Origin of the sequence: Facklamia sp. HMSC062C11, from assembly GCF_001810675.1 — a bacterium.
GTDB lineage: Bacteria > Bacillota > Bacilli > Lactobacillales > Aerococcaceae > Facklamia > Facklamia hominis.
This window is the reverse complement of the sequence record NZ_KV802412.1, coordinates 2,069-59,739: the sequence shown is the minus strand read 5'-3', so window position 1 is coordinate 59,739 and position 57,671 is coordinate 2,069. Positions and strand designations below refer to the sequence as shown.

Here is a 57,671-nt window from a genome sequence, read left to right as displayed (position 1 = left end):
GAGGCTTGACTTAATTCAACTTGGTAAAATTCTTGAATAAAAGCTGATCCAAAAGCCCCGAACAATACAATATAACCCGTATATAAGCCAAGAAAGACAAAGGCAGCTAACCATGTATTTCGATTACTTAATACTGATTTTAATCCTTGAGAAACTTTTACAGGCTGACGATTGACCACACGTCCTTCTAATTCAGCCATGCTTGGCAAACCAACATCACTTGGTTTTTCTTTAACGAGTAGTGCTACCAATAAGACAAAAATCGCAGTGATCACGCCGAGCGCAATAAAAGTCATTCTCCAACCTAAGGCTTCAGACAACCATACCAATGGTGTTTGAGCACACAAAGCACCCAAATTAGCTGCAATTCCTGTTACCCCAATCATGAATGCTTGTTTACTTGAAGGGAACCAAGTGCTTTGAATTTTAATTAATCCAATAAAGACTGTCGATACTCCAAGTCCCACCATCGCTCTAGCTAAATAGGTCATTGTTATGGTCGAAGAAAATCCAAATAATAAGGACCCAATGGCAGTAATACTAGTGAAAAATAAAACAATCCGTTTTGGACCAAACTTATCGGTCAAAATGCCTGCTGGTAATTGCATCAATAAATAGGGATAAAAGAAAAACGATGTAACTAAAGCAAACTCTTGAGTATTGGCATTAAAGGTCTCCTGAATTGGACCTTTTAAAACGCCAGGGCTATTTCTATGAAATGCTACAAACAAATAGATAATAGCCAAAATAGTATAAGACTGCCATGCATAGCGCTTCATTTTTGAACGTTGTTCATTTGTAATTTGGGAACGTTCATGTGTCATATTATCACTCCTTAACTTTTTTTGACTCATAAAATATAACTGTTTTCTAAGAAAAAAGCAAGAATAATAAAAGAGAGGGCATGAAATATTCCATGCCCTCTCAATCAGATATCTTACAATCTTAACTATTTTTTTTCATCTTTTTTACTATCATCTGTTTTGCTTTCTTCTTTAGAATCGGCAGATTTTTTTTCTGATGCTTTTTCCGACTCTTTGCTTTCTTCTTTTTTATCGTCAGACTTAGCCTCTTCTTTTGAACTTTCGTCCTTCTTTTCATCTACTACTTTAGATTCAGCCTCTTTTTCACTTGATTTTTCTTCGCTAGATTCGGTGCTTTTTTCTGAACTTGCAGCAGCTTCCTGGGAGTGCTCTTCAACCGATTGACTACCCTCAACTTGCTCGCTAGTTTCAGGTAAATCACCTTCTGCTTTAATAACTTCAAGACTCATCGCATCCAAAGTAATTTCTGCTTGACGTCCGGATTCAGGTTCTTGTGGATTTTCGTAGACTTTAACCAATACTTCAGTCACCATTGTCTCTGGATTAACAGAGTAAATAAACTCTCTGGCTTGACCGTAACTAGCGATTTCTTCTGCTTTATCCTTAATTTCATCAAAAGCTGCTAATGAGGATTCTTGAATTCCTTCTTGCTCTTCTGACTCTGCTTCGTTGGATGTTTCACCCGCATCTGCTTCCTCGCTGGATGAATCCATTGCTTCATCGACTTTTTCAGAAGCTGCTTCTATAGCAGATCCAAGCTCGGACTGTCCATCTTCCAAGAGTGTCATTAATTTTTCAGTCACCTTTTCTGGTAGCGGAGATAGATTGTCGCTTTGATAAGATTTTACAAAAGCTTTTCCTTCGCTATCTTTTGCTAGAAAAGCAATTTGGTAGAGGTCATTTTCATCACCGGCTTCTCCATCAGAAACTGTTTCTTGTGAATCTGCTGCCTCATCAGTCGAAGTCATTTCTTCCGAACTGCTTACTTCTGATTCGCTCGATTCTTCATCTAATTCTTTTGATGCCTCATCAATAATATCTTCTACTTTGTCACTAACAACATCAGCTAGATCTTCCTTATCCAAAGGTTTAACAACAATTTTTTCAATCGTTGCTTTAGGATTTTCGGATGCAAATTTTTCTAGTAAATCTTCCAATGAATTTTGTAACAGTGAGGAAGGTAGATTTTCTTCATCTGTCGTACTATCAATGAGTTCAGAACTAGATGCTTCACTTTCACCTTCTTGGGCAAAAACTGCTAAGCTTGGAACCGTACCTACTATTGTTAAGGCACTCATTGAGATAATCGTTAATTTCTTTAAAGTTTTTTTCATAATTTATCGCTCCTTTTTATAAGCTAGTTTTAGCTTACTCCCTTTTACAAAAAAAAACCAATCTAATCCTTTTGTTTATTAAGCGATTACAATCCCTGTCCATCAAAGGTTAAACCCTTTTTTTAGTTAATTGTGTTCTTTAAAATATCTGCTTATTTTCTAAAATTCTTCACTATTTACTCAATATAAAACAAAAAATAGGGGAAAATCCCCTATTTTTTACAAACCATACAATTATTTAGCATCATTTAGCTTTACACGTAATTTTTCCAACATATCTTTGGTCATCTTATCTAAGTCATATTCTGATTTAAAACCCCATTCATTTTGAGCCGCAGAAATATCCAAAGAGTTGGGCCATGAATCAGCGATCGACTGTCGTACTGGATCGACTTTATAATCCATCTCAAATTCAGGCATAAATTTTTTAATCGAGGCGGCAATTTCTTCTGGTTCAAAAGACATTGCTGAAATATTAAAGGCATTCCGATGAATAAGCTTACTTGCATCAGCCTCCATTAGATCAACAATAGCCTGCAAGGCATCTGGCATATACATCATATCCATCTTCGTTCCACGATCAATAAAGGAAGTGTACTTACCCTCTTTGATCGCTTGATAGTAGATATCCACTGCATAGTCTGTCGTTCCGCCACCAGGAGGTGTCACATAGGAAATTAATCCTGGGAAACGAACACCTCGGGTATCAAGGCCATATTTATGATGATAATAATCACATAAAAGCTCACCGGATACCTTGGTGACACCATACATTGTCGAAGGTCTTTGAAGCGTATCTTGAGGTGTTTGATCTTTAGGGGTAGTCGGTCCAAAAGCTCCAATTGAAGAAGGAGTAAAGAATTGGAGATCCAATTCCCTAGCTACTTCTAGGGCATTCACTAAGCCTCCCATATTAATATTCCAAGCTAGATTTGGTTTAGCTTCAGCTACGGCAGATAATAAAGCCGCTAGATGAATCATGGTATCTACTTCATATTTTTTACTCACTTCTAGTAATCGATCAAAATCGGTGACATCCACAATCTCAAAATTTGGATTCTGGCAAACCTGCATCGATTCATCCTTACGGATATCAGTTGGGATCACATTTTCGGTACCATAGATCTCGGATAGTTTGCCCACTAGTTCGGATCCTATCTGACCCAAGGCACCTGTAACAATAATTCGTTTCATAAATAATCTCCTTATATTCCCTTGGCTAACTATTAAATAACCCCAAGTTCTTTACCAACTTTTTCATAGGCAGCAATTGCTTGATCTAACATTTCTTTAGTATGAGCAGCCGTTGGCATGTTACGAATCCGACCTGTTCCTAACGGTACTGTTGGGAATACAATCGATTTAGCATAAACCCCTTCTTCTCTTAGCCGTGCAGAAAATTCTTGAGCAATCCCTTCATCTCCAATAATACATGGTGTGATGGGGGTTTCAGAATTACCAATATTAAAGCCTAATTCTTTAAGTTTATCTTTGAGATAGCGACCATTTTCCCATAATTTTTCATTCAATTCGGTCGATTCCATCAACATGGTCAAGGCTTCAGTCGCAGCTTTAGCAGCACCTGGTGTTAAAGAAGTTGAGAATAAGAAAGGTCTAGCCGCAACTTTCAACCAATCAACCATTTGTTGACTACCCGCTACATAACCTCCAACTACACCAATGGCTTTAGACAGTGTACCAATTTGTAGATCGATTTTATCAGATAGACCAAAGTGTTTAACTGTTCCAGCTCCTTGACCCATCACACCAGAACCATGAGCATCATCCACATAAGTGATTAAATGATATTCTTGAGCAATTTCCACAATTTCAGGAATCTTAGCGACATCTCCATCCATAGAAAAAACACCGTCAGTAATATACATTACCTTTTTATATAAACCGGATTCCGTCGCTTCTTTTGCTTTGGCTCGTAAATCATCCATATCTTGGTGTTTTACAGGAATAATCTTAGCTCTAGATAAACGACAGCCATCGATAATTGAAGCATGATTCAATTGATCCGAAAGGATAGCATCGTCCCGATTCATAATAGCTGAGATAGCCCCCATATTACAATTAAAGCCAGATTGGAAAGCTATAGCTGCTTCTGTATGTTTAAATTCAGCAATTTTCTTTTCCAATTCGCTATGAACAGATAATGTACCGTTAATGGTACGAACCGCCCCTGCACCAACTCCGTATTCATCAATAGTTGTTTTAGCTGCTTCTTTTAGGCGCTCTGAAGTTGCTAATCCTAAATAATTATTTGAAGAAAGATTAATTAAATCTTGGCCAGCAATCCTAATAATTGGCCCATTTGCTGATTCTAAGGGCTCGATTTCATTATAAAGATTCTTAGCTTTCTTTTCCGCGATTGCTTCTGTTAAAAATTCAGATAGAGTTTGTACCACAACAATTCCTCCTTAATCTTAATAACCGTATTATAAAACGCTTCCATGTTAAAAGCAATTATTTTGATCAATTTCTTAACCAAAAAAAATCTAGTTATCATTTTCTTAGTTTATTCTCACAATTAGAAGCATGTTCAAAAATATTAATGAAAAGATAGCTAGTTATCCATTTTTTGATTATAATAAAACTATCGTCCTTATAATTAAGCATGGAAAGGTGTGAGGCTTATTATTGTAGACTCTTTGAATATTCAATCACGGTCAATCTACTGTGTAGGAGGAATGAATATCGATCGCAAGTACCATTTGGATACTCCACTAAAATATGGCACTTCCAATCCGGTCAATGCGATTAATTCTTGCGGCGGCGTAGGACGAAATATCGCTGAAAATCTTGGTCGGCTTAACCAACAAGTCTCTTTATTGTCCATTGCGGGAGATGATGCGGACTACCAATCCATTTATTTAGCGAGTCATTCCTATATGGACCTAACACATATCGATTTGTTACCAGACCATAATACTTCATCCTATACTGCGGTCTTAGATGATCAAGGAGAAATGACCTTTGCATTTGCAGATATGGCGGTCTGCAAAAAAATGAACGATCAATGGATTCAACGCCACCAAGATCAACTGACAGCCGCTGAAATGGTGGTGGCAGATTTAAACCTCCAATACTCAGGGATTGAGGCTCTGATTAAACTTTGTAGAGCCAAGAAAATTCCTTTGATCTTAATACCTGTATCTGGCCCAAAAATGGAACACTTGCCTACTAACTTGGAAGGAGTATCTTGGCTAATTGTTAACCAAGATGAATCAGAAAGTTTCTTTAATCATGAAGTTCATTCTGACCATGATCTTTCCTATTTGGGACAATCTTGGTTAGATTTAGGAATTGAACAAGTTATCCTGACTCGAGGTGGCCGTCCTTGCCTATATTGTTCAAAAAAAAACGTATCGAACTTTTATCAGCCACCACAAAATCCGCATGTAGTGGATGTTACAGGTGCTGGAGATTCTTTCTCTGCCGGATTAATTTATGGTATTAGTCAAAGCATGCCTCAAGAGGAATGCCTTAAATATGCCATGGCAAATGCCTATTATACAGTCGCTGCTTCACAAACTGTGCGCCCAGACCTCTCCCCTTTGCAACTTAAACAGGACGTTCAGACACTATTTTATTAAAAGGAGATCAAACAATGTTACATCCATTATTATCTTTATCAAAAGAAGTTCAAGAAGCTCTTGACCAAGGAAAAGCCATCGTCGCTTTAGAATCTACTATTATCTCACATGGAATGCCTTATCCAAAAAATGTGGAAATGGCAGAAAAGACAGAATCGATTATTCGTCAAGCTGGTGCTGTTCCTGCAACAATTGCTATTATGGACGGCAAATTTAAAATTGGTTTGGAAAAAGAAGACCTCGAGACCTTAGCTACTGCCAAAAATGTCGTAAAAGTATCTAGACGTGACCTAGCCGAAGTGATTGCTGATAAAAAGATCGGTGCGACCACAGTAACGACTACCATGATTGGTGCTCACTTAGCGGGTATCAAAGTTTTTGTTACTGGAGGAATTGGTGGCGTCCATCGTGGATATCAAGACCACATGGATGTCTCTGCAGACCTAGAAGAGCTCGCTCAAACACCGGTAACTGTCGTATGTGCAGGAGCAAAAGCCATTTTAGATTTACCTCGCACTTTAGAATACCTTGAAACAAAAGGCGTTCCAGTTGTAGGTTACCAAACCGACTATTTACCTGCCTTCTTCTCATCCACTTCATCCTATAAGCTCGTTTCTAGAGCAGACTCACCGGAAGAGATTGCAAAACGGATGAAAGTTTCAGACACTTTAGGGCTCAAGGGAGGATTATTGGTCGCTAACCCTATTCCAAAAAAATTCGAAATTCCCAATGAAGAAATTGAAAAAATTATTGATCAAGCCATTGCTGATGAAGAAGCAGCTGGAATTAAAGGAAAAGAATCTACACCTTTCCTTCTAGCACGAATTGTTGAATTAACGGAGGGACGATCCCTAGATAGCAATATCCAATTAGTCTATAACAATGCAAAACTCGGTGCTGAAATTGCCCTAGCTTATCAAGCTAAATAACCCTATCTTCACTCCCAAGGACCTTGTTGAAAAATCATCAAGGTCCTTATTTTTACGAAAATTAAAAAAGAAACTACTACACTGACAGAAACCGCTTGCTTTATACCTAATAAATCTGTATATTTAAGGTATCATTTAAATCTATGGAGGTATGGATATGCGTAAAGGAATCACTCTTTCTCTCGCAGCTTTAACGTTGGCTAGTGCTGGACTACCTTCACTCAGCGTTGCAGCTCAAAATGAGGTTAAACCTATCGTTATTACAGACGTTGGTGGCGTGGACGATAAGTCATTTAACCAATCTGCTTGGGAAGGCTTAAGCAAATGGGGAGAAGAAAACGGCAAAGAAAAAGGTGTCGATGGTTTCGACTACCTTGAATCAAAGTCTGACTCAGACTACGTAACCAATATTAACACTGCTGTTCAAGGTGGCTTTAATTTATTATTCGGAATTGGATATAAACTCCAACCAGCTATCGATGAAGCTGCTGGACAACACCCAGAAACAAACTTTGTTATTGTCGACTCCATTGTCGAAAAAGATAATGTCGCTTCAATTACTTTTAAAGATAACGAAGCCGCATTCCTAGCAGGTGTCGCTGCTGCTATGACCACAAAAACCAAACATGTTGGCTTTATAGGTGGTGTTGAATCCGAAGTTATTGACCGTTTTGAGGCTGGTTTTGTAGCCGGTGTGAAAGCTGTAGACCCAGAAATTGAAATCTCAGTTGAATATGCTGGTCACTTTGCCGATGCTCCTAAAGGAAAACAACTAGCTGCTGCTATGTACTCGGACAACGTGGATATTATTTATCATGCTTCAGGCGGTACTGGACAAGGTGTCTTCTCCGAAGCAAAAGACCGTGTATCAAACGATCCTTCTCTTGAATTATATGTGATTGGGGTCGACCTTGATCAAGACGCTGAAGGTTTAGTAGAAATTGATGGTGAAGAACGTCACTTAACATTAGCCTCTACCCTTAAACAGGTTGGTGAATCGGTCAAGAAATTTACGGAAGAAACAGCTGCTAATGGATTTAAAGCAGGAACTCAAACTCTTGGATTAGCAGATGGAGGTGTTGACTTAACCACTGATCAACTGAGTGATGAAGTCAAGAAAGCTGTTGAAGAATATCGCCAAAAGATTATTGATGGAGAAATCGAAGTGCCAGAAAAACCTGAATAAGCCATCTTCAATTCCAGCAGACACTGTCTGCTGGCTTTTTTTATGGAATCATGTAATATTTATTTGGCCTTATCTAGCTTTTACTTTATAATAAAACTAATTATCTCAGGAGGAATTTGTCTATGAAAAGAGCCAGTGGCATTTTATTACCCATCTTCTCACTTCCATCCAGCTATGGCATTGGAACTTTTGGACAGTCGGCTTACGATTTCATCGATTTTTTAGTGGAGACGGGCCAATCATATTGGCAGATTCTTCCCTTAACACCAACGAGTTACGGAGATTCTCCCTATCAATCTTTCTCTGCCCAAGCGGGAAATCCTTACTTTATTGATTTTGACCAACTTGCTTTTGAAGGCTATCTTAATTTAGAAGATTATCAATCTCACCGCTGTGATCCATCTAATGATTCCATTGATTACCATATGCTTTATCAGACACGTCCTCAAATACTTAAGATAGCTGTCAATAATTTTTTAAAGAAGCCCGATTCGGATTATGATCTTTTTATTGAGAAATCAGAGTGGCTTGAAGATTATAGTTTATTTTTGGCACTTAAAGAAGTATTTCAGGGACAGTCATGGCAGAATTGGCCCGAAGCAATTCGTGTTCGCCAACCGAACACACTCAATGAATACCGTAAAAAACTAACGGCTAATATCAATTACCACAAAGTCTGCCAATACTTCTTCTTCAAACAATGGCAACAAGTAAAAAGTTATGCCAATAAAAAGCATATTCAAATCATTGGTGATATTCCATTATATGTAGCCGAAGACTCAGTTGATGTATGGACAACGCCTCAACTTTTTCAACTAAATGATCAAAAGAAACTCCAATATATTGCCGGAACACCACCTGACTATTTTTCAGAATTAGGACAAATTTGGGGAAATCCAGTTTACAATTGGGATTACCATCAAAAGACAGGATACCAATGGTGGTTGAACCGGCTTCGCTTTTCACTAGAACTCTATGATTATTTAAGAATTGACCATTTTAGAGGATTTGAAGCATACTGGCGAATCCCTTACCAAGGCACTGAGTCTGATGCTAGACTCGGCCAATGGGTAAAAGGGCCAGGGTGGGACTTTTTTAATCATCTTAAAAAAGAGCTAGGTTCTTGCCCTATCATTGCAGAAAATTTAGGCGTCCAAACCGCACAACTTCAGAGACTTATTCAAAAAACAAATTTTCCTATTATGTATGTCTTACAATTTGCTTTTTCAGGTCAAGCTGATAATGATCATTTACCTCATGCTTATCAAGCGAATTCTGTTGCTTATGTAGGTACCCATGATAATGAAACAGCACTCGGTTGGGCTCAAAATCCAACTAACTATTTTCACAGTCTGCAAGCAAGCTCCTATCTCAACAAAGGGTCAGATGAATCAATCTCCTGGGCTATGAACCGAGGAATTGCAGCTTCACCAAGCAAGCTTGCTATTTATTCCATGGCTGATTTATTAGAATTAAGCAATGAGGCTCGCATCAATACGCCATCAACACTTGGAAATAACTGGCGTTGGCGTATCACTGATGCAAAAGTCTATGAATCGATAAAAAAACCTCTCATTGATTTAACCGCCACCTATTTCCGCTATAATGAAAAAAATAACCCATAAAGGAGCTACCTATGACCTCATTAGAAGCTTATACAAAAACTCGTTTTAGAAAAAAAGTCCGTGATTGTTCAGATAGAGAAATCTATGATGTACTATTTAGTATGGTCAAAGAAAAAAGTCATAATTTGCCAACAAATGATCACGATCAACAAAAAAAGCTCTATTACTTCTCAGCTGAATTCTTAATCGGAAAGCTCTTATCCAATAATCTTTTAAATTTAGGGATTCATAAACAGATCCGAGATGAATTAATCGCCAACGGAAAAGACTTGATGGCGATTGAATCCTACGAAAATGAGCCCTCACTCGGTAATGGTGGTTTAGGGCGTTTAGCTGCTTGCCTCCTTGACTCAATGACTAAGCTAGGAATTAACGCCGATGGAATCGGTCTTAACTACCATTTTGGATTATTTCGGCAAAATTTTATCAATAATCAGCAAGTATCTCTTCCTGATCAATGGCTTGAAGGCCAATCTTGGTTAAATGCAGGTGAACTTCGTTTCGATGTCCCCTTTAAAGATTTCACTCTTAAATCAACACTTTATGAAATTGATATATTAGGCTACCAACAAAATACACGCAACCGTCTTCGACTATTCGATCTAGACTCTGTTGAATCAGATATCATTAAGGAAAATTCGATCGATTTCGATAAAAAGGATATCAAGCGCAATCTCACTCTCTTTCTATATCCAGATGATTCAACCCATGAAGGTCGTCTTTTACGCGTCTATCAACAATATTTTATGGTGTCCAATGGCGCCCAACTCATTATCCACGAAGCTAAACAAAAAGGGTCTAACTTACATGACTTAATGGATTATGCCTTAATCCATATCAATGATACCCATCCTGCTTTTGTTATTCCTGAACTAATGCGTCTATTAATGATAGAAGGAGTGGATTTTTCCGAGTCAATCAATATTGTTACTCAGATTGTCGCCTTTACCAATCATACTATTTTAACTGAAGCGTTAGAAACTTGGCCAATGTCAGATTTGGATCAGGTCATCCCAGAGATTGCTCAAATTATTCGCCAACTTCATAACTATATTTGCCAAAAATATCCAGCAAATCCATCAACCTGGATTATTGACGACTACGACCAAGTTCATATGGCACATTTAGCACTTCACTTTGGCTATTCAGTTAATGGTGTTGCCCAATTACATACAGATATTCTTAAAAACACGACTTTATCTGATTTTTACGAAATATATCCGAATAAATTTCATAATATTACAAACGGTATTACCTTCCGACGTTGGCTGATGGATATTAATCAAAGTCTAGCCAGTTTTCTTGATGTAAAGATTGGGACAGATTGGAAGGATACTGCAGATCTTTCTAACTTCCTTGCATATAAAGACGAGGCCCGTACAAGAAATAAGTTAAGAGCCATTAAATTCCTAAATAAAGTCAAGCTAAAACGATATCTAAAGGAAACGATGGATATCACAATTGATGAACACTCGATAATGGATGTTCAAATTAAACGAATTCATGAATATAAACGTCAACAACTGAACGCACTATGGGTCATTCATAAATATTTAGAAATTAAAGCAGGAAATATACCGGCGACTCCAATCACTGTGCTCTTCGGTGGAAAGGCAGCTCCTGCATATACAATTGCCCAAGATATTATTCATCTTATTTTGACACTCTCCCAGTTAATTCGATTAGACGATGAGGTATCTCCTCATCTCAAAGTAGTAATGATTGAAAACTATAATGTTACCAGCGCTTCCTATTTGATTCCAGCAGCAGATATCTCGGAGCAAATTTCACTCGCCTCTAAAGAAGCTTCCGGTACTGGAAATATGAAACTCATGGTCAATGGCGCCCTCACATTGGGTACCTCGGATGGCGCTAATGTCGAAATTGCGGACTTAGTTGGATCCGAAAATATCTATTTGTTTGGCAAGCATAGTCAAGATGTGATAGACCTCTATAATAAAAATGCCTATCATGCTGAAGACTATTATCAAAAAGAAAATATTCGTCCATTAGTTGATTTTATTGTATCCCATGGCATGATGTATTTTGGTAATGCAGAGCGTCTCGAAAGACTTCATCATGAGCTTATCCATAAAGATTATTTTATGACACTCTTAGATTTAGAAGATTATATTAAAGTTAAAGAACAGATGCTATCTGACTACGAAGATTTTGAATCGTGGTACAGTAAAACCATTGTTAACATCTCCAAATCTGGCTTCTTCTCCTCTGATCGTACTATGACAGATTATAATCGTGAAATATGGAAACTCAAATATTAATATTTAGAGAAAAAACTTCCAATAAAGGCATCACTTTTAGATCCTTTATTGGAAGTTTTTAGTGCTCCAATTAAACTATTCCTTATAAAGAGCCGTCCCTATACGGACATAGCTAGCGCCTTCCTCTAAGGCAATCAAATAATCACGTGACATTCCCATACTCAATTCGTGACAAGGCGCTTGCTTTAATTCTAATGATTCAATCTTTTCTTGTAATAACCTTAATTCCTTAAAATAATGATGTAGTTCAGAATCCGTCGCATCAATCGGAGCCATCGTCATTAAACCAACGATAATAATTTTATCATAATTGACCAAATTATTAATCACATCCAAAACCTGATCCGGTTGAAATCCTCCTTTGCTAGCTTCTCCTGAGACATTTACTTGTAGAAAACACTTCAAAGGACATATTGCTCTTTTTTGAATCTCCTTGGCAAGTGAAACACGATCTAAAGAATGAAGGTAATCGATATTATGAATCACCTTTTTAACTTGACGCGTTTGTAAATGACCAATAAAGTGCCAAGTAATCTGATCTTTAATATCCGACAGTTCTTCTAATTTTTTTAGAAAAGGTTCTGGACGATTCTCCGCCATCTCCCTAACTCCTAATTCGAAAAGAGCACGCGTAACATCCTTATCAACAAACTTGGTCACCGCTAATAAATGACCAGAATATTTTGAGACCTGTTCACTGACTCTTTGAAGATTATTTGCTAGTACAATCTGATTCAATTGATAATCTCCCTCCTTGTTGCAATAAAAAAAGCCAGGCATCCCCTGGCTTGATAAATCATTGAATTATTCTACAACAGAAACGTTTGAAGCTTGAAGACCACGATCGCCTTCCTCAACGTCAAAAGTAACTTTTTGACCTTCTTCTAAAGTCTTAAAGCCATCTGCATTAATTGCTGAGAAATGTACAAAAACATCATCACCAGATTCTTGAGCAATAAAGCCAAAACCTTTTTCTGCATTAAACCATTTAACTGTTCCATTATTCATAATGAAATCCTCCTTACGCGATTACGCTAAAATATTGCAGATAAAACTTAAAATAAAAAAAGGATTCATTCAAAATGATACTCTTTAAATATTTAAACTTTCTACCCTTATATAGTACCCTCAAAATGATTAAAAGTCAACTCTTTTGGTTGCCTTAATAATGGATTCCATAGAGGCATGTTTTCGAACCGCTCGCATAAAGTGATCAATATTCTCCACCGGTGCTAAGTATGGCATATCACAGCCAAAAGCAAGACGTAATTTTCTAGGATTCGACTTACTAGCATCAACACATTGTTTTACCGATTGATCAATCATTTCAGCCGTCCCCTCATACATCACATCAACGGGTGGAACATTTCCGGTAATCGAAAATTTTTCTCCAAAACAGTCGACGGCCTCTTCCATACTCGAAGCATTATCAATGGAGAAAGTATCTAAAGGAAGTTCCTTAATCTCGGACCATACTTTTTCCATTTTACCACACATATGAAGCAAAGGACCATGACCAGATTTTTGCTTAATATAATGACACAGTTCTATCAAACAAGGCATTGCAAATTCTTTAAAAAGCCTTGGTGACATAAGAGAACCCGAAGCAACCGGATCTGCAATCGCAAAACGAATACCTGGAATTTCACAATAACTATCTACAATTAACTTTTGACTTTTCAATACCCTTTGCAATAATTCATGAACTTGCTCTTTATTTTTTCGCATATCTTTAAGTAGGACCTCAATCCCTCTTAAGTAGGATGCCACTGTCACTGTTCCACCTAAGTATGAATAAAATGGCACAACCCCACTGGCTCTTGCCCCGATATCCTTAAGGGCCTCTTTAAAGAATAATATTCGTTCACAAGAGAGAACTTTTGCAGCATCGACTTGTTCTAAATCATCATATGAACTTAAGGGATAGTGGGTAATTTGTGGCAAACTATCTAAAGGATAATCAATTTTGGTGCCAAATGCAGTCGCAATCCCTTTAGAATTAGGCCCTAAAAATATAGCATCACTTCCAAACCGATCATAAGCCGCTTGTTCTGCCTGAATGATTTTTTCTTTATCAAAATACAAATCTCTAATACTACAATTAATTAATTTTGCTTTCAAATCTGGAATGAAGAGCACTGCTGGCAAACGATCAAATTCTTGACCAGCATTAATCGCAGTCAAACGCTCAACCGGCGTCATTTTGTCATAGTAATGTTTTTTAAACTTTTCCATATTATTCCCCTTTTACTTAAATAAAGTCGCTTTCGCAAAAAGTCGATCATAACCAGGTAACAAAGACAACTCAACATGTTGAATTTCTGCTACCATTTGATTGACACGATGATAAAAATGATGATTTAAAGCAAACATTCTACAACCAGCTTGAGAAGTGTTACCAACATACTCAATTTTATCCTTAAGTGATTTAGGAACTAAGCCTACTACTGTGAGTGACTCTGCCGTAACATAGGCACCAAATTGTCCGGCGATTAAGACTCGATCAATATCCTCAGCATCAATACCTGCTTGAGCCATCAGTGCTTGTATTCCCGACAAAATAGCACCTTTGGCTAATTGGATTTGGCGAATATCTCCTTGAGAAATAAAAATATTTCTGCGTCGATCAATCCAAATCTTTTTAGCTTTATTATCAATATAGGTTTGTAATCTTGGACTTAAGGCTTCAGCTTTGGCGATATTTCCCCTCGGAATGATCAATTCTTCTTTTAAACACTCACGAATTAAGGCCAAAATGCCTGATCCACAAATTCCAACGGCCTTTTTTTTAGCAATCGTTTTATATCTTAAAGAGGCTCGCGAGAAAGTTGCTTCTTCAATGGCACCGGGTTGAGCCGTCATTCCACAAGTAATATTCATCCCTTCTAAGGCGGGACCTGCCGCACAAGATGCTGAATACATTTTTCCTTTATGAACTAAGACAATCTCACCATTCGTTCCAATATCTACAAAAAGACAAGTTTGTTGTTGCCGATAAAGAGCAGTTGCGAGAATTCCTGCGACGATATCGCCTCCAACGAATGCTGAAACATTAGGAAGCGTCGCTAATATTCCTTCTCCAAAACAATCAAAGCCCATTTCATGAAAGTTTCGTTCCTGAAGGTCTTTTATGACCAACTGATATGGAGCCACTCCTAAGGGTTCTGGGGATACACCTAGAAGTATATGATTCATAACAGCGTTTCCTGCGATAAAGATTCCAAAAACTTGCTCGAACTCAATCTCATGATTCAAACACATTTGTACCAGTATGTCACGTATCTCAGATAGGACAGCACCTTGCATTTCAGTAAGATTTTCTGAATTTTTTTGTACAGAAGAAATCCGAGACATTACATCTTGACCGAATCTTCTTTGTGGATTTAAGCAGGTCTCGGACGTAATTTCTTGACCACTTTGACCATCTAACAATGACACAACAATTGTCGTTGAGCCAATATCTACGGTTACAATATAAAAGCTCTTTGATTCCTGCCAATTAGCCAATGGCCGATCGAGATAGTAAATCTTTTTTTCTTCTTGTTTATAATAAATAACAGGATCAATCACGAAGGGGGCCAAATGACCCGTTCTAAGAATTTGTATACCCTCTGAAGCAGTCATGCTCTGATCTGGTACATATGCGCGCACCCAATTATCACCCTTTAAATGGCAAGCCAACCGATATCCCTCAGAAATCGCTTGTTTTGATATAAGAAGGCGATCGGCTTGAGTAATCGGTACAGAGTTTTCTGATTCAATTTTTACTCGACACTTTCCACAGGTTCCTCCCCCGCCACAGGGAAATACCATTTGGTAGTCTCTGGTCATTTTTTGAAAAATATCTTTGCTTTTTCCCTCAATTATCAAATAATTCCTCCTATTCAGGACAGAAGGCTGTGACAATATGTCACAGCCCTAAACCCTAAAAATTCTGTGGCTATACTTTACCTAATTCTTTGATCTAACAACTTTATCGCTTAATCGAACTAGCCATTTGTCTTAGCGTATGATTTAAACCCCTAATTGCAAGCGACAATTCAAAAATATTTTCACTAGGCGCGATTCCCCCTGTTCCCGAAGAACCAATATGGTGAATATCCGCACCAATTTCTTTATTTATTATAGCAAATTGTCGGATAGTTTCTCTAGATGAATAATCTTGAGAAGCCCCATTAACGGCTAATGTTATTTTACCCTTTTGATGACAAAATCGAGTCATTTCGATCGCTTCTTCCCGTGTAAACCCAGGCAAAGAACCAGGGGTTGGGATTAAAATAACATCCGCCCCAGCATCAATAAATGCCAACACCGTTTTGGAATCGATCACAGGTTCATCAACACCAGCTGAGTGCATTTTTCCAACCATAATAATTCCTGAAAAAACATCTCTAGCTACTCTTACCGCTTCAACAAGAGCACTCAAACTTACTCCTGTCTTAGGATTACCCGTTAAACAAATAAAATTGAAGCCCATTCTTTCAGCTAAGCTAAAGTTATCATAACTAGCGATCCGTCCCGTCGGCAATGTTAAAAGCGGTTCTAAACTCTTTTCATAATGATGCGATACCGCTTCAAGATTAACCCCAATTGGACGCATAACCAGCTTTTTTAAATCAGCAATTGGCTTAGAACTATTAGCCAATGCAGGTATTTTTGGATCTTGTAGATCCAATTTATTCAAAAGTATCAAATCTGCACCGCTCGCTCTTGCCAGTTCACTATTTGTCACACCAATGACAGTTGGTCCTCTGGTAACATCATTTTCAGAAAGAACCACTCTTCCTTCACAAGCTTGAATAGCCGTTAATAAATCCTCTTTATTTAACTCCACCATTTCGTTGGCAGTTAAATCAAAAAAACGTTTCACCATCTTGTTTAAAGCTCACTCCTCCTTAATTGAGTATCCTGATCAAACCAGTGCAATTTATCTGGATTTAATGATAAGTCATATTTCCCATTGGTTGGATAATCCCTATCTGACCGTATGACAACTTCCTTACCTTGATAATTCACGAAAATTAAATATTCATTCCCTAAATTTTCAGTATATAAAATTGGTTGTTCACCATCAGAAGTTAATGTAACGTCTTCTGGACGAATTCCTAAATAAATAGAGGACTTATCATAAGTGAATGGTAATTTAAAAGTTTGATTCAATAATTGAACTTGTTGGTTTTCCACTGGTAGTGAGAGAATATTCATAGCGGGTGAACCAATGAATTCAGCCGTAAACAAGTTAGCTGGTTCATGATAAAGCTTTTCAGGGCGATCAAATTGTTGTATTTCTCCTTGATTCAATAATAAAATTCGATCCGCCATCGTCATTGCTTCTGTTTGATCATGCGTCACATAGATGATTGTTTCATCTAATTGTTTATGTAACTGAATAATTTCAGACCGCATTTTTACTCTTAGTTTGGCATCCAAATTCGATAAAGGTTCATCCATCAAAAATAGTTTTGGACTATTAACCAAGGCACGCCCTAGTGCAACCCGCTGTCTTTGACCACCGGATAGAGCTTTGGGTTTTCTTTGTAAAAATGGCGTTAATCCAAGCATTTCAGCAACTTGTTCAATCCTCTTTTGCCGCGTTTCTTTATCTACCTTACGCATTTTTAAGCCAAACTCTAAATTTCCATAGACTGTCTTATGTGGATAAAGTGCATAGTTTTGAAAAACCATGGCAATCTGACGATCCTTGGGGTCTATGTTAGCAATATTAACCCCATCCATATCAATTTCACCTGATTCAATTTCTTCAAGTCCAGCGATCGATCTCAATAAGGTAGATTTTCCACACCCCGAAGGTCCTAAGATGACAATTAACTCCCCAGTATCAAACGAAACATTAAAATCATCAAATATTTTGTTCCCTTTTGAATAGGATTTATTTAAATTTTTAATAGCAAGTGCAACCATTATTTACCTCCTGCTGTTGCGAGACTACACCCCAAATATTTTTGTACATAAAGAAATAAAATAAAGATAGGTAATACAGATAAGGTCGATGCAGCCATCTGTAATTCCCAAGAAGTCTTATATAAAGATTCAAAATCCATTAATGCCATTGAAATAGGTCTTAGTTCTTTGGTAAAAATCGCCATTCTAGCAAAAACAACATCTCCCCATGCTGCAATAAAGGCGAATATACCAACTGTGATGACGCCAGGCATTGCCGTTGGTAAGATGATTTTAATTAAACTTTCAAAGCGATTTGCTCCGTCTAAACGAGCTGCCTCTTCAAGATATGACGGTACTTGAGCTAAATACGTATACATCATCCAGATCGACATTGGTAAAGAAGAGGCTGTATTAGCTATAATCAAAGCAAAAAGAGAATCTAATAGTCCAAGACGATTAAATATTGCATATAATGGATTCGCTAATAGAACAGGAGACAACATCTGCATCACCAAAATTGTATAAAGAAGCCATTTTCGGCCTTTAAAGTCAAAATTTGATAAAGCATATGCCGCAAATAAAGCAACTAGTGTACAAATAAGCATCGTAGAAACTGACACAATGATTGAATTTAGCAAAGGCTTAATTACCGAAAAATCTCCATTTAACACTTCTATAAAGTTCCCCCACTGTAATGGCATTCTAAAAAATTGCGGCGGCCATTGCAGCGTTTGTTCATACGTTTGTAAAGAAGTATTCAACATAATCAGAATGGGAACATTTAGAAGGATGACAAAAGAAAAAATTAAAAGTGTTTTTACCCATTTACGTGATTTTTTCAATATTACTCCTCCTTCGTCAATTGGCGAATGTATAAAGAAATAAATGCCAACATAAACAATATGATTAACACGCTCAATGCTGAAGACATGCCAAAATCAAATTTCTTAAAGGCCTCATTATAGACACGCATCATTAAGGTCTCGGTTGATCTTAAAGGGCCCCCTTGAGTCATCACAAAAATAACATTAAAGGAATTAAAGGTCCAAATTGAAACGAGCGTAAAGGTAATCGTCAAAACGGGGGCGAGTTCTGGCAAAGTTATATGCCAAAATTGTTTCCAAGTATTTGCCCCATCCAATCTCCCCGCTTCATAAAGGCTCTTAGGAATCGCCTCTAAACCTGCTAAAATCATCATGGTAATTAATGGCCAGCCCATCCATGCATCAACAATAGAAACAGCATAGAGGGTAACATCCTTATCTGCCAGCCAAGCAATATTTCCTTGCACCCAATTAACGGCATCTAAAAAATAATTCAAATAACCATATCTTGTATCATAAATCCATTTCCAAATAATCGAAACAGCTACTTGAGGAATTGCCCATGGAATCAACATAATAAACCGTGCCAATTTCTTTCCATAAATATCAGAATTAATCAGCAAGGCAATCATTAAGCCACCTAACATTTTGATAGCTATGGTTACAAAAGAATAAAGCAAGGTAATTCTTAAATTATGATAAATTCCTTTATCCTTTAATAATCTTATATAATTATCGAAGGCAACAAATTTAGATTGATCACCAAACAATTCAACTTTCTGAAAAGATTGAACGAGAAGTAAAAACATAGGGTAAGCATATAAAATAGTTAGTAGAATCATTGCCGGTAATAAAAAATAAATCGCTTGAAAATTTTTCTTTTGAATCATAACGGCCCTCCTTTTTAAAAGAATATAAAGAAAGCTGGGTAAAACCCAGCTTTCTTTACCCTAAATAGGCTGATTTTATTCTTGCGTTAATGCCTTTTGAGCATCATCTAAAGCTTCTTGAGCTGTCTTTTCACCGGTTAATGCTTCTTGAATCGCTAAATTAAAGTGACGGTGGAAAGTATCCCAATTAGAAGTATGCGGATCGGGTTGTCCAAATTCAATAATTTCACTAAATGGTTTCATAAAATCTGTTTGGAAACGTTCGTCAGACTGTTCTGCTTTTAAGATTGGGAACCAGTCAAAGGCTTCAGAAATAGGACGTTGGTATTCTTCTTGACCCATAAAATCAATAAATTTCCATGCCAAGTCAGGATTTTTAGCACCCTTAGGAATTACATAAGAGTCAGTTGCAATATTAACAGCTTCTACTTTTCCTTTTGGTAATTTTGCTGTTAAATAAGGTGCTTTATCAGAAGCCTTATCTAATTCTTCTTTTTCCCATGGACCAGACATAAACATAGCTAAATCACCATTAATGAACATTTTAGCAGCTTCATTTCTAGGAGAGTCAAGTGGGCTAGGTACCAAATCTTCTTGTACAAATTGAGCTAAATATTCAAGCGTTTCAACATTAGCTGCATTATTAACTTCATACTCACCTTTATCATTAAAGATATATCCTTCATTTTGATAGAAGAAGGACATCAATTCGATAGAAGTACCAGGTCCATCAACTGGTAAGTAGAAAGCATACATATCTGGATTATCTTTTTTGATTTGACGAGCTGTTTCTAATAATTCATCCCAATTAGTTGGAGCTTTTTCAACTAAATCAGAACGATAGAATAGACCACGGCTAGAAAAAGCAAATGGAATTCCATATTGTTTGCCATCAATATTTGCTGCATGTAATACAGATTCAACCCGTGGTTCAGTAAATTCAGGGGTAATATAGTCATCTAGCGGTTGAATAATTCCTTCTTCCGCAAATTGTTTTAATGAACGAGTACCAATCATCATGATATCTGGTGCTTGGTTAGCTGAAGCAAGTTGAACAATTTTAGAGTTTAAATCATCCCAGTCAACATTAATAATATTAACCTTAGCGCCAGTAGCCTCTTCAAATCCAGCAACACCCTTATCCAATTCTTCTTTAAGGTATCCACCATCATAACCAGGAGCCAAAATAGAAATTTCATTGTTATCTTCTGCATGAACTAAAGGACTTAGTCCTAATAAACTGCTAGCCGATAGAACAAATGCTGTCGCTTTTAATAAAAACTTCTTCATCATTATCCTCTTTCCCTTTTGAATTTATATTCTTATTATCTCATTGACATAATATTTAATCAATATTAACAGATAGTTATTTGATATTTAAATATATCGCTAATATTTATTATAAAATTACATAAATAAAACAAATAAAAGCCCCTGCATTAGCAAGGGCTTAAGTTTCTTTATAAATTAGTCTTCAAAGACTGTTTGTCCAGAAACTTCAGTTGTTAAAGCCTTAAGAGCTTTATCAACTAAGTGTGTACGTAATTTGAATTCTTCCTCATGATCTAATGCTGGATTTCCTAATGGGTGAGGAATAGCAATCGTAGGAATGATACGGTTAGCACCTACAGTAAGAGAAATAGGTGTAACTGTACACATATGAACTACAGGAATACCAGTCTTTTCGATACCTTTAACCATTGTTGCTCCGCAACGTGTACAGGTACCTCAAGTAGAGGTAAGAATAACAGCATCGACATTATTTTCCAATAATTCCTTAGCAATAGCTTCAGAGTATGCTTTTGCAGAAGCAACAGCAGTACCATTACCAACTGTAGAGTAGAAATAGTGGAATAATTCTCCAATTTCTCCGTCTTTTTCCTTTTGACGTAATACGTCTACTGGGATAACACGGTCAGAGTCTTCGTTGGCATAAGTTGGGTCATAACCACCGTGAGCTGTTTCCCATTCACCCTCTTTAAGATCATCAACACCAGCAATGTCATAACGACCATATTTAGAAGCTGATGAAGATTCAATGTGATCTGGGTTACCATGAGGTACGATACCACCAGAAGTAACGATCGCAATCTTAGCTTTCGATAAATCTTTAATAGCAACACCTGGTTCCACATTGTCGAAGTCTGGCATTGGATATTCTGTTACAAATTCTTCGCCATTTAACTTCTTAACTAACATATCAACCGCACGGAATGATCCACGTTCTTCGGTAAAGAAGTTCTTACGGTGACGTTCGAAGTAACCATCTTCTTTAGGAGATAATTCTTTACCTTCTAAAATTTTGTTTACTACGTTTGCAATAGCAGGCAATGCTTTACGCATTGTTGCAGCAGAGTTACCTGTTTGAACAATATAAGGAACTTTCTTATACATATCCACACCAGGGTTTTCTTCGTACATACCAGTTACAGCTGGAATACCTAGACGTTCAACAACAGCTGTTGCAACCGCACCAGATGCAACCCCATAACGACCAGCGTTAAATGCAGGTCCCGCGATCACTAGATCTGGTTCAAATGATTTGATCATTTCAATAACTTCGTCGATTGCTTCTGGATTTTCGTTAAAGTAAGAGTCACCACAGACTACTGTACCAACGATTTCGCCATTATCTTTAATTAAACCATTAAGACCAACACCAGGTCCTTTAACGCCATCTTCTTTAAAAGGCTTTGTATCAGCTTTTTCTTCTCCACCGATACCAGCGTAGAATTGGTTAATATAGTGTACTACACGTTTCTTACTCATCATTTAACCTCCCTTATAATCCTTGATTAAACTCCACGAGCCGTGCGTTTATTGAAGCCCATTTCATTGGTTGCACCAGTGATAGCTTGAATTTCAACTTCAATTTCGCCATTTTCGCGTAAGCTTCCGTCAAATCCACCAGCAACTGTATCAACATAATCTAATGTACCGATAATACGATCCATTGGAGGTAATACAATCACTTCGTTAGCGTTTCCGCCAGTAACTACGGCATCTGCAGATGGATCCGCATCAGCTAGAGATTGGGAAGCACCGTCACGTCCAGCATATTCGTCTGTAACGATAACCGTCTTAACACCTTGTCCAGCAATTTTCTTAGCATTCATGATCAAGTCAGTATCTGGGTTACCAAATCCTTCTTGAGTAACAATAGCGCCATCCAAACCTAAATAACGGCATAATTTAGCTGTCCAGTCAGATGAACGTTTCTTATCATTCAAGTAAACCGCCTCGTTAGTGATGATAACACCGACAAAGTTGATATCTTTTCCATGACGTGCGTATAAATCTTCGATAACTGGATTATTTAAGTGGTGGTAAGTTGTATTCTTATCACAAGCAGACACACAGTTACCAGATACAATTGCTCCGTCCATTACTTCCGTTGGGTAAAGAATTGAAGGAACGATATGTTTAGCATCTGTTCCGTATACATAAGTATCGTGTAACAAACCTTGTGTTTGTAACATGTAAACATAACCAACTTTTGGTAATTCAGGGTATTCAGCGATTTGATCCAATAATGGTTTAGTTTCATAAGTAACTACTTCATCAGGTTCAACTTCTTTACCAAGTTTACCTAAGTATAAAGCAACCTTAAATCCAGCTTCACGAACGGCTTGTTCGTATTGGTGAGGTTTAATTCCTTCAGCAGGTTCTACAACTAAGCAGATGTTGATTGTCTTAGAGAATGGTGTTAATTCAGCACCAGGTCCTTGCATATCAACAATACCTTCTTGGAAACCAACAATCTTACCAACAGTTGCTACTGCACAGCCCTTAAGTGCGTGAGTACGGCCTTCACCTACGCGGTCTACTTTAGAGATAACACCTGGGAAGATTTCGCAGTCGCCTTCTACTTTACAACGTGGTTCGATCACGTCTTTGATTGGAGTGATACGCGTTGATTCGCCTGGTTTGGCAATTTCAACTTCACATTTAACAATGTGATCGTCTGCTAAAACGATCTCTTTAATTTCTTCTTCATTGATGTACAAAGTTCCGTTATCAACTTTTGATTCGGATGCTTTTTGAACATCATTAATTTGAATTTTTCCTAATTCAAGTTTCATTTAATCACCTCTGTTAATATTTCTAAATACGCAAGTTACTTGAATCGTAACTCAGGGGAGAAACGAATGCGAGATAAAGCATTTTCAATCAAGTCAAGATCAATATCCGCAAAATCCTCAAGAATTTGAGGGGTCCATTGTGGAGTCTTACGGTTTCTATTGAACTTTTCGTAGACATCCAATGCATTATCAATAAGATCAAGACTTTCCATATCAATCTGTTGTAGTTGTGTAGTAGTGATAAGGATTGATTTATAGTAGGTCTCGTTAGGTTTAATTGAACCGGACAATGGATGTGTTAAAATGACTTGACGTTCTTCAATCACTAATCGCTTAGTTTCTTTGAAGACATCCGCATATGTCCCATCGATAAATTCAACAGGACAGGACTTGATTTTTTCTTTAACCATCGGATTGTTTGTGATGATTTGCATTCTTTCACCTCTCGACACTAGTGCTGGATCATCTACGCTAATAAATGACCTAAAGAACAAAACCTTAGTGGTTGCACTAGCCCTTGTTCTTGTGAATATTATAACTAAAATCAATAAGTTTTACAAGTCTATTGTGGTTTTATTTTAAATTTCAAGTTGCTGCGCAAACTTTTTTGTTAAAAGAAGCGATATTATGGGTTTTTTCGACATAAATTCTCACTTCTTTTATTAAAATAAAGCTTATTAGAAAAATAAATAAATGCTTTTAAAGACTGGTTTTGGCATACAAATAGGCGCCCAATAAGTTCGCCCCATTTTTAAAATGACAGGTTGTTAATGGGACTGGTTCAAAAATCTCCTCCCTAAATACAAAGGAGGGATGATTCTCATAAAGTGCGTGATAGGCTTTTCTTATTCCCTCGATCATCAAGGGTTCGTTTGAAATTCCTCCACCGATAGCAATTCGCTCAACATCAAAAACAAGGTGAAGGTTATAAATAAGTGTGGCAATGACTCGACAATAGTCATTAAATAAATCGATCACCGGTTGATGATTAGTCTTTATCGCCTGAAATACATTTTCCGCATCATTCTCATCCTTACATTCTAACAAATGATTGGCTGGACGAACAAAGTTAAACACGCCCCCTTGTCTTACTAAAGGAGTAGCAGAATATTCTGGCAAAATAAATGAAACCTCTCCGGCCACATTATGACTACCTTTATACAATTTATGATCAATAATAATTCCTAAGGCAAGTCCTGTTCCTAAAGTTAACGCAAGACCATTAGCAACACCTTTTAAGGCACCTAACTGATGTTCTGCGATCACAGCAGCCTGCCCATCATTGATAAGATTAATTTTTTTCTGATATTGGTGCTGTAGTTTTTCTCGATAAGGATATCCTTTGAGAAAAGGTAAAGATCCATTAAAAACTAACACGCCTCGATCATCATCCACAATCCCAGTATGACTAATCGCAATTCCTTTGTCTTTTTCATTCAGCGAAGAAAAAACCTTTTCAAGTGCCTCCTCAAAAGCAGGTAAATCTAAGGGGGTTTTTACTGAAGGAAAAGTTTCTATTAGATCCCCCTGATCATTGACCCGACCCGACTTAATGTAGTTTCCTCCTACATCCATTACAAAATACATCTTCTCACTCCTTTGAAATATTATTGTTTAACAGTTCTAATAACGTTTGACTAAATAGATCGTATCCTCTTTTTGAAAGGTGAATGCCATCTATAGTATATTCGGGTTGAATTTCACCCTGATCCCGATAGAGTGCCTGCCAATCTAAAATTAAAGTTGAATATTCTTTAGCTAATTTATCCATTTCCAAATTTACAGATTCAATACGGTCAGGCTTCAAACGATTCGTTTCAGCTGTCTGAATGACATGGCATAAGATAATTGGAATCTCTTTATTTTGCTCTCGAATAAATTCAATCATTTTCTTTAGATTAGTAATAATAGATTCAACCTTCATTTGATAATAAAGTTCATTAATACCGAACATAATCAAGACAGCGTCTTTGCCATTTAACAATTCTGGTTCGCTAAGTAAACGCTGATAACCCTCCTTAGCTATAACTCCTTGCTTAGATACATTGGTAAGTTTCCAGCTTCCTAAATGATCTTGCTTATAAAAGGCAAGAATCGAATGACCGAGCATTAATAAATTCATATATATCTTCCACCCTCTTATTTGTTAGACAATCTGTATTTGAAAATTACTATCAATTTGACTATAATTATTCTAACATAGTTTTTAAAAAAACAACGCGCATTATCATCTATTGATACTAACTTTCAAACTTTAGATGACTTTTATATCAAGGAGTTTAGGTGTATGTCTAAAAAAGAATACTTATATATTACTTTTCATAACACGCTAGATGCAATGACTGCTGAAAATCTCTATAAGACCCATCAAATTTCTGGAAGACTCGTCGCTATTCCAAGCGAGCTTTCAGCAGGATGCGGCATGGCCTGGCGCAGTGAGCCTAATGAACAAACCCATATCGAAGAAGTCTCTAAGCAGGCCCAACTGTCACTCAATCAAATTGCCATTTTATAAGTATGGTCTACCCTTAAGTATTTAAAATCAGAATAAATCTGTTATACTTATAGAAGAATCTTTTTAAAAGGAGACTTTATATGCTTGAAAATGTAAAAATTAACTTTGAAACCATTGAATTAATGGATTTTTTCTGGCAAACAGCCGCTAGAAAAGAAAAGCTTGCCGATTCTTACCTACTTGACATCGCCAATCGCCCTGAGATGGAAGCAGTATATACGGATGATTTTAATAGTAACTCTGTCCGCAAAGTGTTGTCCGCGGTTATCAATTATGAACCTGTCAATGAAGCCACTTCTAAAGAATTAGAATTCTATCAGTCAAATAAGTTCTTTGCTGATGATCCAGGTAATGTTGAGTTAACCCTTCCAACGATTAAGACACTCAATGTGAATTATTTAAAAGAAAAGTTTTCAGGAGACACTAAGTATGACAGCGTTCAAATTAACTTTGTTCCAGCCTACGACCTCACCGATAAAATTGAAGATAATATCTTAACGATTAACTTCTTTAAATTAAAGATAGATTTCACCGATTTCGAAACCGTTCTTGTCAACGATCAAAAATTAGTTGACTATATCGAAAGCAAACTCGAAACCATCCTCAAATAAGAAAATAAAAGCATCCTATCATCATTGAAATGAATAGGATGCTTTTATTTTATATTGAAAAAGATTCTTCACTATGCGCATCAAAATATTTTATATTTGATGGGACAATGCTAAAGGAATACACTTCTCCCTCATGATATGGGTTTAATCCATAATCCCTCATTAAAATTAATTGATCATTGACGATTAAGTTCACATAGTTTTCGGCCCCTAATTTTTCAATATGATCAATTTTTGCGGTAAAGGTATATAAATTCCCCTCGCTTCTAGCAGGAACAATGTGCTCCGGTCGAACACCTAAATAAAATGGACTATTTTTTTCAATAGACCAGCTCAAATCATTCAGAGTAATTTTCGACTGATCAAAATATAAAAAGTTCATAGCTGGGCTTCCTATAAAGGACGCCACAAATCGATTTTTGGGATGATGATAGATTTCTTCAGGCTTTCCAACTTGTTGAATCAACCCCTTATTCATTACCACAATCCGATCCCCCATCGTCATTGCTTCAACCTGATCATGGGTAACATAGATAAAAGTTCCTTGAATTTTCTTTTGCAAGTTAACAATTTCAGATCGCATGCTCACTCTCAATTTGGCATCTAGATTAGATAAGGGTTCATCCATTAAAAAAGCTTGTGGTGACCGAACAAGACACCTTCCCAACGCCACCCGTTGCCGTTGACCTCCCGATAGTTGACGAGGCTTTCTATCTAATAAATCATCAATTTCAATCAGCTTTGCCGTATGTCTAACCTTACTGTCTATCTCTTCTTTACTAAGCCCCTGAATCTTTAAAGGATAGGCTAAATTTTGAAAAACTGTTTTATGAGGATATAGGGCATAAGATTGAAAAACCATGGCTAAATCACGATCTTGAGGTCGCAAATCATTAGCTAGTTGGTCATTAATCCATAATTCCCCCTCACTGATTGACTCCAGACCTGCAATCATTCTTAATGTTGTTGATTTTCCACAACCAGATGGACCTACAAATACAACAAATTCCCCATTATGAATATCTAAATTAAAATTTTCTACCGCCATTAGCTCATCATCATATTTTTTACAAACATTCTGTAGTTTAACGCTTCCCATTACTTATCTTCTCCTTCTTAGAAGTAACTTACTCTTTTATTGGAACAACACCTAGACCCACCCCTAAATATTCTGGATGGGCTATCGCCATTTTTTGCAAACTTGTCATTGGTTTATTCTTATAATATTCTGTTTCAAAAATTGAATATAAGGGATAGTCCTTATACTTAGCTGAAGCTAATAATTCAAACTGTGAAGCAAAGTCTAGAATGCGAGAGCCGCTCGAGAGCAAAAATTCATTATCGGGATTCAACAGCCATGAACAACAATAAAAATAATTGATCCCCGCTTCCCTAAAAAAGCTTCGCGCTTGACAAAAAGAGTGATTCACTGCACCTTGATCCAGTGATGTCCCTGCCATTATATGTATACTTAGCACTTCTTGCCCTTGGAGCATTCTTTCCTTGCTGGCTTCTTTCCATGTTAATTTAAAAGGAAGCAAGTTAAAATCTAACTTCAACCGCTCATATTGCAAGGAGCCAAGACGAAAAATATTTAAGAAAAAGACTCTTAACAACCAGTGCCCGTCATCTTCAGTAAGTCCCAAACAATGATGACGATTAGAATAGAGGTTTAATCGATACACCAAATCACTCAATGTATCTAAAAAAATTGATTCCGAATAATTTCTTTCTTGATAGATTTGCTTTAAAGCGGGCAAGAGATGAATTAATACCTGTGCTCTTTCAGCATCATTTATTTTAACAATCATACGATTTGAATCAAATGCCATCCCCTGATAGCCCGAGTCAAGTATGTCAAGAATCAACGACGATTCAGGCAAGGTCCTATTATAATAACTAAAATCAAAACCCAACAGTCGTAATATCTGGTCCAAAGACTGCTCATGCTCATCAACCGAAAGTGTCTTAAAATATTCGGTATATAATTCTATCATCTCTTCTATCCTTTCGTTGCTCCACCAGTCAATCCACTAATTAAGAATTTTCTAAAGGTCGTTGCTAAAACAGCTGGGGGAAGTATGGCTAATAAACCAGAAGCGGCGATCAAACCATAGGAGGCAGTATAACGTCCTTTAAAATCCTGAATCACGAGTGTAATTACTTTATTAGCTTGGCTTGTAGTTAAAATCATAGGAATTTGGAATTGACTCCAAGCAGTTAAAAAAACGACTAACAAACTAGTAATAAGAATTGGCCAAGACAATGGCAGTATCGTTTCAAAAAACACTCGCCATTCACCTGCACCATCCATCATTGCTGCCTCTACAACCTCATAGGGCAAGTCCTTAAAGTGATTATAGATTAGCCAAGTATTTAAAGGAATAAAGGCCGAAACATAGATAATAGCAATCCAAAATAAATGATCCAAAAGATCGTTCTGGGCAAACATAGCATATATCGGAATGATCGTCGTAAATACTGGTATAACCATAGTTAATGTAATCAACAAAAATACTGGTTTTTTCCCTTTGAAATTATAACGGTAGAAGGCATATGCCGTCATCAAAGAAATAGGCACAGTTAATAAAACACTGATCGCAGACATCTTCACTGAATTGATAATCGCTGGAATTATCAAACGATAAGCGGAAGTTGTCGGATCCATTAACTGCTTGAAATTATCAAAGTTAATATGTGAAGCAATAATCTGACTAGAAGCTTTTGTAATTTCCCCCTCAGGTGTTAAGGCAATATTTAAAGCCCATAAAATTGGTCCTAAGGTAAATATTAAAAAGACAAGTACCGCTAGAAAGTAGGCAGCATTTGCTAAAAATGATTTTTTCATAAATGACCTCCTACATATCTTTCGCAATATTGCGAACATATAAATATCCAAATATTCCTGTTAGTAGCATCACTACATAGGTAATCGCCGAGCCATAACCAAAATCTAAAAATGAAAAAGTATTTTGATAATTATAGATCAACAAGGTTTGAGCATCTTTACGATAGTCCACTAAGGCGACAATCTCATCAAAAATATTTACAGCTGATAAAGATGCCTGAGTTAAGCAAATCAACAAAGAAGGTAATAATAATGGCAGAGTCACAGAAAAAAAGGTTTGAGGACTATTTGCCCCATCCATCGCTGAAGCTTCATAAATGTCTTGTGGAATACTTTGCAGATTCGCTAACAAAACAATCGCACAGAAAGGAACGACCTGCCATGATACAATTAAAGAGACAATTAACATCAGCCAACCTGTATTTGCGGTCCACGCAATGGAAGCTTGGGTGATGCCAGAAGATATTAATAATTTATTCAACATGCCATAAGAAGGATGAAAAATAAAGGACCACAAAACCCCATTCACTAGAGGTGGTAATGCCCATGGTAAAATCGCTATTGCAGTCAATAGCGGTGTTAATTTCCGTTTCTGATTCAATAATAGTGCTACAAACAAGGAAGAAATCATCACAAACAAAATAACATAAGCTAAAACAGAGAGTGAATTAATCAAGGCATTATGAAAATTCTTATCTTGTAAAACAGACATATAGTTCCTAAGACCAATCATTTCGATTTGATCAGGTCTTGTTAATTTAAAACGATGCAGACTATAATAGAATGTTTTTACAATCGGATAAAAAACAAATATTCCCATAATCAATATACTTGGTAATAATAAAAACCAAGGCGATTTATTATTTTTAATCATATCATTCATTCTTTCTAAAAAAGCTGCCGATAGGAAAATAAACCATCGGCAGCTATCTTATTTTTTAAGATTATTTTTGAGCTAAAGCATTGACCGCTGATTCGATTTGTTCAACCGCTTGTTCAACGGTTAATTGGCCAGTCGCTAATTGGTTAATACCATTAAAGATTTCACTAGACATTTCTGCGTAATAATCTGGCACACCATTAGGGAATGGATTTTCAACAATTCCAGCAACATCGTAGAAAACATCACCATGTTGAATTTGTCCAGCTTCAAATAATTTTTCAAGAACTGATAAACGGGTTGGAGTGGCTGAAATTTCAGCATTTAATTGTTCTTGAATTTCAGGAGAAGTATACCATTTAACAAATTCCAAGGCTTCTTCTGGGTGTTCAGTATATGCTGATATACCAATCGCTTCATTGAATGGTACTGTCTTATCTGCATAATCTCCATCTTTAGAAAGTGGGCGACTTGGTTGAACTTGGCCAACAACTTTTGATTCAGATTCATCTTCAATTCGAGTTACAAATGAAGAAGGTCCAGTCATATTTGCCGTGTCACCCGTTGCAATTTGACCGTATGCTTCCATACCAGAAAGTGTTGTGTTAGCTGGATTAACAAGTTCATCTTTCACCAAACTGTCAATCAAAGTTAAAGTATCTACTAAGGCATCGTGATTTAAAGTATTATCATCATTAAATACGATACCATTACGCGTATAAGCCAACCATAAGAAGGTTGTTGTCGAATTTTCTTCGGCTAACAGTGGAATTGAAATCGGATAGTCCACAACACCCGCTTCTTTAATCTTTTTAGCATCTTCAATCAATTGATTCCAGTTAGTTGGTAATTCTTCAATACCAGCTTTTTTGAACATCTCTTGATTAGAATAAGCAATTCGGAAGTCATTAGCATAAGGAACAGCATAATATTGATCTTCCACCTTAAATGTTTCCAGGTTTGGCATATCCTTTAGAGTATCCTCATCAATCTCAATTGGAGCTAACCAATTAGCTGAGACAAATTCACCGGTCCAGGACCAGTCAACTTCTATTACATCCGCTGCCGCTTTTTTACCTACTGAAGCTGTAGCAACTTTATCACGAATATCATCCCAAGCTGTTGGAATCACATTTACTTTAATGTTTGTCTTTTCTTGGAAATCCTTCAACATATCATCTGTTGGAACTCCCCAATCAGGAATCATTAAACTGATTTCAACAGGTTCTTCTTCAGCAAAAACTGGAGTAGTTAAACTTGACGTAATTAATGACGACAACGATAATGCCGCTGCTAAACAGCCTTTTAGAAATTTTTTCATAAAAATCTCCTCCTTGTTAGATTAATTTAATTTTACCATCTTATTCATCAGATAGCTATTTTTTATATATAGAATTATATAATAATTAACTTTATTTTTTAATGGTATCCACTCTAAAAGTTGAACCCTCAGCCATTTATAGACCTTTAAAAAAATTATAAATTAAATTAAATTAAATTAAATACTTTTTAAAAGTTTGCATTTAACAAGTGCATACAAAAAAGCCCAACCAAGGGTTGGGCTTAAATTAACACTTAAGGTATTCTACATATAGCCAGCTTCAGTAACGACTTCTTTTGCTTTTTCAGCATTAGCATCAGATACCATAACAATTGGACCTGAGCAACCCATACCGGATTCAGCATAAATGCCAGCTTTCCAAAGTGCCTTAACAGCATCTTCTAAGTCTAATACATCAATTCCTGATAAGGAAGAAGTAACAATCTCTTTTTCCGGAGCTTTAACTTCTTCTTCAACAGCTGCTGCTTTTGGTTGTAAACCTTCAACAACATCTTTAAGACCAGCATGTTTAGCAGATTGATATTCAGCCTTTGCTACTTCTACTAATTTTCCTTTAGCCATTTGATAAGCATATTTTAGAGCGTTGGCAATAACTGGTGCACCTGAAGCACGAGAAACGATGTTAATAATTCGATCGTAACCATCGCCAACCCCTGGTCCATATCCAAAACCTGTCGTTTCATAAGTTCCACCAGATGTATAGGATCCAAATAATTTCATTAAAATATTACCCGTTAATGAATCACAAACCATAACATCAGTCGATCCAAGGAGCAGGTCATTACCACGTAAAGCTACACCACCATCAGCACGTGCAGATTGACCAAAAGTAATATGATATCCTTTATCTTTTAATTGGTTTAATGCTCTCTCAACAGTGTGTGCTGAATCAACATTAACAATACCAACAGTTGGATTTTCAATTCCTTTTGCTTTAGCTACAGCAATACCATTGATTGCATTTAAAACCATCGCTTCTGCACGAACAGTTGCTGTTGTTCCAGTAGTAGTTGCAATGAACACTTCTTTACCTAAGGCAGGAGTAATCACGCGTCCTACAGTAGAAACACCGATTGGGAAAGTATGATGTAATGTCACAGCCCCATCAATCGTTCCATCTTCCAATAACTTATCAAGAGTAGTTTCTACTTCCTGTTCATTATTAGCTTCATAATGTTCGTAATCGCTAGTCCAATCTTGGCTTTCACCGATTAATACGACTTCGAATAATCCTTCTGCTTTGGCAATAGCAGCTGCTTCACGCATCACATCAAAGCCTAATTCAGAGCCATTAATTGTCAAACCAATTTTAATAGATGGGCCTACTTGTCCACTCTCTAGAGTATGAGCTAGTTCATTGAAAACATCTTTAATTGCTTGATTTACTTGGTTAGTCATGCGTTCGCTTCACTCCTATTCTTCTTCTGAACCTGAGAAGTTTTCAGCGAATTGGCGTAATGCCTTAGCAACTTCAGACTTCACAGTTTCTTTCAAGTCAGAAGATCCAGCTGTTTCAACTTCTCCACTGTTACGTTCGATAATTACGGATACACCGTCGAACAAGTTTGTCATACGACCTAAGAATAATGATCCTTTACCAACGATCATTGCACGGTTAACATCTGAATCGCTTGTCATATCATCCACAGCAAATCCTAAGTAAGGAACACCAGAAGGAATATGACCTTGAGTTGGAGCCCATCCAGGTACACCCTTTTCAGAAACGAAGTTAGGTAATTCTTTACGTTCGATTTCTTTACGTAATACCCCAACAGCAGCAATCATCTTCAAGTTAGCTGTTGGAACATCCCCTGCTCCCGCTGGCTTGGTAATATCTGGGTTTTGCATTTCAACAGAATATACATCAACATCTGGAACACCTAAACCAGCTTTATCAAGTGGGTCACCTACTAAAGCTGTCATAACTGCTTGTGGAGATGAACCTGAAGACACCGTGTGGCGTCCAGCAAAATCTGTACGAATAACTGGGCTCTTACCATCATTTTGAGTAACTAAGAAAGCCATACCTGCAACGCAATCTTCTAATAATGGCATATCTTTTTCATAGTGAGACTTACCGTTCATACCTAATTTAGCAGTAGATCCCCCAGCAACTACAGCGACTGCCTTATAAGTACCAGCTTGGACTAATGATGCTGCTGTGATTAATGAGTGAGAAGGTGCACCACAGAATGCACGAATATCTGCTCCAGAGGCATTTGCTAAACCACATTGTTCAGCAATCGCCTTAGCCATGTTACCACCACCACGTTGGTTAACATCACCAATAGCTTCTTCTGAGCACTCAATGACGTACTCAATATCTTCAGCATTGATATCTCCTGAGTCACGTAATAAGTGACGTAAGGTAATCACACCAGAAGCTTTATTAACTAAGTTTTCTAACATAGTATGAGCAGACAAGTTAGGGTCGATATCATGGGCACGTTCTACTAAACCAACAAGGTTTCCTTGATAGTAGATACCTTCTGCGCCATTGTTATCAACTTGATCTTGAATCCATTCAGATGTTTCAACTTTATGGATCTTGTTAACATCATCTTTGAACATATCATTTTGGGACAAGGCTTCTTTTACTTGTTCTGTAAATTTCTCTTCTAAGTAAACTAAGTCAAAAACGTCAACAATTGATAAAACACCATAAAATTCTAATTCAGGCATAATTTCGCCACGTTTTGAATAGCGTTTAGCTTCTACTAACTTATTATAGCGTGGTTCTTCAATCTTCTTTAATTCAGAATAATGTAGATTATTGATATATGCTTGGTTAGCAGGATCGCCACAAACTTCTTCATAAGAACGTAAATGTGAGCTTAAGTTCTTAAGATACTCAGAATCAGGATTGGTTACCTTTTCTGTCGTTTGAGTTGAACCATTATGCACCAACATATTTGGAACGTGAGCTAGCGTATAAGCAGCAGCTTTGATAACTGGAAAAGTCATTAACATTTCTCCTTTTACTTATAAGATTTTGTACCTCTATTATTTCACAGATCGCCTTAAATAGCAAGTGATGCGTCATATATGAAAAGACAGCACCTAGGTGCTGTCTTTTGAGGCATATTAAATATTATGCTGTGTATTTAGAAAATTGATCGCGAATTGATTTCATTTCTTCGGCGATTGAATCTACATCTAATACCATTTCCATCATTCCGACTTGTTCGTCATAAATGTCTGGATCTGCATATTCTTTAAATTCTGGTTCAGTTGCATGGTAAACAGCTAATCCCAATGGAGTAGCAGTTAATGGACCAGCATAAGTTGGGTCACCATTAGTTACTGTTTCAGCAGCAAGTCCTGCAGATTCAGCTTCGGCACCACCTAAGATTACGACTAGATTCTCTGCACCATATTTTTCAGCGGCTTCTTTGATACGACGTTGGTTTTCCAAATCCATGGCACCTGCGGCCGTTCAAACGAAACATTCTGTAGATGAGAAGAGAACCTCTACTGGTTTACCTTCTAAACATGCTTCAATGGCTTGTCCAGGAATACCGTCCCGGTCACCAATGATAAGAAACTTTTTGTTATCAAAAAATGACATACATTTACCTCCTAAAAATATTGAAATAAAACATTTCGCTTACAACATTATCACTACTACACTTGTTATTATATGATCAAACTTTGAAAATGTCAAATGTTTTTATAAATAACTTTTATTTTAACGTTTTCATTATTTTCTTTGTTTGAAAACCGCTCTGTGTCAAGGTTATTTCATTTATTTGTTTTACTAATAAATCACAAGTTTGCTTGGTAGGCGTTTTCATTTTATTTAGAAATCTTTATAATACATGTTAAATATAAAAAAGGAGTGATTCATTGAAAATTCTACATGTTATCGCCCAACTTCCAGAAAGAACGGGTTCAGGAGTTTACTACCGTAACCTCGTTCATTCTCTAACTGAATTGGGCCATCAAAATGCACTTGTTTACGCCATCCAGGAGCCATTTAACCATGATATTCAAAAGGATTTTGTTTTTCCTGTTCAATTTTTAAGTGAGGATATTCCCTTTCCAATTGCTGGAATGTCTGATGTCATGCCTTATCCAAATACGATATATTCTGAAATGACTGAAAGCCAAATAACCATTTGGTCCAACGCTTTTAAGAAACAATTGAATGATGCTAAAAAGACATTTAAGCCTGATTTAGTAATTTGTCACCATCTTTGGTATTTATGCCAAATTACTTTAGATATATTTTCAGACTGTCCTGTAATAGCAATCAGCCATTCAACCGACATCCGTCAAGCCAAACGTTTCCCACATCTTAAAGATCGCTATGTGCCAGACTTATCTAGTTTATCAGCTGTATTTGCCCTTTCCTATGAAAATATGGCAGATATTCAAGAAGTTTATCAGATTGATCCTAAAAAAATAAAAGTTATGGGTAATGGCTATAATCCAGAGATATTTTATACACATAAAAAAAAGACACACTCTCAACAGGATCCAATTAAACTAATTTATGCGGGTAAATTGGTCCATTCCAAAGGAGTCTTCCAGCTAGCTCAAATCTACCCATCCCTTAAAAAAAAATATCCCCAAATTGAACTTCATATGATAGGCATGGGAGAAAAGGCCGCCAAATCACAATTACATGAACTCGCTTGTTCCGGTGATATTGAAGGTTTCTTTCAATATGATCCAATGCCTCTCCAGGAAGATCTAGCTGATTTTATGCGACAAGCTGATATCTTTATTCTCCCTTCTTTCTACGAAGGTTTGCCAACCATTGTATTAGAAGCGATGGCCTGTGGATTAAGAACAGTTGTCAGTCAATTGCCTGCCCTGCATGGTCTTTTAGAGTCCTCTCTAAATTCAACAGGTATGATTGAATATGTTCCACTTCCTCAATTAATTAACCAAGACCAACCCGTTGAGGCAGATTTACCACAATTTAATCAACAACTCCAATTAGCCATTGAAAAGCAGATCCAACGGGTTCAATCAAACAACCCTATTGCATCATCTACTTGGGAAGCAATTCAAGCATTTTCCTGGCCTCAGCTCGTTCAAAAAGAAGCCAAAGTCCTAGAAGAAATTCTTTCTTATAGATAGGCATAATATTGAAAGTATGTTATCCTTAAATTAACTAATAAATGAAAGGAAGTTCCCATGAATAAAAAATTATTAATGGCAAGTACAGCTGTTTTATCTTTTGCAAGTCTCATTAGTACTCAATTTTCTCCCGTCTTTGCAGAAGATACAAAGAAAGTCGTGGTCTACTCTAACACATTAAATGATGAAAGTCGTTTAGCAAAAGTAGAAGAATTAGCTAAAGAAGCTGGTTTTGAATTAGAAGTTGTGGTCGCTGGTTCTGGAGATATCTACAATCGTGTTTTAGCTGAAAAGGCCGACCCTCAAGCTGATGTAGTCATTGGCCTTGATGAAGCCAACTGGTTAAACCTTCAAGATGAAGTAAAACTTCACGACTTTGAACCTGTTTGGGCTAACGAGATTGACAGTGAAGCTATTCTAGGTGCAAAAGCCTTTTATCCTTTTGCAGAATCCTATATCTTCGGACTATATAATCCAGATAATGTAACTGAAGACCAGGTTCCTAAACGATTAGAAGAATTAGGTGAAGATCCTGCCCTTTCTGGAAAATACCGTATTCCAGAAAACCTTGGAGGATCAACCCACCAAAAAATTATTTTATCCATTTTAATGCAATACCCCGATGAAAACGGAGAACTTGGAATTTCAGAAGAAGGTTGGGATAAAGTCGCTAAATTCATAGAAAATGGTTATCAAACAAGAGAAGATGAAGATCATTGGCAACTCATCAAAGATGGAGACTTACTCTTTGATTATTTCCATGCTTCTGGTACTGCAACGGCTATGGATAAAGATCCGGAGCTTAATGTTAAACCAATCAATCCTGAATACGGTGTATTTACAATGCGTGAACAAATCGGAATTCTAGATAAAGGCGAAGATAATGACTATGCCAATGCAGAAGAATTTGTTAATTGGTTTGGTTCCGATGAGGTTCAAAAGACATTAGCTGAAGAATTCGGCTTTATTCCCTTAACATCTGGAGCTAAAGATGGCCTTAATGAAACAATGAAATCCCTTATCGATCAAGTAACATCAATGAATGTCGATTGGGACCTTTATCGTGATAATGTAGATGCCTGGGTTGAAAAGCTTGAACTCGACTATATGCCGTAAATAACAAACACTATATAGATAAATGAAGAGGCTGTGGCCTAAGCCCACAGTCTCTTTTTTTTAAGGAGAATATCATGATCGAATTACAAAATGTTCAAATTAAATATGATGATTTTGTCGCTGTAGACCAAGTTAATTTAAAAATAAACAAGGGAGAATTCTTTACCTTTCTTGGACCTTCAGGTTGTGGTAAAACAACAACACTAAGGGCTATCGCAGGCTTAACTCAACCTAGCCAAGGAAAGATCTTTATCAACGGACAAGACATTACCCCTCTTCCAGCTGAAAAACGGAAAATTGGTATGGTCTTTCAATCTTATGCTCTATTCCCTACCATGACCGTTTTTGACAATATAGCCTATGGTCTAAGAGTAGACCGTCTTCCAGAAAAGACCATTCAAGAAAAAGTCTACCAACAAGCAGCCATTGTTGACTTATCCCCAGAAGATTTAGTAAAAAATGTTTCCCAACTATCTGGAGGACAACAGCAACGGGTTGCCATTGCTCGAACTCTCATTAAAGAACCACAATTGATTCTCTTTGACGAACCCCTTTCCAATCTTGACGCTAAATTGCGTCAACAATTAAGAGTGGAGTTAAAGCAAATCCAGGCCAAAACAAATTTAACGGCTATATATGTTACTCATGATCAAGAAGAAGCCTTAGAGCTTTCAGATAGAATTGCGGTCTTTAACCAGGGGCATATTGAACAAATAGCGGATCCCATTGAACTATATAATCATTCTGCTAATGAATTTGTCTGCAATTTTATCGGACGTGTTAACCAATTTGAAAGTGAAACAATGGAACACTTAAATCAAGACAATTCTTATCAACTAGACTCTCAAAAAAAGACGTATATTCGTTATGAAGCCCTGCATGATCAACGTCAAAGTAATGAAGATATACTAATTAGTGGGACAATTTGTCATCGAAGCTTTCATGGATCCCAATTCTTATATGGTATCAAAGTTAAAAACCAGGTTATCTATTTTATAATCCTCAATCAACAAGAGCCACATTATCAAATGGGGGATTCCATTCAAATTTACTTTAATCCAAAGCAACTTTTAACTTACACCAAAGAGGAGGAATAAAATGTCTCGAACAAATATCCTCCAAAAAACCATCAAATGGCTTTTTTATATCATTCTGGCTTGGTTTATATTGGCTGTCATCATCAATCCCATTTTCTCAGTCATTCAAACCAGTTTATGGCCTCAAGGGGCACTTAATCTTCGCGCTGTTGAAAAAGTATTCAAATCCCAACGAGCGATGCAATCTATTCGAAATTCATTCTTATTAGCAGTTTGTCTGACATTTAGCTGCAATATTTTAGGCCTATTCATGGTCTTAGTGACTGACTACTTTGAGATCAAGGGAGCAAATCTTTTAAGATTGATTTATATGACGACCCTATTAATGGGTGGTATGGTCATGAACTTTGGTTACTTACTTGTCTATGGAAAAAATGGCTTTATCACCCAATTATTAGCACTAATCTTTCCCAAGATGAATATCTATTGGTTTGAAGGATTTGGACCTGTGCTTTTTATTATGACCTTAGGCTGTACACATATTCATATGCTATTCTTAAGAAATGCCATTCGCTCAATCGATTTTCATCTCTTAGAAGCGGCTCGTTTACTAGGGTCTAATCCAATGCAAGTCCTAAGAAAAGTTGCTTTGCCTACGATCCTTCCCGTGATGCTAACCCTTATTATCATGACCTTCCAAACTGGGCTTGGTGCCTTTTCAGCTCCCGTTATGGTTGGTGGGAAGGATTTTCAAACGATCTCACCTTTAATCTTGACTTTTGCTAATCGACCACGTTCCCGTGATATCGCAGCTGTTTTATCTGTGTTTTTAGGTTTATGTCAAATTCTACTGCTCTTTTTGATTACCCGTAATGAAAGAAAGTCAAACTTCCTATCAGTCTCAAAAACACAAGCAAAATTACATAAACAAAAAATTAATCTTCCTTGGTTAAATGCTTTGATTCATACATTAGCATACGCCTTAGCTGCTTTATTCTTACTTCCTTTTGCAGCCATTATTGTTGCCTCTTTTACCCAAGGTGCCGCATTAAGGCAGTCAACGCTCTCACTCAATCACTTAACTTTGGCAAATTACTATAAAGTTTTCAGCCGATTGGACCACCTCCAACCTATCATAACATCCATTTGTTATTCTGCGATTGCTGCAGTGGGTGCTGTACTATTAATCACGCTAGTAGGTCGAATCTTACAAAAATCAAAGCATGATTGGAAGGCAAATATTCTTGAATATAGTTTTTATATTCCCTGGTTAGTTCCTTCACTCATGCTTGCCTTGGGTTATCTCATGGCCTATGATCAGCCAAGCCGTCTATTGTTGGGGCGTAGTGTGATTGGATCTTGGTGGATTCTTCCATTAGCTTATCTTGTTATTTCCTTACCAAATAGTCTGCGATATATTAAGGCGGCTTATTTTGGATTAAGTCCACAATTAGAAGAAGCTTCTCAACTGCTTGGAGCCTCAAAGATTCGAACATTTATTAAGGTGTTACTACCTATTCTCCTCCCCACTATTTTAGCTCTGATTGCCATTCAGTTTAATCAGTTAATTGATGATTATGACTTATCCGTTTTCCTCTATCAACCGTCTAATCCTACTTTAGGGATCGAAATTCGACAAAATGCAAACCCAGATACCAATATTGATGCTCAAGCAATTAATGCTGTATACTCAGTTGTCTTAATGGGAATTAAAGGAGCCGCTTTATATTTTATTTATGGTTCTTCAGATAGAAAAAATAAAATTAATTAATAAAAAAGAAGATTGTGTCTAATAAAACACAATCTTCTTTTCTTTTATAGTCCACCCATTATCATTGATCTAACTGTTGTATCTCCTGATCAGTCAATTTACGGTAAGTACCTTCAAGAAGCGACTCTTCCAAATATAAAGGCCCCATACAAAGGCGCTTTAACTTTAATACTTCTAAATCACAAGCCTTAAACATCCGTTTTACTTGATGAAATTTTCCTTCATGGATTGTCACTTGAACATGACTCATATCTTGAAGCTCATCAATAGATATAACATTCAAGTAAGCTGGTCGTGTCACAAAATCACCCAGATCAAGGCCCTGACCAAATAAATCCACCGTATTTTGATCAGCAATCCCTTCTATGACCGCTTCATAAACTTTGTCCACTTGATGCTTAGGTGAAGTAAGTCGGTGTCCCAATTGACCGTCATTAGTGATCAAAAGAAGACCTGTTGTATCAATATCTAACCGACCAACCGGAAATAGTCCCGGCCGCTGGTCTTCTTCTCGAATCAAATCGATAACTGTTTGATAACTTTGATCTTCTGTAGCTGATATAAAGCCAGCTGGCTTATTGAGTAAGTAATAGACATATTTTTGATAATCAATTATCTTACTATTCAATTTTACTTGATCCTTTATCGGATCCACTTGAAATTTCGCTTGTTTAATGACTTGATCATTGACACTCACCTTACCTTGTGCCAGAATTTTTTTTACGTCTTTACGACTCCCATATCCTTGATGACTTAAAAATTTATCTAAACGCATCATTTGTGAAAAGTCATCCTTTTTTGTAAATCAGATCGATAATCACCAATGACGATAGATAACATGCCAAATAACGCCATAATCGATGCATATATAATAATTGCCATAATTACTACAATCAAAATTTGCAAGAAAGTCAATCCACGACCTACCGGATCCATCAAAGCATTCAAGGCTCGGTTCCACCCCTTAGCCCCGATAGCCATTACAAGGGTTGCTATCACGATACGTATTAAATCTCCCACAAAATACCGATCACGAATTTTAATAATTCGCCAGATCTTCATCCACATGGTAATTGATGTAACCGTAAAGGCAATAGCTGTCGCTGACATGGCTCCATTAGCTTGGAACAAAGCCACCATTGGGAACTGTAAGATCAACTTAATTAAAATCCCAATAAACAACATGGATACCGCATAACGGCGGTAATTCATCGACTGTAAAATTGTCGCTAAAACTGTATAAGCTCCTAAAGCGATCGCCATAAAGGATCCTGTGACCAATAGACTTGGCCCTTGTTCAATCCCTGTTGGATAGAAAAATGGGTATAAATTATCAGCAACCATGGCCATTCCTACAGAAGCAGGTAACATCACAAAACTAAAGACCAGAACAATATTCTTAACCAATTCACCGGTCTTATTTACGTCGCCCTTAGCATACTTAGCAGAAACGGCTGGGATCGTTGATGATGCCATAGCAACCGCTAAAGAAACAACGATCATAACCAGTTTATTAACATCCAGATTCATTGCACCAAATAATTGTGAGATCTCACTATTTAATAAAATGCTGGTACGAACAAGAATTTGTTTGAAGGTGTAGGTATCCACAATCTGAGCCAGAATAATTCCAGATCCAAGTAAAATAAATGGAATAGAGTCTTTAATTATCAAAACCATACTTTCTTGGAAGTCGACCTGAACTTGATCTTTAGAAACAGCCTTTAATTTTTCCATTGTAGGTTGATGACGCCAATACTTAAAGAGTAGGTACATCAATGCAACAAGTGCTCCCACAAAGGCTGCAAAAGTCGAATGAGCAACTGCTGACGTCACAGATCCATGATAAGTCTGCGTTATAAGGAAGGTAGCAACTAATAAATAACAAACCCGAATAATCTGCTCGATAACCTCTGATAAAGCGAAAGGAGCCAGATTATTAAATCCTTGGAAATAGCCCCGAATTAAAGACATTGTCGGCAAGATTAACAAGGCGGGAGCTAAAGAACGAATCACTATCACAGCCGCTTTAGGATCATCGGTTGATGAATGGCCTGCAAGCGCAGGAGCTGCAAAGAAGAAAATAGCCGAAGCGAGTATCCCTGAAATCAGCATAATGATCAATGCATATTTAAAAATTTGATCCGATACTTTAAATTCTTTTTTGGAATTATAATAAGCAATTTGCTTAGCCACAGCCCCAGGAAAACCTGCTGTTGCGATCGCTAAAAAGAAGGCATAAGGCGTATAACCTACCGCATACAAGGCATTCGCATGAGTATAATCTTGACCTAACCAGGTCGCCCAGGGGATGACGTAAAGCGCTCCGATAATTCGCGAAAACATCTTTCCAAATGTCATCCAGGTAACACCAGAAACAAAACGACGACTATCTTCTTGGTCTGAATGTTCCTCAAATTGATTCACTTCAGTCATCGACAAACCTTCGTCAAGAATTTGATCCGATAGGAGCGGCTCTTGATAAGAAGCTGTGGCTTGCGATACTTTTTCAGCTAAATCATACGCGTCGGATTGGTTATCACTTTGATCAGGCATCAAAGAAGAGACTTCCTCTGGATGTTCAAGATTCATTTCTTCCTGAGTCAAAAGAATTTCAGGCTCGGATTCGTCAGAATCTTCTACATCTTCGACTTCGTTGATAACTTCTTCTCGAAATTCCATCTCTTTTGAAGGATTATCAAGAGGAATTTGTTTAGAGGAATGGTACTTATTGGATTTAATCTCTTCTTTATCATCCGAAAAAATAGGTATTTCTTCGATCTTATCTTTCGCTTTTACAAGTGCTTCCTGAGACTTAAAGCGCAATTGATCCATTTCCTGGTAAAGACGGGCTTTTAATTTTTCAGCTAAAGTCGTCTTCGGTAAGTCATCTTCGATTTCAGAAAAATCGGGTAAATCTTTTGCAATCCGCTCTAAATCCTCATCACTATACATCTGATTATCTAACTCTGATGATTCATCTGCTAAATAAATCTCAGAATCGGTAGGGACCTTCAATTCAATCCCTTCCTCACTCGTTGATAATTCCGCAGGGACCTTATCTACTTCATCTTCTAGAGAATTTTCATTAACTATAATCTGATCTGAATTAATTTCTTCAGTTTCTTCTTTTTTTTCATTCTCTGAAACCAACTCTTCGTCGCTTTCCGAACCAGTGACCATTGAGTCGTCTAACTGCTCCCTATTAGAATCAACAGATTCTTGAACATCTTCCGTCTTAGAATCAGTCGCTTCTTTCTCCGATTCCTGATCCAACAGTACCGGATCTTCGCCTTCAACTTCCCACGATAGACTATCCTCTTCCCAGTCATCGTAGTCCTCACCATCATTCATTTCTTCACGCCGAATGAAAATGGTCTGAAGCAATTTTTGAAAGAATCCAGGTTGGTTATGCTGCTGACGATGCTGGATACTTTCTTCTCTTAACTGACTTGTTATCGACTGATATTCAAACGGATTTTGATCTGTGGAATCACTCACATCATTTTCCTCAAAATGATGTCGCTGATATAGCTCATCATCAATATCCAGTTCAAGGGAGTCTTCTAATTCATTAGCAAGAGCTACTAGGTCTTTCTCTTCCCTTGCTTCTAGATTATGTTCCTCATCATTTGATTTAGATACCTCTTTAGCCTCTTCCTCTTGAAATGTAAGGTGGTCAGATTCTTCATCGTGACAAGAAGTTTCACTTGATTTTTGGGAAAAATATTTATGGTATTGTTCTTCCATTAACGAAGAAGATGAATCTTCCTGAGAAACCATAGAACTCTCATCAAAGTGACCATCTTGCTCCTTCTTTGTCTCTTCCTCCCAATCATGTGAAAAATAATCTTGATCTAAGGGTTGTGGATTAGGACGTCTGATTCGTTTTAAATCCTCTGAAGTAAATTCAATTGTGGCATAGCGATCGTATTTGGGGTTTAAGTACGAGTCCTTCAAATTTTGATTCTCGTTACTATTTTCATTGTTTTGACCTTCAGTCACGCTTAACACCTCTTTACATACTTTTCTTTATTATAATAAATTGGTCCTAGGGACTCAACTTAAAGCTAATTAGCAACAATATTAACCAACCGGTTAGGGATTGCGATGACCTTCTTGATGGTCTTGTCAGCGAGTTCCTTTTGAATAAGATCATGATTCAAAGCATTTTCTTCCATTTGTTTAACCGCTAAATCCTTTTCGATCATTATTTTTGCTTTCACTTTACCGTTAATCTGAACAACAATCTCTACTTGATCATCGACTGTTAATTCTGGATCATAACTTGGCCACTCTGCTAAGGAAATAGACTGCTCGTTCCCCATCATTTGCCAAATTTCTTCACATAAGTGAGGAGCAATCGGTGCTAATAACTTTAAGAAGCCTTCAGCATATTCCTTTGGAAAGATCGTCTCATTTCTTACAGCATTTAAAAAGATCATCATTTGAGAAATTGCTGTATTGAAATGTAAGTTGTCATAATCATTTGTCACTTTTTCAACGGTTTGATGATAAACTTGTGTCAAATTCTGATTGTCCGTTGTTTGAATACTATCTTTAATATGCTGTCTTTCTTCATCCACATATAAGCGCCAAACTCTTTCCAAGAACCTGCGTGATCCTTCTAGGCCATTTTCTGACCAAGCGGTTGAAGCATCAAGTGGACCCATGAACATTTCATACACTCTAAGTGTATCTGCTCCAAACTCATTAACCACGTCATCTGGATTTACAACGTTCCCCTTAGATTTTGACATCTTTTCATTATTTTCACCTAAAATCATCCCTTGATTAAATAGCTTTTGGAAAGGTTCCTTAGTTGGGACAATGCCTAAATCATATAAAAACTTATGCCAGAAACGAGCATATAATAAATGCAAGACGGCATGCTCTGCCCCCCCTATATAGAGATCCACATTTTGCCACTTATCTAAGGCTTCCTTCGATGCAATGGCTTGGTCATTATGAGGATCCATATAACGCAAGAAGTACCAAGAGGACCCTGCCCATTGGGGCATCGTGTTTGTTTCTCGTCGTCCTTTAAGGCCGGTCTTAGGATCCACTACCTCTAACCAATCTGTCAAATTAGCTAATGGAGACTCTCCGGTACCTGAACTACGAATTTTATCAGTCTTAGGTAATATCACTGGCAGTTGATCTTCAGGGACAATGGTCGTTGTTTGATCTTCCCAGTGTATAACCGGAATAGGCTCTCCCCAATATCTTTGACGTGAAAAGATCCAATCACGCAATCTAAAGTTTACTTGTCTTTCTCCCTTATGATTTTCTTCTAACCAATCGATCATTTTATTGATGGCTTGGTTATTATTTAAACCATTTAGAAACTCTGAATTAATATGAATACCATCGCCCACAAAGGCTTGATTAGCAATTCCTTCTTCAGATTCAATAACTTCCTTCACAGGCAAATGATATTTTTTAGCGAATTCATAATCACGCTCATCATGCGCTGGGACAGCCATCACAGCACCAGTACCATATGAATTTAAGACATAATCTCCAATCCAAACAGGTACCTCTTGTCCAGTGACAGGATGCACAGCATAGGCACCTGTGAAGACCCCCGTTTTTTCCTTGGCTAACTGTGTCCGATCAAGATCAGACTTAGTGGCTGCGGATTGAACATATTGGTCAACTTCTTCTTGATGATCTGATTGAGTAATTTTAGCAACAAGATCATGCTCTGGAGCTAACACCAAGTAGGATAAACCAAATAAAGTGTCGGGTCTGGTGGTGTATACTTGAAGATTCTCATCAAAATCTTTGAGTCTGAAATCAATAATAGCTCCTTCGGAACGACCAATCCAATTACGTTGCATTTCTTTAACAGATTCTGGCCAATCAAGTTCTTCAAGGTCATCTAATAGTCTTTGAGCATAAGCCGTAATTTTTAATACCCACTGCTTCATCGGACGACGAACAACGGGGTGACCACCTCGTTCCGAAACCCCATCAATAACCTCTTCATTTGCAAGAACGGTTCCCAAAGCTTCACACCAATTAACCATGATATCCGCTTCATAAGCGAGTCCTTTTTCATAAAGCTTCGTAAAAATCCACTGGGTCCACTTGTAATAATTAGGATCTGTGGTGGATATTTCTCGATCCCAATCGTAAGAGAAGCCCAAAGATTTAATTTGGCGTTTAAAATTAGCCACGTTCTTCTTAGTAAACTCCGCTGGATCATGACCCGTATCTAGAGCGTACTGTTCAGCAGGTAGGCCAAAAGCATCCCAGCCCATTGGATGCAGCACATCATATCCTTGAGCGCGTTTCATCCTTGCCATAATGTCGGTTGCCGTGTATCCTTCCGGGTGTCCAACGTGAAGACCTTGACCTGATGGATAAGGGAACATGTCTAAAACATAATACTTTTTGTGACCAGGTCGATCTAATGTTTTAAATGTGTGATGTTGGTCCCAATATTCTTGCCATTTTTTTTCGATAGTGTGATGATTATATGTCATATAAATCCTCCTAAAAAATTATTTATAATAATAAAAACGCCCTACAAAGTCCCTCAAGGACCTTATAGGGCGCTATAGCGCGGTACCACCTAGTTTTTAAAGCAAATAGCTTCCTCAAAGCAATAACGCTGCTAGCGTCTTAAGTTACACACTCAAATGAGCTTGGCTTAAGCAAATTTAAGATGAGTTCAATCGAACTTATTTACTCATTTCCACCTAACATGAGCTCTCTATAAAATAAAGACGACCTACTAGTTCTTATTATTTATTGATTAAAAATTTAATACCTGACCTGGATGAATCATCATGCCCTTATTCTTAGCAATCAACTCATTCACATCTAGACCATATTGTTTGGCAATAGCATATAAACTATCCCCCGCTTGTACAACATGACTAATTCCTGCGCTTGTCTGGTTGGTTGGTGCTTGAAACGTTTGCGCTTGCACTGAATTATTAATAGATTGATTGCTTGTCGAGACGGTTACATTGGCACTAACCGTTGTTGATTGGGCAACAGTTGGAGCCATTGATCGAGCTTGAACATACAATTTTTGCCCAGGGAAGATCGGTGTATTGAGCGAAATGCCATTGGCTTGAAGCAATTGATTAAGCGTCATTCCATTATTGATAGCAATGCGATATAAAGAATCTCCTGCTTGAATCGTATAATTACCTTGAGTTGTTTGTGAAGGAACAGAAGGCAATGATCCCTTATTTGAAGATGCACTGGTACTCATCGAAGACGAGCTTGTGGCAGGTGCTACTTGACTAACCGAGCGGTTACTTACCGTTTTATTAGAGTTAGATTGACTCGTTGATCCAGGTATAATTAAGCTTTGATTTGGATGAATTAATGAATTCAACGTTAAACCATTTGCGGCCAGTAAAGCTGTCACAGATACTCCATTAACTTGTGCAATCCGATAGAAGCCGTCTCCTGGTTGTACGGTGTAAGTTGCCGATGATGCGTTAGTCGGCTTACTTGCTACACTTGGTCTTACACTATGAGTTGTTGTTGATTTTTCCACACTTGTATTCACAGTATTTGATGTTTGTGAAGTAGATGCTACAGTCGATCCACCGCCGTTAGGGATAACTAATTGTTGATTTGGATGAATCATTGAGTTCAAACTTAAACCATTCGCCGCTAATAAGTCGTTAACAGACACTCCATTCGCTTGAGCTATACGGTAGAAGCCATCTCCTGGTTGTACTGTATATGTAGATCCACTATTGCTTGTTAGTTCCGAGCGGGTCTTCGATTGAGTAGGAACCGTTGGAACACTTGATTGTGCTGGTCTTGTTAGCAAGGATCCAGGAGTATCATATTGTGTTAAATTATAAGTTTCAATAATACTATTTAATTTGCTACCATAACGCGTATCCGTTGCATAGCGTCCTGTTAAATGCTGGGTGGCGTCCTTATAAGAAGTCGTATTTGACTTCAAGGCGCCTGAATAAAAGTTTTTTCTCCATGTGGAATTTTCCCCAGTTAACACTTTGGCATAATCCAATAAAGAATCATGATAAGAGTTATAACGTCTAAACTTATCTTTGATCTGATAATACTCACCGGTACCATCATCTTCTAAGGTGTTCATTTCAGCGGATTGACCATTAAAAGAACCCTTGATACCAAAAAGATTATAATTTGGTGCTTTGGCTAAGGTCGAATTACCCCAACCAGACTCAAGTCCTGCTTGAGCAATCATTACAGATGCATACAAATTATTGCGACCGGCAATTTGTTTAGCAGAATTTGCAATATTTCGAATAAATTGAACCGGTGTCGTACGACTGGTTGACTCTTGGGCATGGACTATACCAGAGTAAGTCTTCACTTGATCTAAAACAGAGCAAGTCGAAAATAAAACAATCGCAGCATTCGCTTGCGTTAGCATTTTCTTATATTGTCTGCGTCGTTTTGCTTTTTGCATTTGGCGCATTCTATGATTACGCTGTTGTATCATGCTTTTACCTCCAAAATTCAGTCTGATGACTCAACAGTTATTATATCGCTTTTAACTTGGGATGGGGAGTGATATAAGGACATTTATTCGAAGCTTAACATATGTAATCTTTTTGAAATATTAAACGATTCGAACTTTAAAGCACCGCTTTACTAACGTATAATGGTATAAACAGCAAAGGAGAATACCAATGAAGAATGCCCTATCCCTCAGCCATGACCATCTCGACCAATTAATAGAACGCTTCCCTAGAGGGGTATTTATAGACGGTACACTGGGAAATGGTCATGATAGCCATTATATCCTTTCCCACCATCAATTTAAGGGATTAGTCGTTGGTTTTGATATCCAAGAAGCGGCTATCACGCAAAGCAAAAAGCGCCTGGAATCTTTTGCAACTCACCAGTATCTACTATTCCATGCTAGTCACGATTTACTTAATCAAAAATTAGATAAAGATAAATTTCCCTATTTTCACGGCGCAATTTTTAATCTGGGTTACCTTCCCGGTGGAAACCACCAGATAACTACCCACTATGATTCAACCTATCGTGCCATTCAACAGATAGCTGCTCGATTAGTTCCAAAAGGCCAAATTATTCTAGTTATTTATTCTGGACATAGGCAGGGTGCTGATGAAAAAATTTTTCTTTTAGATCAATTAAGTACTTGGTCACAGGAAATCTTTCACATTGCTTATACTGATTATCTTAATCAAAAAAACAATCCCCCCTGTCTCATCATCATTGAAAAAAGAAAATAAGTAGCTATAAATACTGCCTTCTATAAACTGAGTCTATCGTTGATTATTTTAATTCATAGGATCACAAAAACATCAGAGCCTCAAAAAGACGAATCGCCTATCAAAATTACAGAGGCTAGGATTCCTTGATCCTAGCCTCTAGAAATGTTTATATCATTAAATTTACTTCTGTACTGATCTAAAAATCAATAAATTCAAGCGGTGGCTGTCCCATCGGATTTCCACGCTGAATGGGGAATCGTTTTGGGTTTTCTAAATGAGCTTGATACCATTTAAACCACGATCCGTCAAACATGGCTAAGTGCTTATAACCTAACTGCTTCATCACAAAAAAGGCTGTTGAAGATCGCCATGAGGTTCCACAATATAAAACAATTTCCTGATCTCTGGTTAAACCCCATTGTTCCCATTGAGGCTGATAAACATCTGAATTAGCAATATAACCCTGTATATTTGCTAAACGTTCATCTCCCAAATATCGCGCACCTGCAATTTCTCCAACTCCTTTGTTCCAAGCGTGCCCCTCATTAACACCCAAGTATTCCTTCCAAGTCCGAACTGAGGCTAATATTGCTTTAGGGTGTTCTTCTCGATAGTTTAATAAATCTTCTGGCCTTTTGATATAAATTTCAGGTCTTTTTGGTACATCACAGCCAAAATCCTGAGCTGATTTATCCGATTTTTCACCATATTCCAATTCGAATCCAGCTCTTTGCCATGCTTGTAAGCCTCCATCAAGAATTTTTACCTGATCAACACCTAGATAATAAGCAGCAAATGCCACACGCGAGGCAATATATAGAATATCGCGAGCATAAATCGAATATACCACTAAAAATGTATCTTTGGTGATACCCTTAGCCAAAAATCGTTCTTTTAATAAATCGGGTTCGAGTAAGTAATCTTTAAATTCACCTAGTTCATCCGTGTTAAAGTGAGTCGCACCAGGAATATGTCCTTTAGCATAGTCGCTGGCTACTCTAGTTTGATCAAGCTGATAATTACCTTTACCGCGCGTCACATCTAAAACTATTAACGAATCCATTTTTTGATCTAACGCTTTTTTTAATGTATGAGCACTGATGAAAAAATGGTCTGGCGAAAGTGGTTCATGATCTCCCATTAAACGTGATTCAATACCAGCTTGTTCAATTTGATAATTGCTAGCCATTAAAGCCTCATGTTCTGACGCCATAAGTAAAATCCCCCTTAAATTGACTTCAAAGCGTTAATCAAACGATTTATTGAAGATTCTACTACTTCTTGTGGTAAAGCCAAGTGAATCCGAATAAAGTTATTACAATGTTGGCTAAACACTTGACCATTAGTCACAAATAGATCGTATTCATGTAACAAAGCATTCAAACTTGCTTCATCCAAATTAAAGCTAGATAAATCTAGCCATAAAAGATAGGAGGCTTCCATTTTAGTGACAATAACTTGTGGGAGGGCTTCTTCAAGCATAGACTTAGCTAAATGATAATTAGATTCAATTAAAGATACGAACTCTTTTTTCCAGTCTGCACAATCCTCATAAGCGATTTGACATGCAAGTATCCCCAATGCAGGAACGGTTAATAGATTGAGCTTTTCAGCCATATTACGATAAGTTTCTCGCATCTTTGGATTTGGAATAAAAATATTAGAAGTCATTAAACCTGCAATATTAAAAGTCTTCGATGGTGCTGTTGCCAAAACCACATTTTCAGCAGCAGTTTTTGAAACCTTTTCAAATGGAATATGTAGATAGTCAGAATGAGTGAGATCCGAATGAATCTCATCACAAAAGATTGTAATCTCGTATTTTGCACAGATTTCGGCTAATTTTTCTAATTCATCTTGGTGCCAAACTCGCCCTACTGGATTATGAGGACTACAGAAAATCAAAGCCTTAGTATGACTTTGAGCTGCTACTTTCTCGAACTTTTTAAAATCAATCGTGTAATAACCTTCACAATTAATCAAATCCACACTTTCTACTTTTCGGTTATTTTTTTCAATACTCACTCTAAAAGGATTATAAACTGGTTCAAAAATAATAACCCCGTCACCCTCATTGGTAAATGCTTGAATAAAAACAGAAATTGCAGGAACCACTCCTGGGGCGGTCACCAACCATTCTGGATCAATCTCCCAGTTATGCTGTTCTTTCATCCATTTTTGAACAGCTTGATAATACCGTTTTGTCGGTACCGTATAGCCCATAATAAAATGATCTAACTCTTTCTTTAAACCTTCAATCAATTCTGGAGCCATAGGAAAGTCTAGATCTGCAACTGAGAGTGGCGCCACTCCATCAGCAATCGGTGCCTTTTCTTCCCGCATCAATAGCCACTTTTTAGATCCTTGTTCCGTTCGGTCTACAAGCGTTTGAAAGTCATACTTCATTCTAAATAGCCTCCTTGGTTTATTACTAAACAATCTTATCATACACAATTCAAGCGTTTTCTTCAATGACTTGCTGCTAACTATTCTATAAATAAAAAATAGGGGATGAAGCAAATCATCCCCTATTTATCTAAGATCAATCTTTTATTCTCTTGATTAAAACAATAACTTATCAGCTCCACCTACAGTATTTCCTAGAGCTTCTATCGCTAATACATTGAGATAATGCCAAGGTCGATCATAATTAGGTTGGAAGAAGAAATCAAGTAATGCTAATTGCTCCAAGGTATAGCCGGCGTTAATCAAACTTGAAAGCACATTGATAGAATCTGCAACATCAAATGTAGACATTAGCTGTCCTCCAAGAATAACATGAGTTTCCCTATCGAAAAGAATATTCATATAGACCGAACCTTCTTTACGCATAAAATCAGGATAAACACGTTCTTCAACATATTTAGATTCAACGACGCCATCATATGTATCTAGATTACTATGAGATAAACCGGTCGACACCAATGTATAGTCAAATACCTTTAAAGCAGAGGTCCCAGAAACAGGTGGCATTTTAACTTGTTTCCCTACCGCATTCAAAGCAGCCACGATCCCCTGACGCCGAGCGATCGTTGCTAAAGCTACAGAAGCTGATTTACCTGTTGGTGCATATGGGACATAGGTAGCATCTCCCCCTGCATAAACATCCTTAGCTGATGTTTGTAAAAAGTCATCCACTAGAATAAATCCTCGATCATCCATCGATAATATATCTTTTAACCAATCAGTTCCAGGTTTTACACCAACTGCAACTAACACGCGGTCAGCTGGATACTCTCCCTGATCGGTCACAACTGCAGATACACTTCCCACTTTCCCCTTTAATTGCTTAACCGTCTCATTTCCTTTGAAACGAATGCCTTTATCTAATAAATATTTTTCTAGGCGTTCAGCCATTGGGTTACATAGATAGCTTGGTAAAACACGTTCTTGTTGATCAATCACCAATACATCAATACCTGCTTGAGCATAGGCGGTTGCCACTTCGATACCAATATATCCTGAGCCGATAACTACTAAATGTTTGGTATCAGCCATACCAGCTTTGAAGGCAGCAGTATCCTCAGGCCCTCTGAAAGTATCAACATTATGAAGATCAATCCCTTCAAAAGGCGGTTTAGGTGCATAGCCCCCTGGGCTTAATAACAATTTATCATAATCATGTTTTTCTTCACCATGATCAGTTTTGACGGTCAACTCCTTCTTATCTGGGTCCAGTGCTATAACTTGGCTCGACGAATGCATCTGGATTCCTTGACTACTATAAGAAGCATTATTAGCAAAATGAATTTCATCTAAACTTTTAGAAATACCTTCCAGGTAGGATTGAGCTCCTCACCCCATAAAGGAAGACTCAGCTCCCGCCTCGTATAAATGAATTTCAGCATTTGGATCTTGTTTTAATAAAGTTTGAACTGCTTCATAACCAAAATGAGAAGTTCCAACCACTGCATATTTCATGGTATTACCTCCTAAAATGATAATTATTCTAATTATTATATTAGCATATCAAATAAAAGGAAGCAATTAATAAAGAAAACTAATCTTTAAAATAAGCTTGAATGGCTTCAACCTTATCTAACCTCTCCCAAGTAAATCCCGGTTCTTGTCGGCCAAAGTGTCCATAAGCTGCGGTTTGACTATAAATAGGCTGTCTTAGTTCAAGCATCTTAATAATACCACTTGGCGTTAACTGGAAGAGCTCACGAATAGCTGCTTCAATCTGATGATTAGAGTACTCAGAGCTAGCAAAAGTATTCACCGATACGGAAACCGGTTGGGCAACACCAATCGCATAAGCCAATTGAATTTCGATCTTTTTAGCAATGCCTGCTGCAACTAAATTTTTTGCAATATATCTAGCAGCATAAGATGCTGAGCGATCAACTTTGGTTGCATCCTTACCAGAAAAAGCACCCCCACCATGTCGACTATATCCCCCATAAGTATCTACGATAATTTTACGACCTGTTAATCCAGAGTCCCCCTTAGGTCCCCCAATCGTAAAACGGCCTGTAGGATTAATATATATTTTAGTTTGTTCATCCATTAATTGTTGAGGAATCGTCTGTAAGATTACTTGCTGATGAATATCCTGACGCAATTGGTCCAATGATATTTCTTCACTATGTTGGCTAGATACTACAACTGTATCCACTCGCTCAGGAATACCTGCATCATTATATTCAATGGTTACCTGAGTCTTACCGTCAGGTCTTAAATAATCTAATAGCCCTTCTTTTCTCACTTGAGTCAAGCGTTTTGCCAAACGATGTGCTAATGCAATAGGAAGTGGCATAAGTTCAGGCGTTTCATCACATGCAAAACCAAACATTAGGCCTTGATCACCAGCTCCATTATCAGCTTGATCCGCTAAACCTTCCTTACTTTCTAAAGAATGATCCACACCTAAGGCAATATCGGGTGATTGCTCATCAATTGAAACTAAAACTGCCAGATTTTCAGCATCAAAACCGTATTTTCCTCGATCATAGCCAATCGATTTCACTTTGTCACGAACAATTTTTTGAATATCAACATAAGCTGAAGTCGTAATTTCTCCAAAAACTACCACTAAACCTGTATTAACAGCTGTTTCACACGCAACACGAGCTAATGGATCTTGTTCTAAAATTGCATCTAATATTGCATCAGATATCTGATCAGCTATTTTGTCCGGATGTCCTTCAGTCACAGATTCTGATGTAAATAAATTCTTTTCTACCATATTTTTCCCCCATTTAAAGAATTGGTTACAAGGCATATTCATTTAAAAATGAACCCCATCGGGAATTGAATTGTAACAGTAGAATTATACCATGAAGCTAGGAATAAATGCGATTAAATTTTTTAAGGATCATTCAAATCTTTCTATTAAAATTGCGAATTCGCTTGCAGACAAAGCCATTAAACGGTACACTTTATACAATACAGAAGGATACTATCCTATTTTTAAAATCTAAATCAATTAAAAGAAGGAAACGGCCATGAAACAATTTATCTCTTACTTGCAGCATCCCATAGTAAAAATATTTATTAGTCCTTTAGCTTCCGTTATATTCGGTCTGATTCTGGGATTTCAGGTCACAAAAACACCTAATTTCTTAATTGCTGCTGCACTATATGGTCTCGTCATATTCACTCAGCTCATCGAGCATTTTCAATATCAGCGATACATTGCTGCCAATCAAAAACAGACTCCTATGAGTATTTATTATGCCTGCCTCGTTATTTGCATTATCCTAGCACTCGTATTTGTTCTTACACAACATTGGGCTATATCCATACTGATTATCCTATATCTACTATTTATCTTTTTACAGTACTATCCCTTCTATTTAGTAGGAACATTTAATTACATTTTTTTAAGTACATTTTTTAACGGGTTCATTTTAAATATCGTTGCATACTATTCTCAAAGTCATCAATTGAGCAATAAATTCTTACTGGATCTTATTCCAATTGTTATCTATTGTATGGCATCTAATCTAATCACTAATGACCTTAAAAATACCTTGCCAACTCTTCCCAAATTTAAAATCCTTAGCCAAAATATAAAAAAAATAGCTTTTGCAATGATGCTAATTGCACTGCTTCTAGGAATATACTTTAGTCTACCCACCCATTCATATCTGCTAGGGCAAATATTCATGTTAACCTTTGTGCCCCTTGTATCCATACCAAATCTTATTTCGGTCAAAACCATGGATAAGATTCAAAATAAGATCAATTTTAATGCCAGTATGATGCTTTGCTTTAACTTACTATATTTAATTGCATATATATTTTAAAGTTTCATAGAACACAAAAGCTGATCACTTATGATATTAACCATAAGTGATCAGCTTTTTATTATAGGATCGTTAACCTCTAGTAATCATAAAATCATTTGATGAATGAATAGTAATCAGGGAATCATAAAATTCTAGTAATGCTTGAATAGCGTAAAGAGTATCTTTCACTCCTGCAGTTTCGTAAGAAGAATGCATCGCTAACTGGGCTAAACCAATATCTATAGCATGAACACTCACTTGTGTATTAGATAAATTACCAAGTGTCGAGCCCCCTTGCATATTTGATCGGTTGGCAAAATGTTGAATCGGTACCGATGCATTCTCACAAATCAATTTAAAAACAGCTTGAGAGAAAGCGTCAGTTGTATATTTTTGATTAGCTGCTTCCTTAATAACGATTCCCTTATTCATATAACTGCGATTAAGATCATCCGTTAATTCACTATGATTAGGATGGACTGCATGACCATTATCACATGATACCAAGAAGGATTTTGAAATAGCTTGATAATATGCTTCTTCACTATAGCCGAGTCCAAAATTAATCCTTCTCAAACAGTCATATAAGAAGGTAGACATAGCACCTTGTTTAGTATTCGATCCTACTTCCTCATTGTCAAAGCAAGCATATACATTAATTGTTTTACGATTATTTGAACGAATCAAAGCTTCCAATGATGCAAAAGCACATTGTAAGTCATCTAATTTTGGAGAAGAAACAAATTCATCCGCCCACCCCCAAATAGAAGGTGCTTGATGATTGACAATAAACAAATCTTGACTAACAATGGCATCAGGATCTACATTTAAACTATCCGCAATCATTTGATTAAAATCACTGACCTTCAACTTTCCTGATGAAAAAAGAGGGCAAAGATCAACTTGACGATTATAATCATAGCCAGAATTAATGGTCCGATTCAAATGAATCGCTACATTTGGGATAATTAGCACATCTTTCTCAATATGTAATAATCTAGACGAAATTTTATCATGATCCTTAACAAGCACACGACCAGCAATCCCTAAAGGACGGTCAAACCAGGTTGAGTCAATCATTCCCCCATAACCTTCTACGTTCAAACGAATGTATTGGTCAGGTCCTTCTAAGGTAGGTACAGTTTTAATTTTAAAGGTAGGCGAATCACTGTGTGAAGCAGTAATCTGAAAGTGATAATCTTCCAAATCTTCTCCAATCGTAAAAGCAATAAGTGATGACCCATTTCTTGTCGTATAATACTTACCGCCTTGCTTAAGATCCCAAACATGACCTTCATCTAAGCATATAAAGCCATTCTGATCTAATTTTTCTGAAATAGTTGAACAAGTATGAAACATACTAGGAGATTTTTGAATAAAATTGACTAATTTTTTTGAAATACTCAAATAATCCATAATAAACTTCCTCCATTATTGATCTAGTCATTAGATTATATCATAAACAATCTAGAACAAAATAAAAAAGCCCTAAAGGGCTTAAAAACATTAAGCGGGTGAGGAGAATCGAACTCCCGACAT

General features: G+C 37.1%; 49 protein-coding genes, 1 riboswitch and 1 other annotated feature (1 of these 51 cut by a window edge). Of the genes, 13 read left to right on the top strand and 36 right to left on the bottom strand.

Features of this window, described 5'->3' with window-relative positions; all coding sequences use genetic code 11:
* The 4 genes from HMPREF2758_RS07335 to HMPREF2758_RS07320 form a co-directional block, all read right to left on the bottom strand.
* Nucleotides 1–824 carry the 5' portion of an MFS transporter gene (locus HMPREF2758_RS07335; protein ID WP_070609790.1) on the bottom strand. The gene continues 460 nt to the left of window position 1, outside the view, so the window shows 824 of its 1,284 coding nt (coding positions 1–824); the start codon lies at nucleotides 822–824; its stop codon lies off the left edge, out of view.
* Nucleotides 825–949: 125 nt separating this feature from the next.
* Complete coding sequence (locus HMPREF2758_RS07330; protein WP_070609789.1) at nucleotides 950–2,158, bottom strand: hypothetical protein; 1,209 nt, start codon at nucleotides 2,156–2,158, stop codon at nucleotides 950–952.
* Nucleotides 2,159–2,392: 234 nt separating this feature from the next.
* Complete coding sequence (locus tag HMPREF2758_RS07325) at nucleotides 2,393–3,352, bottom strand: L-threonine 3-dehydrogenase (RefSeq protein WP_070609788.1); 960 nt, start codon at nucleotides 3,350–3,352, stop codon at nucleotides 2,393–2,395.
* Between the two features lie 32 nt (nucleotides 3,353–3,384).
* Nucleotides 3,385–4,572 (bottom strand): glycine C-acetyltransferase, encoded by a 1,188-nt coding sequence (locus HMPREF2758_RS07320; RefSeq protein ID WP_016647576.1) that lies wholly within the window; start codon nucleotides 4,570–4,572, stop codon nucleotides 3,385–3,387.
* 219 nt (nucleotides 4,573–4,791) lie between these two features.
* Between HMPREF2758_RS07320 and HMPREF2758_RS07315 the strand changes: the two genes are divergently transcribed.
* From HMPREF2758_RS07315 to HMPREF2758_RS07295, 5 genes are all read left to right on the top strand, one after another.
* Entirely contained in the window at nucleotides 4,792–5,760 is a 969-nt protein-coding gene (locus HMPREF2758_RS07315) for a carbohydrate kinase family protein (protein WP_070609787.1), read from the top strand.
* A 14-nt stretch (nucleotides 5,761–5,774) separates the two neighbouring features.
* Complete coding sequence (locus tag HMPREF2758_RS07310; protein ID WP_070609786.1) at nucleotides 5,775–6,689, top strand: pseudouridine-5'-phosphate glycosidase; 915 nt, start codon at nucleotides 5,775–5,777, stop codon at nucleotides 6,687–6,689.
* Between the two features lie 157 nt (nucleotides 6,690–6,846).
* Complete coding sequence (locus HMPREF2758_RS07305; protein ID WP_070609785.1) at nucleotides 6,847–7,875, top strand: BMP family lipoprotein; 1,029 nt, start codon at nucleotides 6,847–6,849, stop codon at nucleotides 7,873–7,875.
* Nucleotides 7,876–7,991: 116 nt separating this feature from the next.
* Entirely contained in the window at nucleotides 7,992–9,500 is a 1,509-nt protein-coding gene (malQ, locus tag HMPREF2758_RS07300) for a 4-alpha-glucanotransferase (RefSeq protein ID WP_305773802.1), read from the top strand.
* A gap of 11 nt (nucleotides 9,501–9,511) precedes the next feature.
* Nucleotides 9,512–11,782 carry a glycogen/starch/alpha-glucan phosphorylase gene (locus tag HMPREF2758_RS07295; protein ID WP_070609783.1) on the top strand — a complete coding sequence of 757 codons (2,271 nt, stop codon included), beginning with the start codon at nucleotides 9,512–9,514 and terminating at the stop codon, nucleotides 11,780–11,782.
* A gap of 75 nt (nucleotides 11,783–11,857) precedes the next feature.
* Here the strand turns inward: HMPREF2758_RS07295 and HMPREF2758_RS07290 are convergent, their stop codons facing one another.
* From HMPREF2758_RS07290 to HMPREF2758_RS07220, 14 genes are all read right to left on the bottom strand, one after another.
* The gene (locus HMPREF2758_RS07290; RefSeq protein ID WP_083304866.1) at nucleotides 11,858–12,520 is read right to left on the bottom strand and encodes a YggS family pyridoxal phosphate-dependent enzyme; all 663 of its coding nucleotides are present in this window, start codon (nucleotides 12,518–12,520) and stop codon (nucleotides 11,858–11,860) included.
* Nucleotides 12,521–12,586: 66 nt separating this feature from the next.
* Nucleotides 12,587–12,790 carry a cold-shock protein gene (locus HMPREF2758_RS07285; RefSeq protein WP_006907341.1) on the bottom strand — a complete coding sequence of 68 codons (204 nt, stop codon included), beginning with the start codon at nucleotides 12,788–12,790 and terminating at the stop codon, nucleotides 12,587–12,589.
* A 129-nt stretch (nucleotides 12,791–12,919) separates the two neighbouring features.
* The gene (locus HMPREF2758_RS07280; RefSeq protein WP_070609781.1) at nucleotides 12,920–14,017 is read right to left on the bottom strand and encodes a uroporphyrinogen decarboxylase family protein; all 1,098 of its coding nucleotides are present in this window, start codon (nucleotides 14,015–14,017) and stop codon (nucleotides 12,920–12,922) included.
* A gap of 12 nt (nucleotides 14,018–14,029) precedes the next feature.
* Nucleotides 14,030–15,652, bottom strand: a complete 1,623-nt coding sequence (locus HMPREF2758_RS07275; RefSeq protein WP_070609780.1) for an ASKHA domain-containing protein — start codon at nucleotides 15,650–15,652, stop codon at nucleotides 14,030–14,032.
* A 103-nt stretch (nucleotides 15,653–15,755) separates the two neighbouring features.
* Complete coding sequence (locus HMPREF2758_RS07270; protein WP_070609779.1) at nucleotides 15,756–16,655, bottom strand: DUF7916 family protein; 900 nt, start codon at nucleotides 16,653–16,655, stop codon at nucleotides 15,756–15,758.
* A gap of 5 nt (nucleotides 16,656–16,660) precedes the next feature.
* Nucleotides 16,661–17,704 (bottom strand): ABC transporter ATP-binding protein, encoded by a 1,044-nt coding sequence (locus HMPREF2758_RS07265; RefSeq protein WP_070609778.1) that lies wholly within the window; start codon nucleotides 17,702–17,704, stop codon nucleotides 16,661–16,663.
* Entirely contained in the window at nucleotides 17,704–18,528 is an 825-nt protein-coding gene (locus HMPREF2758_RS07260) for a carbohydrate ABC transporter permease (protein WP_070609777.1), read from the bottom strand. Before HMPREF2758_RS07260 ends, HMPREF2758_RS07265 begins: the two co-directional genes overlap by 1 nt.
* 2 nt (nucleotides 18,529–18,530) lie before the next feature.
* Entirely contained in the window at nucleotides 18,531–19,400 is an 870-nt protein-coding gene (locus tag HMPREF2758_RS07255; protein WP_006907335.1) for a carbohydrate ABC transporter permease, read from the bottom strand.
* A 75-nt stretch (nucleotides 19,401–19,475) separates the two neighbouring features.
* Nucleotides 19,476–20,690: an ABC transporter substrate-binding protein gene (locus tag HMPREF2758_RS07250; protein WP_006907334.1), complete on the bottom strand. Its 1,215-nt coding sequence runs from the start codon at nucleotides 20,688–20,690 to the stop codon at nucleotides 19,476–19,478.
* Between the two features lie 177 nt (nucleotides 20,691–20,867).
* A complete protein-coding gene (gene grdB / locus HMPREF2758_RS07240) occupies nucleotides 20,868–22,169 on the bottom strand; it encodes a glycine reductase complex selenoprotein B (protein WP_081634502.1) in 1,302 nt (433 codons plus the stop codon).
* A gap of 26 nt (nucleotides 22,170–22,195) precedes the next feature.
* Complete coding sequence (locus tag HMPREF2758_RS07235; protein WP_016647559.1) at nucleotides 22,196–23,482, bottom strand: glycine/sarcosine/betaine reductase component B subunit; 1,287 nt, start codon at nucleotides 23,480–23,482, stop codon at nucleotides 22,196–22,198.
* Nucleotides 23,483–23,517: 35 nt separating this feature from the next.
* On the bottom strand, nucleotides 23,518–23,916 hold the full coding sequence (locus tag HMPREF2758_RS07230; RefSeq protein WP_016647558.1) for a GrdX family protein: 399 nt from the start codon (nucleotides 23,914–23,916) through the stop codon (nucleotides 23,518–23,520).
* 265 nt (nucleotides 23,917–24,181) lie between these two features.
* Nucleotides 24,182–25,069: an ROK family protein gene (locus tag HMPREF2758_RS07225; RefSeq protein WP_016647557.1), complete on the bottom strand. Its 888-nt coding sequence runs from the start codon at nucleotides 25,067–25,069 to the stop codon at nucleotides 24,182–24,184.
* 4 nt (nucleotides 25,070–25,073) lie between these two features.
* Nucleotides 25,074–25,604: an SGNH/GDSL hydrolase family protein gene (locus HMPREF2758_RS07220; protein WP_016647556.1), complete on the bottom strand. Its 531-nt coding sequence runs from the start codon at nucleotides 25,602–25,604 to the stop codon at nucleotides 25,074–25,076.
* 165 nt (nucleotides 25,605–25,769) lie between these two features.
* Here HMPREF2758_RS07220 and HMPREF2758_RS07215 point away from each other — a divergent pair, with 165 nt between their 5' ends.
* Nucleotides 25,770–25,997: a putative Se/S carrier protein gene (locus HMPREF2758_RS07215; RefSeq protein WP_016647555.1), complete on the top strand. Its 228-nt coding sequence runs from the start codon at nucleotides 25,770–25,772 to the stop codon at nucleotides 25,995–25,997.
* Between the two features lie 80 nt (nucleotides 25,998–26,077).
* A complete protein-coding gene (locus tag HMPREF2758_RS07210; protein WP_016647554.1) occupies nucleotides 26,078–26,608 on the top strand; it encodes a TDE2712 family protein in 531 nt (176 codons plus the stop codon).
* 49 nt (nucleotides 26,609–26,657) lie between these two features.
* Here HMPREF2758_RS07210 and HMPREF2758_RS07205 read toward each other — a convergent pair whose 3' ends face one another.
* From HMPREF2758_RS07205 to grdA, 8 genes are all read right to left on the bottom strand, one after another.
* Entirely contained in the window at nucleotides 26,658–27,707 is a 1,050-nt protein-coding gene (locus HMPREF2758_RS07205; protein ID WP_070609776.1) for an ABC transporter ATP-binding protein, read from the bottom strand.
* Between the two features lie 28 nt (nucleotides 27,708–27,735).
* Nucleotides 27,736–28,605 carry an acyltransferase domain-containing protein gene (locus HMPREF2758_RS07200; RefSeq protein ID WP_070609775.1) on the bottom strand — a complete coding sequence of 290 codons (870 nt, stop codon included), beginning with the start codon at nucleotides 28,603–28,605 and terminating at the stop codon, nucleotides 27,736–27,738.
* Between the two features lie 5 nt (nucleotides 28,606–28,610).
* On the bottom strand, nucleotides 28,611–29,456 hold the full coding sequence (locus HMPREF2758_RS07195; protein ID WP_070609774.1) for a carbohydrate ABC transporter permease: 846 nt from the start codon (nucleotides 29,454–29,456) through the stop codon (nucleotides 28,611–28,613).
* 10 nt (nucleotides 29,457–29,466) lie between these two features.
* A complete protein-coding gene (locus HMPREF2758_RS07190) occupies nucleotides 29,467–30,330 on the bottom strand; it encodes a carbohydrate ABC transporter permease (protein ID WP_246823275.1) in 864 nt (287 codons plus the stop codon).
* Between the two features lie 70 nt (nucleotides 30,331–30,400).
* On the bottom strand, nucleotides 30,401–31,657 hold the full coding sequence (locus HMPREF2758_RS07185) for an ABC transporter substrate-binding protein (RefSeq protein ID WP_006907321.1): 1,257 nt from the start codon (nucleotides 31,655–31,657) through the stop codon (nucleotides 30,401–30,403).
* A gap of 264 nt (nucleotides 31,658–31,921) precedes the next feature.
* Nucleotides 31,922–33,076, bottom strand: coding sequence for a glycine/sarcosine/betaine reductase complex component C subunit alpha (grdD, locus tag HMPREF2758_RS07180; protein ID WP_006907320.1), 1,155 nt, complete (start codon nucleotides 33,074–33,076; stop codon nucleotides 31,922–31,924).
* 15 nt (nucleotides 33,077–33,091) lie between these two features.
* Complete coding sequence (gene grdC, locus HMPREF2758_RS07175; protein ID WP_070609773.1) at nucleotides 33,092–34,642, bottom strand: glycine/sarcosine/betaine reductase complex component C subunit beta; 1,551 nt, start codon at nucleotides 34,640–34,642, stop codon at nucleotides 33,092–33,094.
* Between the two features lie 127 nt (nucleotides 34,643–34,769).
* Complete coding sequence (gene grdA / locus HMPREF2758_RS07170) at nucleotides 34,770–35,246, bottom strand: glycine/sarcosine/betaine reductase complex selenoprotein A (protein WP_081580732.1); 477 nt, start codon at nucleotides 35,244–35,246, stop codon at nucleotides 34,770–34,772.
* A 278-nt stretch (nucleotides 35,247–35,524) separates the two neighbouring features.
* On the opposite strand from grdA, the gene HMPREF2758_RS07160 reads away from it, so the two are divergent.
* From HMPREF2758_RS07160 to HMPREF2758_RS07145, 4 genes are all read left to right on the top strand, one after another.
* On the top strand, nucleotides 35,525–36,766 hold the full coding sequence (locus tag HMPREF2758_RS07160) for a glycosyltransferase family 4 protein (protein WP_006907316.1): 1,242 nt from the start codon (nucleotides 35,525–35,527) through the stop codon (nucleotides 36,764–36,766).
* A gap of 57 nt (nucleotides 36,767–36,823) precedes the next feature.
* On the top strand, nucleotides 36,824–37,882 hold the full coding sequence (locus tag HMPREF2758_RS07155; RefSeq protein WP_006907315.1) for an extracellular solute-binding protein: 1,059 nt from the start codon (nucleotides 36,824–36,826) through the stop codon (nucleotides 37,880–37,882).
* A 74-nt stretch (nucleotides 37,883–37,956) separates the two neighbouring features.
* Complete coding sequence (locus HMPREF2758_RS07150; RefSeq protein ID WP_006907314.1) at nucleotides 37,957–38,979, top strand: ABC transporter ATP-binding protein; 1,023 nt, start codon at nucleotides 37,957–37,959, stop codon at nucleotides 38,977–38,979.
* 1 nt (nucleotide 38,980) lies between these two features.
* Nucleotides 38,981–40,690 (top strand): ABC transporter permease, encoded by a 1,710-nt coding sequence (locus tag HMPREF2758_RS07145; RefSeq protein WP_070609772.1) that lies wholly within the window; start codon nucleotides 38,981–38,983, stop codon nucleotides 40,688–40,690.
* Nucleotides 40,691–40,751: 61 nt separating this feature from the next.
* Here the strand turns inward: HMPREF2758_RS07145 and HMPREF2758_RS07140 are convergent, their stop codons facing one another.
* The 4 genes from HMPREF2758_RS07140 to HMPREF2758_RS07125 all read right to left on the bottom strand — a co-directional run bounded on the left by HMPREF2758_RS07140 (nucleotide 40,752) and on the right by HMPREF2758_RS07125 (nucleotide 49,154).
* A complete protein-coding gene (locus HMPREF2758_RS07140) occupies nucleotides 40,752–41,465 on the bottom strand; it encodes a pseudouridine synthase (RefSeq protein WP_040444681.1) in 714 nt (237 codons plus the stop codon).
* Nucleotides 41,465–44,695, bottom strand: a complete 3,231-nt coding sequence (locus HMPREF2758_RS07135) for a polysaccharide biosynthesis protein (RefSeq protein WP_070609771.1) — start codon at nucleotides 44,693–44,695, stop codon at nucleotides 41,465–41,467. Before HMPREF2758_RS07135 ends, HMPREF2758_RS07140 begins: the two co-directional genes overlap by 1 nt.
* Nucleotides 44,696–44,760: 65 nt before the next feature.
* A complete protein-coding gene (gene leuS / locus HMPREF2758_RS07130) occupies nucleotides 44,761–47,181 on the bottom strand; it encodes a leucine--tRNA ligase (protein ID WP_070609770.1) in 2,421 nt (806 codons plus the stop codon).
* 62 nt (nucleotides 47,182–47,243) lie between these two features.
* Nucleotides 47,244–47,454, bottom strand: a binding site (T-box leader).
* Entirely contained in the window at nucleotides 47,454–49,154 is a 1,701-nt protein-coding gene (locus HMPREF2758_RS07125) for a LysM peptidoglycan-binding domain-containing protein (RefSeq protein WP_016647540.1), read from the bottom strand. Its footprint overlaps the feature before it by 1 nt.
* 190 nt (nucleotides 49,155–49,344) lie before the next feature.
* Here HMPREF2758_RS07125 and HMPREF2758_RS07120 point away from each other — a divergent pair, with 190 nt between their 5' ends.
* Entirely contained in the window at nucleotides 49,345–49,917 is a 573-nt protein-coding gene (locus HMPREF2758_RS07120) for a tRNA 5-(aminomethyl)-2-thiouridylate-methyltransferase MnmM (protein WP_070609769.1), read from the top strand.
* Between the two features lie 178 nt (nucleotides 49,918–50,095).
* Here the strand turns inward: HMPREF2758_RS07120 and HMPREF2758_RS07115 are convergent, their stop codons facing one another.
* The 5 genes from HMPREF2758_RS07115 to metK form a co-directional block, all read right to left on the bottom strand.
* Complete coding sequence (locus HMPREF2758_RS07115) at nucleotides 50,096–51,112, bottom strand: sulfurtransferase (protein WP_016647538.1); 1,017 nt, start codon at nucleotides 51,110–51,112, stop codon at nucleotides 50,096–50,098.
* Between the two features lie 14 nt (nucleotides 51,113–51,126).
* Nucleotides 51,127–52,305: a MalY/PatB family protein gene (locus tag HMPREF2758_RS07110; RefSeq protein WP_016647537.1), complete on the bottom strand. Its 1,179-nt coding sequence runs from the start codon at nucleotides 52,303–52,305 to the stop codon at nucleotides 51,127–51,129.
* Between the two features lie 156 nt (nucleotides 52,306–52,461).
* On the bottom strand, nucleotides 52,462–53,649 hold the full coding sequence (locus tag HMPREF2758_RS07105; RefSeq protein WP_256388684.1) for an FAD-dependent oxidoreductase: 1,188 nt from the start codon (nucleotides 53,647–53,649) through the stop codon (nucleotides 52,462–52,464).
* Nucleotides 53,650–53,694: 45 nt separating this feature from the next.
* Nucleotides 53,695–53,820, bottom strand: coding sequence for a hypothetical protein (locus HMPREF2758_RS08875; protein ID WP_006907303.1), 126 nt, complete (start codon nucleotides 53,818–53,820; stop codon nucleotides 53,695–53,697).
* Between the two features lie 79 nt (nucleotides 53,821–53,899).
* Entirely contained in the window at nucleotides 53,900–55,087 is a 1,188-nt protein-coding gene (metK, locus tag HMPREF2758_RS07095; protein WP_070609768.1) for a methionine adenosyltransferase, read from the bottom strand.
* A riboswitch (SMK box riboswitch) is annotated at nucleotides 55,085–55,168 on the bottom strand. Its footprint overlaps the gene before it by 3 nt.
* A gap of 178 nt (nucleotides 55,169–55,346) precedes the next feature.
* Here metK and HMPREF2758_RS07090 point away from each other — a divergent pair.
* Nucleotides 55,347–56,150, top strand: coding sequence for a hypothetical protein (locus HMPREF2758_RS07090; protein ID WP_070609767.1), 804 nt, complete (start codon nucleotides 55,347–55,349; stop codon nucleotides 56,148–56,150).
* A gap of 72 nt (nucleotides 56,151–56,222) precedes the next feature.
* Here the strand turns inward: HMPREF2758_RS07090 and HMPREF2758_RS07085 are convergent, their stop codons facing one another.
* Entirely contained in the window at nucleotides 56,223–57,548 is a 1,326-nt protein-coding gene (locus HMPREF2758_RS07085; protein WP_070609766.1) for a M18 family aminopeptidase, read from the bottom strand.
* Nucleotides 57,549–57,671 lie beyond the last annotated feature (123 nt).

Bases quoted from the DNA above. Each gene is read 5' to 3' on its own strand.
- HMPREF2758_RS07330 (WP_070609789.1), bottom strand. From the start codon at position 2,158: ATGAAAAAAACTTTAAAGAAATTAACGATTATCTCAATGAGTGCCTTA.
- HMPREF2758_RS07325 (WP_070609788.1), bottom strand. From the start codon at position 3,352: ATGAAACGAATTATTGTTACAGGTGCCTTGGGTCAGATAGGATCCGAA.
- HMPREF2758_RS07310 (WP_070609786.1), top strand. From the start codon at position 5,775: ATGTTACATCCATTATTATCTTTATCAAAAGAAGTTCAAGAAGCTCTT.
- HMPREF2758_RS07305 (WP_070609785.1), top strand. From the start codon at position 6,847: ATGCGTAAAGGAATCACTCTTTCTCTCGCAGCTTTAACGTTGGCTAGT.
- HMPREF2758_RS07295 (WP_070609783.1), top strand. From the start codon at position 9,512: ATGACCTCATTAGAAGCTTATACAAAAACTCGTTTTAGAAAAAAAGTC.
- HMPREF2758_RS07285 (WP_006907341.1), bottom strand. From the start codon at position 12,790: ATGAATAATGGAACAGTTAAATGGTTTAATGCAGAAAAAGGTTTTGGC.
- HMPREF2758_RS07280 (WP_070609781.1), bottom strand. From the start codon at position 14,017: ATGGAAAAGTTTAAAAAACATTACTATGACAAAATGACGCCGGTTGAG.
- HMPREF2758_RS07270 (WP_070609779.1), bottom strand. From the start codon at position 16,655: ATGGTGAAACGTTTTTTTGATTTAACTGCCAACGAAATGGTGGAGTTA.
- HMPREF2758_RS07265 (WP_070609778.1), bottom strand. From the start codon at position 17,704: ATGGTTGCACTTGCTATTAAAAATTTAAATAAATCCTATTCAAAAGGG.
- HMPREF2758_RS07255 (WP_006907335.1), bottom strand. From the start codon at position 19,400: ATGATTCAAAAGAAAAATTTTCAAGCGATTTATTTTTTATTACCGGCA.
- HMPREF2758_RS07250 (WP_006907334.1), bottom strand. From the start codon at position 20,690: ATGAAGAAGTTTTTATTAAAAGCGACAGCATTTGTTCTATCGGCTAGC.
- HMPREF2758_RS07235 (WP_016647559.1), bottom strand. From the start codon at position 23,482: ATGAAACTTGAATTAGGAAAAATTCAAATTAATGATGTTCAAAAAGCA.
- HMPREF2758_RS07230 (WP_016647558.1), bottom strand. From the start codon at position 23,916: ATGCAAATCATCACAAACAATCCGATGGTTAAAGAAAAAATCAAGTCC.
- HMPREF2758_RS07225 (WP_016647557.1), bottom strand. From the start codon at position 25,069: ATGTATTTTGTAATGGATGTAGGAGGAAACTACATTAAGTCGGGTCGG.
- HMPREF2758_RS07220 (WP_016647556.1), bottom strand. From the start codon at position 25,604: ATGAATTTATTAATGCTCGGTCATTCGATTCTTGCCTTTTATAAGCAA.
- HMPREF2758_RS07215 (WP_016647555.1), top strand. From the start codon at position 25,770: ATGTCTAAAAAAGAATACTTATATATTACTTTTCATAACACGCTAGAT.
- HMPREF2758_RS07210 (WP_016647554.1), top strand. From the start codon at position 26,078: ATGCTTGAAAATGTAAAAATTAACTTTGAAACCATTGAATTAATGGAT.
- HMPREF2758_RS07205 (WP_070609776.1), bottom strand. From the start codon at position 27,707: ATGGGAAGCGTTAAACTACAGAATGTTTGTAAAAAATATGATGATGAG.
- HMPREF2758_RS07200 (WP_070609775.1), bottom strand. From the start codon at position 28,605: ATGATAGAATTATATACCGAATATTTTAAGACACTTTCGGTTGATGAG.
- HMPREF2758_RS07195 (WP_070609774.1), bottom strand. From the start codon at position 29,456: ATGAAAAAATCATTTTTAGCAAATGCTGCCTACTTTCTAGCGGTACTT.
- HMPREF2758_RS07190 (WP_246823275.1), bottom strand. From the start codon at position 30,330: ATGATTAAAAATAATAAATCGCCTTGGTTTTTATTATTACCAAGTATA.
- HMPREF2758_RS07185 (WP_006907321.1), bottom strand. From the start codon at position 31,657: ATGAAAAAATTTCTAAAAGGCTGTTTAGCAGCGGCATTATCGTTGTCG.
- grdD (WP_006907320.1), bottom strand. From the start codon at position 33,076: ATGACTAACCAAGTAAATCAAGCAATTAAAGATGTTTTCAATGAACTA.
- grdC (WP_070609773.1), bottom strand. From the start codon at position 34,642: ATGACTTTTCCAGTTATCAAAGCTGCTGCTTATACGCTAGCTCACGTT.
- HMPREF2758_RS07155 (WP_006907315.1), top strand. From the start codon at position 36,824: ATGAATAAAAAATTATTAATGGCAAGTACAGCTGTTTTATCTTTTGCA.
- HMPREF2758_RS07150 (WP_006907314.1), top strand. From the start codon at position 37,957: ATGATCGAATTACAAAATGTTCAAATTAAATATGATGATTTTGTCGCT.
- HMPREF2758_RS07145 (WP_070609772.1), top strand. From the start codon at position 38,981: ATGTCTCGAACAAATATCCTCCAAAAAACCATCAAATGGCTTTTTTAT.
- HMPREF2758_RS07140 (WP_040444681.1), bottom strand. From the start codon at position 41,465: ATGCGTTTAGATAAATTTTTAAGTCATCAAGGATATGGGAGTCGTAAA.
- leuS (WP_070609770.1), bottom strand. From the start codon at position 47,181: ATGACATATAATCATCACACTATCGAAAAAAAATGGCAAGAATATTGG.
- HMPREF2758_RS07125 (WP_016647540.1), bottom strand. From the start codon at position 49,154: ATGATACAACAGCGTAATCATAGAATGCGCCAAATGCAAAAAGCAAAA.
- HMPREF2758_RS07120 (WP_070609769.1), top strand. From the start codon at position 49,345: ATGAAGAATGCCCTATCCCTCAGCCATGACCATCTCGACCAATTAATA.
- HMPREF2758_RS07115 (WP_016647538.1), bottom strand. From the start codon at position 51,112: ATGGCGTCAGAACATGAGGCTTTAATGGCTAGCAATTATCAAATTGAA.
- HMPREF2758_RS07110 (WP_016647537.1), bottom strand. From the start codon at position 52,305: ATGAAGTATGACTTTCAAACGCTTGTAGACCGAACGGAACAAGGATCT.
- HMPREF2758_RS08875 (WP_006907303.1), bottom strand. From the start codon at position 53,820: ATGAAATATGCAGTGGTTGGAACTTCTCATTTTGGTTATGAAGCAGTT.
- metK (WP_070609768.1), bottom strand. From the start codon at position 55,087: ATGGTAGAAAAGAATTTATTTACATCAGAATCTGTGACTGAAGGACAT.
- HMPREF2758_RS07090 (WP_070609767.1), top strand. From the start codon at position 55,347: ATGAAACAATTTATCTCTTACTTGCAGCATCCCATAGTAAAAATATTT.
- HMPREF2758_RS07085 (WP_070609766.1), bottom strand. From the start codon at position 57,548: ATGGATTATTTGAGTATTTCAAAAAAATTAGTCAATTTTATTCAAAAA.